The 57,438-nt window shown below is 61.8% G+C and carries 52 protein-coding genes (2 of these 52 running past the window's edge); 18 read left to right on the forward strand and 34 right to left on the reverse strand.

All coding sequences use genetic code 11. The features are described 5' to 3' along the window. The 19 genes from RM533_RS05580 to RM533_RS05670 form a co-directional block, all read right to left on the reverse strand. Window positions 1–897, reverse strand: the 5' portion of a protein-coding gene (locus tag RM533_RS05580) for a cell division protein FtsQ/DivIB (RefSeq protein ID WP_311340228.1). The gene continues 33 nt to the left of window position 1, outside the view; 897 of the gene's 930 nt are visible here — the first part of the coding sequence; the start codon lies at window positions 895–897; its stop codon lies off the left edge, out of view. After that, on the reverse strand, window positions 894–1,793 hold the full coding sequence (murB, locus tag RM533_RS05585) for a UDP-N-acetylmuramate dehydrogenase (protein ID WP_311340411.1): 900 nt from the start codon (window positions 1,791–1,793) through the stop codon (window positions 894–896). The genes RM533_RS05580 and murB overlap by 4 nt, the downstream gene beginning before the upstream one ends. Before the next feature lie 71 nt (window positions 1,794–1,864). Continuing rightward, window positions 1,865–3,316, reverse strand: a complete 1,452-nt coding sequence (gene murC, locus RM533_RS05590) for a UDP-N-acetylmuramate--L-alanine ligase (protein ID WP_311340229.1) — start codon at window positions 3,314–3,316, stop codon at window positions 1,865–1,867. After that, the gene (gene murG, locus RM533_RS05595) at window positions 3,313–4,485 is read right to left on the reverse strand and encodes an undecaprenyldiphospho-muramoylpentapeptide beta-N-acetylglucosaminyltransferase (RefSeq protein WP_311340230.1); all 1,173 of its coding nucleotides are present in this window, start codon (window positions 4,483–4,485) and stop codon (window positions 3,313–3,315) included. Before murG ends, murC begins: the two co-directional genes overlap by 4 nt. Beyond that, window positions 4,482–5,732, reverse strand: a complete 1,251-nt coding sequence (locus RM533_RS05600) for an FtsW/RodA/SpoVE family cell cycle protein (RefSeq protein ID WP_311340231.1) — start codon at window positions 5,730–5,732, stop codon at window positions 4,482–4,484. The genes murG and RM533_RS05600 overlap by 4 nt, the downstream gene beginning before the upstream one ends. Beyond that, the gene (murD, locus tag RM533_RS05605; RefSeq protein ID WP_311340232.1) at window positions 5,729–7,102 is read right to left on the reverse strand and encodes a UDP-N-acetylmuramoyl-L-alanine--D-glutamate ligase; all 1,374 of its coding nucleotides are present in this window, start codon (window positions 7,100–7,102) and stop codon (window positions 5,729–5,731) included. Before murD ends, RM533_RS05600 begins: the two co-directional genes overlap by 4 nt. Before the next feature lie 17 nt (window positions 7,103–7,119). Next, the gene (gene mraY / locus RM533_RS05610; RefSeq protein ID WP_311340233.1) at window positions 7,120–8,181 is read right to left on the reverse strand and encodes a phospho-N-acetylmuramoyl-pentapeptide-transferase; all 1,062 of its coding nucleotides are present in this window, start codon (window positions 8,179–8,181) and stop codon (window positions 7,120–7,122) included. Window positions 8,182–8,347: 166 nt separating this feature from the next. Beyond that, on the reverse strand, window positions 8,348–9,337 hold the full coding sequence (locus RM533_RS05615) for a UDP-N-acetylmuramoyl-tripeptide--D-alanyl-D-alanine ligase (protein WP_311340234.1): 990 nt from the start codon (window positions 9,335–9,337) through the stop codon (window positions 8,348–8,350). Further along, window positions 9,334–10,818: a UDP-N-acetylmuramoyl-L-alanyl-D-glutamate--2,6-diaminopimelate ligase gene (locus tag RM533_RS05620; RefSeq protein ID WP_311340235.1), complete on the reverse strand. Its 1,485-nt coding sequence runs from the start codon at window positions 10,816–10,818 to the stop codon at window positions 9,334–9,336. Before RM533_RS05620 ends, RM533_RS05615 begins: the two co-directional genes overlap by 4 nt. Next, the gene (locus RM533_RS05625) at window positions 10,818–12,458 is read right to left on the reverse strand and encodes a peptidoglycan D,D-transpeptidase FtsI family protein (RefSeq protein WP_432265040.1); all 1,641 of its coding nucleotides are present in this window, start codon (window positions 12,456–12,458) and stop codon (window positions 10,818–10,820) included. The genes RM533_RS05620 and RM533_RS05625 overlap by 1 nt, the downstream gene beginning before the upstream one ends. A 257-nt stretch (window positions 12,459–12,715) precedes the next feature. Beyond that, window positions 12,716–13,441: a hypothetical protein gene (locus RM533_RS05630; RefSeq protein WP_311340236.1), complete on the reverse strand. Its 726-nt coding sequence runs from the start codon at window positions 13,439–13,441 to the stop codon at window positions 12,716–12,718. Then, entirely contained in the window at window positions 13,438–14,409 is a 972-nt protein-coding gene (gene rsmH, locus RM533_RS05635) for a 16S rRNA (cytosine(1402)-N(4))-methyltransferase RsmH (protein ID WP_311340237.1), read from the reverse strand. The genes RM533_RS05630 and rsmH overlap by 4 nt, the downstream gene beginning before the upstream one ends. Further along, window positions 14,406–14,888, reverse strand: coding sequence for a division/cell wall cluster transcriptional repressor MraZ (locus RM533_RS05640; RefSeq protein WP_311340238.1), 483 nt, complete (start codon window positions 14,886–14,888; stop codon window positions 14,406–14,408). Before RM533_RS05640 ends, rsmH begins: the two co-directional genes overlap by 4 nt. Before the next feature lie 367 nt (window positions 14,889–15,255). Further along, window positions 15,256–15,897, reverse strand: coding sequence for a DUF4350 domain-containing protein (locus RM533_RS05645; RefSeq protein ID WP_311340239.1), 642 nt, complete (start codon window positions 15,895–15,897; stop codon window positions 15,256–15,258). An 85-nt stretch (window positions 15,898–15,982) separates the two neighbouring features. Further along, window positions 15,983–16,375 (reverse strand): hypothetical protein, encoded by a 393-nt coding sequence (locus RM533_RS05650; RefSeq protein ID WP_311340240.1) that lies wholly within the window; start codon window positions 16,373–16,375, stop codon window positions 15,983–15,985. Continuing rightward, window positions 16,372–17,376 (reverse strand): cysteine synthase A, encoded by a 1,005-nt coding sequence (locus RM533_RS05655; protein ID WP_311340241.1) that lies wholly within the window; start codon window positions 17,374–17,376, stop codon window positions 16,372–16,374. The genes RM533_RS05650 and RM533_RS05655 overlap by 4 nt, the downstream gene beginning before the upstream one ends. Window positions 17,377–17,431: 55 nt before the next feature. Next, a complete protein-coding gene (locus tag RM533_RS05660; RefSeq protein WP_311340242.1) occupies window positions 17,432–18,082 on the reverse strand; it encodes a heme exporter protein CcmB in 651 nt (216 codons plus the stop codon). Between the two features lie 5 nt (window positions 18,083–18,087). Further along, complete coding sequence (ccmA, locus tag RM533_RS05665) at window positions 18,088–18,843, reverse strand: heme ABC exporter ATP-binding protein CcmA (protein ID WP_311340243.1); 756 nt, start codon at window positions 18,841–18,843, stop codon at window positions 18,088–18,090. An 18-nt stretch (window positions 18,844–18,861) separates the two neighbouring features. Next, window positions 18,862–19,473, reverse strand: coding sequence for a DNA-3-methyladenine glycosylase family protein (locus RM533_RS05670; RefSeq protein ID WP_311340244.1), 612 nt, complete (start codon window positions 19,471–19,473; stop codon window positions 18,862–18,864). 206 nt (window positions 19,474–19,679) lie between these two features. Between RM533_RS05670 and RM533_RS05675 the strand changes: the two genes are divergently transcribed. After that, on the forward strand, window positions 19,680–19,997 hold the full coding sequence (locus tag RM533_RS05675) for a 2Fe-2S iron-sulfur cluster-binding protein (RefSeq protein WP_311340245.1): 318 nt from the start codon (window positions 19,680–19,682) through the stop codon (window positions 19,995–19,997). 60 nt (window positions 19,998–20,057) lie between these two features. Here RM533_RS05675 and map read toward each other — a convergent pair whose 3' ends face one another. Together map and RM533_RS05685 are read right to left on the reverse strand one after the other, a co-directional pair. Continuing rightward, window positions 20,058–20,888, reverse strand: coding sequence for a type I methionyl aminopeptidase (gene map / locus RM533_RS05680; protein ID WP_311340246.1), 831 nt, complete (start codon window positions 20,886–20,888; stop codon window positions 20,058–20,060). A gap of 104 nt (window positions 20,889–20,992) precedes the next feature. Further along, window positions 20,993–21,778 carry a DUF4163 domain-containing protein gene (locus tag RM533_RS05685; protein ID WP_311340247.1) on the reverse strand — a complete coding sequence of 262 codons (786 nt, stop codon included), beginning with the start codon at window positions 21,776–21,778 and terminating at the stop codon, window positions 20,993–20,995. A gap of 47 nt (window positions 21,779–21,825) precedes the next feature. Here RM533_RS05685 and RM533_RS05690 point away from each other — a divergent pair, with 47 nt between their 5' ends. The 5 genes from RM533_RS05690 to glnA all read left to right on the forward strand — a co-directional run bounded on the left by RM533_RS05690 (window position 21,826) and on the right by glnA (window position 26,643). Then, window positions 21,826–23,214, forward strand: coding sequence for a leucyl aminopeptidase family protein (locus RM533_RS05690; RefSeq protein ID WP_311340248.1), 1,389 nt, complete (start codon window positions 21,826–21,828; stop codon window positions 23,212–23,214). A gap of 140 nt (window positions 23,215–23,354) precedes the next feature. Then, window positions 23,355–23,678, forward strand: coding sequence for an SH3 domain-containing protein (locus RM533_RS05695; protein WP_311340249.1), 324 nt, complete (start codon window positions 23,355–23,357; stop codon window positions 23,676–23,678). A 22-nt stretch (window positions 23,679–23,700) separates the two neighbouring features. Beyond that, window positions 23,701–24,663, forward strand: coding sequence for an N-acetyl-gamma-glutamyl-phosphate reductase (argC, locus tag RM533_RS05700; protein ID WP_311340250.1), 963 nt, complete (start codon window positions 23,701–23,703; stop codon window positions 24,661–24,663). 152 nt (window positions 24,664–24,815) lie between these two features. Then, entirely contained in the window at window positions 24,816–25,154 is a 339-nt protein-coding gene (locus RM533_RS05705) for a P-II family nitrogen regulator (RefSeq protein ID WP_311340251.1), read from the forward strand. Window positions 25,155–25,233: 79 nt separating this feature from the next. Then, window positions 25,234–26,643 carry a type I glutamate--ammonia ligase gene (gene glnA / locus RM533_RS05710; RefSeq protein ID WP_311340413.1) on the forward strand — a complete coding sequence of 470 codons (1,410 nt, stop codon included), beginning with the start codon at window positions 25,234–25,236 and terminating at the stop codon, window positions 26,641–26,643. A gap of 204 nt (window positions 26,644–26,847) precedes the next feature. On the opposite strand, the gene RM533_RS05715 is transcribed toward glnA, so the two are convergent. After that, on the reverse strand, window positions 26,848–27,699 hold the full coding sequence (locus tag RM533_RS05715) for an arginyltransferase (protein WP_311340252.1): 852 nt from the start codon (window positions 27,697–27,699) through the stop codon (window positions 26,848–26,850). Window positions 27,700–27,939: 240 nt separating this feature from the next. After that, complete coding sequence (locus RM533_RS05720; protein WP_311340414.1) at window positions 27,940–29,163, reverse strand: threonine ammonia-lyase; 1,224 nt, start codon at window positions 29,161–29,163, stop codon at window positions 27,940–27,942. 251 nt (window positions 29,164–29,414) lie between these two features. On the opposite strand from RM533_RS05720, the gene RM533_RS05725 reads away from it, so the two are divergent. Continuing rightward, entirely contained in the window at window positions 29,415–31,127 is a 1,713-nt protein-coding gene (locus RM533_RS05725) for an amidohydrolase (RefSeq protein ID WP_311340253.1), read from the forward strand. 27 nt (window positions 31,128–31,154) lie between these two features. Here RM533_RS05725 and tatC read toward each other — a convergent pair whose 3' ends face one another. The 7 genes from tatC to RM533_RS05760 form a co-directional block, all read right to left on the reverse strand. After that, a complete protein-coding gene (gene tatC / locus RM533_RS05730; protein ID WP_311340254.1) occupies window positions 31,155–31,949 on the reverse strand; it encodes a twin-arginine translocase subunit TatC in 795 nt (264 codons plus the stop codon). A gap of 3 nt (window positions 31,950–31,952) precedes the next feature. Then, entirely contained in the window at window positions 31,953–32,429 is a 477-nt protein-coding gene (gene tatB, locus RM533_RS05735) for a Sec-independent protein translocase protein TatB (RefSeq protein ID WP_311340255.1), read from the reverse strand. Between the two features lie 12 nt (window positions 32,430–32,441). Further along, a complete protein-coding gene (gene tatA, locus RM533_RS05740; RefSeq protein ID WP_311340256.1) occupies window positions 32,442–32,750 on the reverse strand; it encodes a twin-arginine translocase TatA/TatE family subunit in 309 nt (102 codons plus the stop codon). A 151-nt stretch (window positions 32,751–32,901) separates the two neighbouring features. After that, window positions 32,902–33,930 (reverse strand): beta-N-acetylhexosaminidase, encoded by a 1,029-nt coding sequence (gene nagZ / locus RM533_RS05745; protein ID WP_311340257.1) that lies wholly within the window; start codon window positions 33,928–33,930, stop codon window positions 32,902–32,904. Between the two features lie 55 nt (window positions 33,931–33,985). Next, window positions 33,986–34,690 carry an SPOR domain-containing protein gene (locus RM533_RS05750; RefSeq protein WP_311340258.1) on the reverse strand — a complete coding sequence of 235 codons (705 nt, stop codon included), beginning with the start codon at window positions 34,688–34,690 and terminating at the stop codon, window positions 33,986–33,988. A gap of 1 nt (window position 34,691) precedes the next feature. After that, window positions 34,692–36,440 (reverse strand): arginine--tRNA ligase, encoded by a 1,749-nt coding sequence (gene argS / locus RM533_RS05755; RefSeq protein WP_311340259.1) that lies wholly within the window; start codon window positions 36,438–36,440, stop codon window positions 34,692–34,694. Window positions 36,441–36,526: 86 nt separating this feature from the next. Beyond that, a complete protein-coding gene (locus RM533_RS05760) occupies window positions 36,527–37,150 on the reverse strand; it encodes a hypothetical protein (protein ID WP_311340415.1) in 624 nt (207 codons plus the stop codon). Window positions 37,151–37,408: 258 nt separating this feature from the next. Here RM533_RS05760 and ispH point away from each other — a divergent pair, with 258 nt between their 5' ends. From ispH to rnhA, 3 genes are read left to right on the forward strand one after another with little or no spacing between them, the layout of a single operon-like run. Beyond that, a complete protein-coding gene (gene ispH, locus RM533_RS05765) occupies window positions 37,409–38,452 on the forward strand; it encodes a 4-hydroxy-3-methylbut-2-enyl diphosphate reductase (RefSeq protein ID WP_311340260.1) in 1,044 nt (347 codons plus the stop codon). 6 nt (window positions 38,453–38,458) lie between these two features. Beyond that, window positions 38,459–39,427: a homoserine kinase gene (gene thrB, locus RM533_RS05770; protein WP_311340261.1), complete on the forward strand. Its 969-nt coding sequence runs from the start codon at window positions 38,459–38,461 to the stop codon at window positions 39,425–39,427. Continuing rightward, complete coding sequence (gene rnhA, locus RM533_RS05775; protein WP_311340262.1) at window positions 39,424–39,867, forward strand: ribonuclease HI; 444 nt, start codon at window positions 39,424–39,426, stop codon at window positions 39,865–39,867. The genes thrB and rnhA overlap by 4 nt, the downstream gene beginning before the upstream one ends. Window positions 39,868–39,876: 9 nt before the next feature. On the opposite strand, the gene RM533_RS05780 is transcribed toward rnhA, so the two are convergent. Continuing rightward, on the reverse strand, window positions 39,877–40,974 hold the full coding sequence (locus RM533_RS05780) for an NAD(P)/FAD-dependent oxidoreductase (RefSeq protein WP_311340263.1): 1,098 nt from the start codon (window positions 40,972–40,974) through the stop codon (window positions 39,877–39,879). A 150-nt stretch (window positions 40,975–41,124) separates the two neighbouring features. Here RM533_RS05780 and RM533_RS05785 point away from each other — a divergent pair, with 150 nt between their 5' ends. The 7 genes from RM533_RS05785 to RM533_RS05815 all read left to right on the forward strand — a co-directional run bounded on the left by RM533_RS05785 (window position 41,125) and on the right by RM533_RS05815 (window position 48,427). Next, a complete protein-coding gene (locus RM533_RS05785; protein ID WP_311340264.1) occupies window positions 41,125–41,637 on the forward strand; it encodes an A24 family peptidase in 513 nt (170 codons plus the stop codon). Window positions 41,638–41,724: 87 nt separating this feature from the next. Further along, the gene (cpaB, locus tag RM533_RS05790) at window positions 41,725–42,744 is read left to right on the forward strand and encodes a Flp pilus assembly protein CpaB (RefSeq protein WP_311340265.1); all 1,020 of its coding nucleotides are present in this window, start codon (window positions 41,725–41,727) and stop codon (window positions 42,742–42,744) included. A 55-nt stretch (window positions 42,745–42,799) separates the two neighbouring features. After that, window positions 42,800–44,410: a type II and III secretion system protein family protein gene (locus RM533_RS05795; RefSeq protein WP_311340266.1), complete on the forward strand. Its 1,611-nt coding sequence runs from the start codon at window positions 42,800–42,802 to the stop codon at window positions 44,408–44,410. A gap of 25 nt (window positions 44,411–44,435) precedes the next feature. Beyond that, window positions 44,436–45,122 carry a CpaD family pilus assembly protein gene (locus tag RM533_RS05800; protein WP_311340267.1) on the forward strand — a complete coding sequence of 229 codons (687 nt, stop codon included), beginning with the start codon at window positions 44,436–44,438 and terminating at the stop codon, window positions 45,120–45,122. Beyond that, window positions 45,119–46,396: a CpaE/TadZ family protein gene (locus tag RM533_RS05805; protein ID WP_311340268.1), complete on the forward strand. Its 1,278-nt coding sequence runs from the start codon at window positions 45,119–45,121 to the stop codon at window positions 46,394–46,396. Before RM533_RS05800 ends, RM533_RS05805 begins: the two co-directional genes overlap by 4 nt. 118 nt (window positions 46,397–46,514) lie before the next feature. Further along, complete coding sequence (locus tag RM533_RS05810; RefSeq protein ID WP_311340416.1) at window positions 46,515–47,429, forward strand: type II secretion system F family protein; 915 nt, start codon at window positions 46,515–46,517, stop codon at window positions 47,427–47,429. An 11-nt stretch (window positions 47,430–47,440) separates the two neighbouring features. Next, window positions 47,441–48,427 (forward strand): type II secretion system F family protein, encoded by a 987-nt coding sequence (locus tag RM533_RS05815; protein WP_311340269.1) that lies wholly within the window; start codon window positions 47,441–47,443, stop codon window positions 48,425–48,427. Between the two features lie 84 nt (window positions 48,428–48,511). Here the strand turns inward: RM533_RS05815 and RM533_RS05820 are convergent, their stop codons facing one another. Then, a complete protein-coding gene (locus RM533_RS05820) occupies window positions 48,512–49,060 on the reverse strand; it encodes a MarR family winged helix-turn-helix transcriptional regulator (protein WP_432265036.1) in 549 nt (182 codons plus the stop codon). A 338-nt stretch (window positions 49,061–49,398) separates the two neighbouring features. Here RM533_RS05820 and RM533_RS05825 point away from each other — a divergent pair, with 338 nt between their 5' ends. Then, window positions 49,399–52,296: a TonB-dependent receptor domain-containing protein gene (locus RM533_RS05825; RefSeq protein WP_311340270.1), complete on the forward strand. Its 2,898-nt coding sequence runs from the start codon at window positions 49,399–49,401 to the stop codon at window positions 52,294–52,296. Between the two features lie 61 nt (window positions 52,297–52,357). Here RM533_RS05825 and clpB read toward each other — a convergent pair whose 3' ends face one another. Continuing rightward, window positions 52,358–54,937 carry an ATP-dependent chaperone ClpB gene (gene clpB, locus RM533_RS05830; RefSeq protein WP_311340271.1) on the reverse strand — a complete coding sequence of 860 codons (2,580 nt, stop codon included), beginning with the start codon at window positions 54,935–54,937 and terminating at the stop codon, window positions 52,358–52,360. A gap of 119 nt (window positions 54,938–55,056) precedes the next feature. Next, on the reverse strand, window positions 55,057–57,438 hold the 3' portion of the coding sequence (treY, locus tag RM533_RS05835; protein ID WP_311340272.1) for a malto-oligosyltrehalose synthase. It continues 96 nt past the right edge of the window; only the last 2,382 of its 2,478 coding nucleotides appear in the window; its start codon lies off the right edge, out of view; the stop codon is at window positions 55,057–55,059.

Below are 57,438 nucleotides of genomic sequence, written 5' to 3' on the forward strand. Positions count from 1 at the left end.
CTCTGCGGCCAGCACGGCCTGCTCATCCGCATGTCCCGGCACCCGCAGATACATACGGTCAGAAGCCCGCATGTCGAACACCGCAACCTTTCCGCCCAGCAGACGATTGGCTTCGTTCATGCGCGCGAATGAAACCAGCGCCTGCGATGCTTCGGCCGAGCCTTCGGGCAAGGCAATGATCTGCCCGGTCGCAAAGGTGAGATTCCATCGGCGGTTGCCGATCCACTCCGCTTCACGGACGATGCGCTTCAGCGCCGGTGCGAGGTCGAGCAGACGCGACAGGTCGGCCACCCGTCTTTCAGCGCCATCGCCTGACAGCACCAGCATCGTGCCGGCACGGGGGCGATCGACAAGTTCGAGCTGATGTCCGTCGCGGTCAATCAGCACATGATCCCGCCCACGCCTCAGCACTGCATGGGGCGTTCGCTCCACCACATCGATGACGAGCGTATCGGGCAACTGGCGCGATACGCGCGCTTCCCTTACCCACGGCATCTTTACCAGACTGGAGCGAATGACGGTAAGATCGAGCAACGGCATCGGTGTTTCGCGTGCGGCAATCACGGCAGCATAGATCGCCTGTTCGTCCATGCGCTCGACGCCGCGTACATCGACGCGGCGCACGATCAGCCCTGCTTGCGCAGCAGCGCTTGCAGTGTGTTCGCGCAACATTTGCGGAACGCCCGCAGCTATCGCCAGTCCCCACAGCGCCAGCACTACAGCAATCAGGATCAGCGTCTGGAACATACGTTGCAGACCGTGTTCGGATACCGGCAGCGACGCCATCAGCCGAACCATCGTGCCGCCTGCCTTGCCACGACCGCCACGCTGACGCCGCGCCTTGCCCGCAGTCGCACCCCCGCGACGACTGCTCTTGCTGCGCACCGCCGCGTTCATGCAGCAGGCTCCACCGGATCGCCGGCAAAGCGGCCGATGCGGGCAATTTCCCATTCGAGCAGGATCCCGCTGTGCGCATGCACCCGACGGCGGACTTCCTCGCCAAGCATCTCGATGTCACGGCTGGTCGCACCACCGGTGTTGACAAGGAAATTGGTGTGCTTTTCGCTCACCTGCGCCGCGCCTACCGCGAGACCACGACATCCAGCCGCATCGATCAGGGCCCATGCCTTCTGTCCTGGAGGGTTTTTGAAGGTGGATCCTCCGGTTCTGGTGCGCAGCGGCTGGCTCTCTTCGCGCTGTCGAGCGATTTCATCCATGCGTGCGCCGATCGCCTGAGGATCGCCCGGCGTGCCGGTAAAAACGCCGGACAGCACGATGGCGTCACCCGGCAGGGCGCTGTGCCGGTAGGAAAACTGCATTGCCTCGGCCGATATGACCTGCTGCCGCCCATTGCGCAGCATGACCGCACATTCGCGCAGGATGTCTGCCGTTTCCCGGCCGTAGGCACCGCCGTTCATTCGGATGAAGCCCCCTACCGTACCGGGAATGCCGCGCAGGAACTCCAAGCCTGCCAAACCTGCGTCGCGCGCATGGCTTGCGGCGCGGATGCCGCTGGTTGCGCCGCCCAAGCGCAGCGTGGTCGCGTCTGTCTGCACAATCGAAGCAAATTGCTTGCCAAGTTGCACGACGACGCCTTCGACGCCGCCATCGCGCACCACCAGATTGGACCCAAGGCCAAGTGTCATGATTGGCACCCAGTCTGGCAAGGCGGCCAGAAACTGTCCAAGATCATCGGCATCGGCAGGTGCAAACAGCACGTCAGCGGGCCCGCCTGTCTTGAACCAGGTCGACCGTGCAAGTGGCGCATCCAGCGTGATGGTGCCGCGCGGCATGGGCAAGACAACGTTGCCGTGGCGCAACGCCACCTCAAGCACTTCGTCGCGATGAGTAACCACACCTGCCATCATGCAGCTCCGGCCAGTCCGCTGCTGCTGCTGGCTGTTGAAGAGGCGTTTACCAAATCTGCAAGCTGCGCTGCCCAGCGAGTGATGTCCCCGGCGCCCAGGCAGACGACCACGTCACCGGGTGCGACAAGATTCTGCAGTTGCAAGGTCAGCATCTCGAGATCATCGACACAGGCAGCGTGCCTGTGTCCTCTCGCTTTCAAACCTGCGACCAGGGCTGCGGCGTCAACACCAGCGATCGGATCTTCTCCGGCGGCGTAGACAGGAGTGACAAAGACAACATCGGCATCGTTGAATGCGCTTTGAAACTCTTCCAGATGATCGCGCAGGCGCGTATAGCGATGGGGCTGCGCTACGGCGATAACCCTGCCTTGTACGCCTTCGCGCGCAGCTGACAGAACCGCCCGGATTTCCACCGGATGATGGCCATAATCGTCGATTACCGCGACTGGCGAGCCTGCCGTGGCAATCTCCCCCGCCTTCGTAAAGCGCCTGCGCACGCCGCCAAAGCGGGCAAATCCGTCCTTTATGGTAGCAAAGGAACATTGCATTTCCACCGCTACGGCGGCAGCGGCCAGCGCATTTTGCACGTTGTGGCGGCCAGGCATGGGGAGGTGAATGGCGGCGATCCGGTCAGTGGATCCATCCCGGTTGCGTATCACCACATCAAACTGGTTGCCGCCCGGCACCGGCGTGACGTTCTCTGCCCTCACGTCGGCCTGGGCAGAGAAGCCATAAGTCACGGTCCGCCGGTCCCGGATACGTGGAAGGATTGCCTGCACCTCGGCATGGTCAAGACACAGGATGGCAGCGCCGTAAAACGGGACGTTCTCCACAAATTCCACGAAGGCATTCCGGACCTTGTCGAAGCTGCCATAATGATCGAGATGTTCAGGATCGATGTTGGTCACAACCGCGATCGTGCCGTCAAGCCGCAGGAAACTGCCGTCGCTCTCGTCGGCTTCGACCACCATCCAGTCGCTTTCACCAACCCTTGCGTTGGATCCATAGCTGTTGATGATGCCGCCATTGATGACGGTAGGATCGATGCCGCCTGCGTCCAGGACCGCTGCAATCATCGATGTGGTGGTGGTTTTCCCATGTGTTCCGGCGACGGCGACAGTGCGCTTCAGCCGCATCAGTTCGGCCAGCATTTCAGCACGACGCACCACCGGGATGCGTTGATCAATGGCCGCAACCACTTCGGGGTTGTCCCGGCGGATTGCTGTCGAGGTCACAAGCACCGCGACACCTTCGACATTCTGCGCCTGCTGCCCGATCATGATCCTGATGCCCCGCGCGCGCAGGCTTTCGATCACCGGACTGTCGGCAATGTCGGACCCTTGCACCTTGTAGCCCAGATTGTGCATGACCTCGGCGATGCCGGACATGCCGATCCCGCCGATACCGGCAAAATGGATCGTGCCGATGTCGATGCCAACGCGCGTCATGCGCGCACGCCCCGCCTGATGCCGATTGCAACGGCGTCCTGCTGCTGCAGGCGGATGACGTCCATCAACGGAGCGCCGCCTGTGCTTTCGACCAGATCCGCCAGATCCTTCGCAGCATCGGGCTGACCACAATTCCAGGCCTGATGCGCGGCATGGGCGAGTGCCGAACCATCCCGTGCAAACGCCTCGACCTGCCGCGCCAGCGCCGCAGCCGTGAAATCACGCTGCGCCATGGCAACAGCACCGCCGGCCTCCACCAGTTCGCGGGCATTCGCAGTTTGATGATCGTTGGTTGCGATGGGAAGCGGGATGAGTATCGAGGGGCGTCCCACTGCCGTCAGTTCAGCGATGGTCGACGCCCCTGCGCGGCCAATGAACAGATGCGCATCGGCTAATCTCTGCGCCATATTTTCAAAATAGGTCGCCAGATCCGCGCTGATATCATGGCGGGCATATTGCGCACGAACCTCATCGATGTCTTCAGGCCGGCACTGCTGCGTGACATGAAGCTGCGCGCGCACAGCGAGCGGCAGCATTGCCAGACCAGCAGGCACGACTTGCGACAGAACGCGCGCGCCCTGACTGCCGCCCGTCACCAGCAGACGCAGCGACCCGCCGCCGCGATAGGGCGGGAACGGCTGATCGCGCAAGGCGAGCACAGGCTCGCGCACGGGATTGCCGACCTGCCGCACCTTGGCCCGGGCAGCAGCAGGCATGCGATCGACTTTCCCGTAAGCAGTGGCCACGGCATAGGATCGCGCGGCGAGCAAACGGTTGACGCGCCCGATGACTGCGTTCTGTTCGTGTATGACGTAAGGCACACGTGCTGTCTGGGCGGCCAACAGTGCGGGCAAGGCCGGATAGCCACCAAAACCGACAACCGTGGATGGCCGGTACTGGCGCAGCAGCGAAAGCGCCAGCCGGCGGCCAGTGCGGATCGCGTTTAAGGCACGCAACCGGTCCATGAAAGATCCGTCCATCCGCCCGGCAGGAAGCAGGTGCACATCAACGCCGTCGGGCACCCCGGGGATGCGTGCACCGCGCGCGTCCGTGACCAAGGCCACCTTGTGACCTCGCGCGAGCAATTCCGAGGCAAGCGCGAAGGCTGGCAACAGGTGCCCTCCTGTCCCGCCTGCGGCGAGCAGGTAGTGACGCACAACAGCGCTCATCTGCGTGGCCGCGCCTGCATGGCGTGGAATCCGTCTCGCGCCAGAAACGGATTGCGCCGCGTCATGACCAGCATCATCCCGGTGGTGAGGCAAAGTGCGATCATGGAAGAACCGCCATAGCTGATAAGCGGCAGGGTCATGCCCTTGGAGGGGAAAAGCTGCAGATTGACAGCGATGTTGATGAACGCCTGACCGCCCAGCAAGGCTGCAAGACCGGTTCCCGCAAGCATGGTGAACATGTCCTCTGCCTGGCGCACACGCCGTAGCACGCGCAGCACCAGAGCTCCGAACAGCAGCACGATCAACGCGACCGCAACCAGCCCGAATTCCTCTCCGATGACAGACAGTATGTAGTCAGTGTGCGCCTCTGGCAGTGAATTCTTCCGTTCTCCCATCCACAGGCCGCGGCCGGTCCAGCCGCCCGACAGCAATGTGCGACGCGCCAGATCGACCTGGCTGTATGCTTCCCCCCCGCCGATGAACGCATCGATCCGGTGCCGGGCATTGTCGTAGAAGAAATACGCGGCAACAACGATCGCCATGATGGCACCTACGGCCATGGCTATGTAGCGGACAGCGAGGCCGGCGCCGATCACCAGAACGATCCACATGCCGCACAGAAGCATGGCGGCACCAAAATCAGGCTGCAGCATCAGCAAGACCACGCCAATGGCGAGCAATACGGCCGAAATGCTCATCACGGGCAGCGACGGGTCACGCACCTTCCAGGACAATAGCCATGCCAAGGTGATTGCACAGGCAGGCTTGTAGAACTCACTGGGCTGAAACGAAAAACCCAGATTGATCCACCGTCTGGCGCCATTCACTTCCACTCCGACGAATGGAACAAGCACCAGCAGCACCAGCATCGCAGCGGTAAGCAGAATGGAAAAGCGGCGCACCGTCTCGCGTTGCATCATCGACACTGCCAGCATGACGCAGGTTCCCAGCAACAGCCAGACGATGTGTGGCCAGAAGAAATACAGGTCCGGCAGACGCGTTGCCGCAGTAGAGAGGCGTCGGGCGCTGGCCGCCGAACCGGCCGCAACCCCGACAACTCCCAGAAGCATGAGGGCAGCTACGATGCCAAGCAGCACCCGATCTATTTCGCGCCACCAGACAGCGAGGGCACGGCGGCGTCCCTGCCGGTAGCGGGCCGATCGGTTGACGACATGGACCCCGCCCACGCCAGGTTCGAAATTGCCACTTTCGAAGTGACCGCTTCCAAAATGAGGCGTGACGATCATGTCCGGCGTCCCCGCCACAGCCGGCGTTCTGCCTGACGATTGTGCTGTCGTTCCTGAGCGAGTGCGGCGACAAGTTGAGTAAAGCACAAGCCGCGTTTTTCATAATCGCGGAACTGGTCGAAGCTGGCACATGCGGGTGACAGGAGAACCACATCGCCGGGCGCAGCAGCAAGGGCTGCGGCACGCACCGCCTCGCCCAGCATTTCTGCCCGCACGACAGGCACTATACCGTCCAGCAATCTTGCGAACATGTCCCCTGCTTCGCCAATCGTGTAAGCCGCTGCCACATGCGGCAACCACGCCGCGCATTCCCCCAGATCATCACCTTTGGCAAGCCCGCCGAGAATCCAGTGGATTCGCGGATGTCGGCCCGGAGGAAATGCTGCCAGTGCCGGCGCGCTTGACGCAGGGTTGGTTGCCTTGCTGTCGTTGATGAAAGTTATTCCGCCAATATCCTGCACCCGCTCCATCCGGTGCGGCAGGCCCCTGAAACTATGCAATGCCGCCGCAATATCGTGGTCATCCACGCCGATCGCCCTTGCCAGCGCCGCCGCCGCCGCAGCATTGGCAAGATTATGCGGACCCTGCAGTGCAGGCCAGTCTTCCTGATGACCCGGTAGGCTCACATCCTCGATCAGGACAGGCGCTCGCCCGGCAAGCACAGCGTTGACTGGCGCGACCCGATCGAAACTGCCTTTGTCGACCACCGCAATCTGCGCAGGGTCCTGCATCTTGAAGATGCTGGCCTTCGCAGCAGCATAAGCTTCGAAATCCGCATCGTACCGGTCAAGATGGTCAGGCGTGATATTGAGCAGCGCTGCCGCTTCGCAATTCAGCGACCGGGTGATGTCAAGCTGATAGCTTGACAGTTCCAGAACGTAGATACCGCCCTTGTCCAGCGGGTCACCTGCAAGCACGGGCAACCCGATGTTGCCGCCCATGCGCGTTGCAATCCCTGCCTCTGCCAATATGTGATGGACCAGCGCGGTCGTGGTCGACTTGCCGTTGGTGCCGGTAATGCCGATGACCTTGTGCGCGGGCAATCCGCTCCGTGCCTGCGCGAAAAGCTCGATATCCCCGATGACAGGAACGCCTGCCGCATCCGCTATTGCGCCGATGGGGTGGCTGTTGAGCGGAACACCGGGCGACACGATGATCCCGTCGAAACCGGCGACGGCTTCGCTGGTCAGCGCACCGATCTTTATGGCCCCATTCGTCAGCTTGACCGCCATCTGCTTGGCATCTTCATTGCGGTCCCAAGCCAGCACATCGGCGCCAGCGGCCAACAGCGCCCGAGCGCTTGCAAGACCGCTGCGGGCAAGACCCAGAACACCGTACCGTCGGCCACCAAAGATTTGGCGCGAAAGCATGGAGAGCGGCGCCCTGGTCATCGCACTTTCAATGTGGACAGGCCGATCACGGCCAGCACGATGGCGACGATCCAGAATCGCACGACTACGGTTGATTCCGCCCAGCCCTTCTGTTCGTAGTGATGATGGATCGGAGCCATCCTGAATACCCGTTTTCCCGTGCGCTTGAACCAGAATACCTGGATGATTACCGATGCCGCTTCCAGCACGAACAATCCACCGACGATCGCAAGGACAACCTCGTGGTGAGAGGCGACTGCGATGGTTCCCAATGCTCCACCAAGCGCCAGCGAACCTGTATCGCCCATGAAGACAGCCGCCGGAGGTGCATTAAACCACAGGAAAGCAAGCCCAGCCCCGATGATTGCCGCGCAAAGGATAGCCAGTTCACCGGCGCCCGGAACATGCGGAATGCCAAGATAGCTTGCATAGTCAACCCGTCCTACGAGATAGGCGATGATCGCAAACGTGCCCGCAGCAATGATGACGGGCATGATCGCCAGCCCATCCAGCCCGTCAGTGAGGTTCACCGCATTGCCCGCCCCGACGATGACAAAAGCGGCAAAGACATAGAAAAACGGCCCGAGCGGAATCGCCGCGGAGACAAAGGGCAGGTACAGGCTGGTGTCACGCACGATCAGGAACGCTGCGAGCCCCGCAATGCCGAACTCCACCAGCAGGCGAACCCTGCCCGAAACTCCTTTATGACTGGCTTTGCGCACCTTGTCCCAATCATCAAGGAAGCCCACGAGCCCGAAGCCGACCGTGACTGCGATGCAGGCCCACACCAGCGCAGACCGAAGATCCATCCACAACAGCATCGACACGGTCACCGACACGATGATCAACAGCCCGCCCATTGTGGGCGTGCCTCTCTTGGCCAGATGCGTCTGTGGCCCATCAAGGCGGATGGGCTGACCACGGCCCTGACGAATGCGCAGCATGTTGATGAACGAGGGGCCGATGACAAGACCGATTGCAAGCGCCGTCAGCAGACAAGCGCCGGCGCGGAACGTCTGATACCGGACCAGATTGGTCAACCCTGCAAAGTTCAGCCATTCGGCAATCAGATAGAGCATCTGGCTTCCCTGGGCGTGGCACTGTAAATCACGCGCCTGCCTGTTCGATAAAGATCCCGCGCGGGGCTTGCGTGTTTGCACGCCCTGCGGGACTGCGCCTTGTTTGTGAAGCGCAGATACGTCCGTTTTACCGGGTATCCAAACACGTGTGCCGCAGCCCTGATGGTCATGGCGCGTCGTTATTGCCGAATGCCTCTGCGGCAAGGATCATGGCGGCCGCGCCCGGCGACGCCCCGGCCATGTGCATGGCGCCCACCACTGCGAGCGAAGCGGCGGCATCGGCCTCGGCGGCAATCGTGTAGCACAGCTTGCGCCCGTTCATGTCTGCTGTAACCAGCGAACCGCCGAACGGCCCTGCCACACGATCAAGCAGCCGGATCTCCGCGCTGGCTTTACGGCCATAGCCGAATACCTGTGCACCGGCGTCGAGCGCTGCAGCGCGCCAGCAGGCAAAATCGGAGTGATCAGCCGGCATCAGCGCCGATCCGCCCGGCTGGAGCGCGGATGCCGCCCGGCATCCCCCTGCACGAGACGCTGCGCTGCCTAGGATCAGGAGGTGCGGGCGCAATACAGCTGGTCTGTCTACGTCATCAATGCCGAAAAGCGCATGGCTGTTGTCGCTTGCCAGCCGGGCGAGCGCCAGATCCAGCCCCTGCTCCGTGTTGGCGGCAAAAGACATTCCCTTGCTCGCCAGCTTGAGCGCCTGATCAAGCGAAGCGGGAGCTGTGTTCCGCCCAAATCCCAGAATGGCAATGACTGTCGCGCGCGTGCGGTTGCGAGCCGCACGCGCCAGCCGTTCCAGCGCACGTTCTGTATCGTCCACCAGCACGTGCGGTCCACCGACCGGTTTCGAGCATACGATTCCGGTCGCACCTTTGGCGAAGGCAGCCTGCGCATCGAGTTCGGCTTGCGCGAAATAAAGCGTGCCCTGCTCCACCTCCTGAGGCGAGATTGCGACACTGCCGGCTTCGAAAGTGCCGCTCGCCTGCCCGCCCACCGAGGCGGCAACTGCCTGTGCATCCCACAAGGCGCTCGGTTCTGAAATGCCGGCACCGGCAATGATCGCCTGCCGCGTGGAAGCGGGAATGGGACCAGGACACGTCCTGGCGCCATTCCTTGCCAAGACACCGGAGATGATCCTTGAGGCGCCATTCATGCTGCACATTCCCTTGCTACGGCTACGTCATCGAACGGGTGGACCCGGGCAGCATCGCCCCGCCCGACGATCTGGCCCTGTTCATGCCCCTTGCCGGCGATAAGGACGATATCGCCCGCTGCCGCCATGCTGATAGCGGCGGCAATCGCTGCCCGCCGGTCAGAAATTTCGTCAACTTTTCCCCCGGCGTTGTCGGTATCGTGAAACCCTTCGAGCACAGCTGCTCTGATTGCCGCAGGATCCTCACCGCGCGGATTGTCATCTGTAACAATGGCGATGTCAGCTATTTGCGCGACCGCTTCGCCCATCGCCCGGCGCTTGCCTTCATCGCGATCGCCGCCAGCACCGAAGATGACGATCAGCCGCCCCTCCACGTGTGAGCGCAATGTTGTCATGACCGCAATCAACGCTTCGGGCGTGTGCGCGTAATCGACATAAACAGGCGCTCCGGTGCGCGAGATTACTGCACGCTCCAGCCTGCCACGAACCGGCTGCAACCGCGCCATTGCGTCAAAGACCTGTGCGGCTGAAGGACCATCAGGTCCGGCTGTCGCCAGCACAAGACCGGCCGCACACAGGGCATTCGCCGCCTGATATCGCCCGATTAGGGGCAGGCGAACCGCTATTTCCTGCCCGGCGTGTGCAACCGTAATATCCTGACCCAGCGCGCTGGCGGCATGCGACAGCAGCCGGATGCCGCGCTCGGCGTCGCCGTTCTCTCCTACGGCGAACAGGCGCAATCCCCTGCCCCTCGCCCGCCGCGCTACCTCGGGGCTGTACGGATCGTCCATCCACACGACAACCGCACCGTTTTGATCAACCACCTCATCGACGAGGCGCATCTTCGCCTCGAAGTAATCCTCCATGGTTGCATGATAGTCGAGGTGATCACGGGAAAAGCTGGTGAAGGCGCCAGCCGAGACGGTCGGACCTTCGTTTCGGTGCTGCGACAGACCATGGCTCGAGGCTTCATAAGCCACATGGGTGACGCCTTCGCGGGAAAGACCTGCAAGGTTCGACAGGAACGTGACAACATCGGGAGTCGTCAGCCCCGTAGCAGTGGATTCGTCGAACGCCGTTACTCCCAGCGTGCCAATCGACGCGGCGGAGAAGCCGCACATTCGCCAGATCTGCCGGGTAAGCTCAACCGTTGAGGTCTTGCCATTGGTTCCCGTCACCGCAACGATTGTCGCTGGTACAGGCGTAAAGAAACCGGCAGCCAATCGTGCAAATGCCCGGCGCGGATGAAGGGCGGCAATGTGCACCGCGCCATCAACCTTGACGTGTGGCCGGGCGACGACCGCCACGGCACCTGCAGCGACTGCCGCAGGAACAAATTCTTCGCCATTGGCGCTGTTGCCGACAAAGGCGCCAAATACAGAACCTGCCGACACCTTGCGATGATCAATGGCAAAGCCGGTCACGGCACCGTCGCCGACAGGTGCCATGCCAGCGGCTTGAAGAAGGGTGGCCAGCCGCATCAGTGCATGTCCCCGACCAGCGGGGCAAGGTCTGCAAGGTCTATGTCGAGGTTATCGTCGGGATAGACACCGAGCATAGGACCGATGCGCGGCACCAGGCGACCAACCGCAGGCGCTGCGTTCCATGCGGCGGTGCGCTGGTAGTATGTGGCGGGCGTTCCCTTGGGCTCGTCAAACATGGTCAGCACCACGTAACGCGGGTTGTCCATCGGGAAAGCGGCGGCAAAGGTGGTGACCAGCGTAGAGCGGGCATAGCCGCCGTTGCTGGGCTTTTCCGCACTGCCGGTCTTGCCGCCCAACCGGAAACCGGGCGCTTCTGCCCTGCGTCCGGTTCCGCCTTTCACGATCAGGCGCAGCATCTGGCGCATGCGGCCGCTGGTCGCCTCGCTGAAGACCCGCCGCCCCTGAGGCACATCCTGCGCGTCCAGCCGGCGCAGCGTTGCCGGGCGCCAGATACCGCCGTTCACCATTGCAGCATAAGCGCCAGCAAGGTGCAGCGGCGTAACCGCGATGCCATGGCCGAACGACACCGTCATCGTCGTCAGGCGCGGCCAGTCTCCACTGCGCCAGATGGGAAAACCGCGTGCCGGCAGTTCGATGACGGGGCGCTCGTTGAAGCCGAGCTCTTCCATCTTGTGCTTCATTCGCGCCGAGCCAAGGTCATCCGCGATGCGCGCCGTCACGATATTGGATGAGTGCATCAGCGCCTTGGGGACATTGAGCGATGCGCCGAGGCTGTGGCTGTCGCGGATCGTGAAACGGCCCACGCGCAAGCCGCTGCCGGCAGGATACTGATGCGCAAGGCTGGTGATCGTGCCAGCATCGAGCGCAGCGGCAATGGTGAGCGGCTTGAATGTCGAGCCAAGTTCGTAAACCTGATTGGTTACCCTGTTGAACATCAGATCCATGCCACGACCGTCGATCTTGTTGGGGTCGAACGATGGAAGGGACGCAAGCGCAAGCACCTCGCCAGTGTCGACGTCCAGCACGATACCTGCCGCCCCAAGCGCCTGCGCCTCGCCAATGCCGCGCATCAGCTCGTCTTCCAGCGCTGCCTGCACCCGTGCATCGATCGACAGCGCCACAGGTGCGCCGCGCGTGGCCGGATCGCTCAACTGATCGTTGAACACCTGCTCCATGCCGACCCGTCCCTGCCCATCGGATGCGACATAGCCCAGCACATGCGCAGCAAGCTTGCCCTGCGGATAATAGCGGCTCGGCTCACGCGGGGGGTTGAGTGCAGGCTCCCCGATGGCAAACACCTTTGTTGCATCGGCAGGCAGAATGCGGCGGCGCAAGTACCCTGGCTTGCCCGACGCGAGCCGGCGCGTCAGTTCCGCCTCGTCCATCTCCGGAAAAATGGCGACCAAGGCTTGGGCGACTTCGGCCGCAGACCGGGTGAGCGGCGGACCACCTTCCATCGCCTTGGGGTTGAACCACAAGGCGTAGGATTTGAAATCGCGCGCCAGCGGGACGCCGTGACGATCGGTAATTTCACCTCTGTCCGGCAGGAGAACATTGCCTGCCTTGCTGGGCAGATGCTCGCTTTCGTAAAGGCCCAGCATGCCGATGCGCAGGACCAGCACGGTCGTGAATAACACGACTGCGATGATGACGAAGCCAATGCGGCCACGCACCATATCAAGGATCTGTGCGCGCCGGCCGCTTCTGCCATGCACACCACCGGGGAGATGCTCCTGAGATGCGCCCATGCGACCCGCTGCAAGGGCGCCTTTGCTGCTGCGATCCACAGCGAGACCGGATTTCTGCGCAGAGCCGGTGGTTTCCTCGTCTGACAGGGCACGACCTGAGATGATCCTGGCCGGCATAGTCCCGGCCTGACCGCCTGCTGCCTGCCTGAAATTGCCCGGTAACAACGTGGATGGCGTGGATGCCATCAATTCACACCCTCTGCTCCGGCAAGCACGCCTTCAAGATCGAAGCGTTCGGCAAAGGCGCGCGGCGATTGTCCGGGCCGTTGCGAAGCAGGTAGCGGCGCAAGCTTGACAGGGTCGAGCAACACTGGCTCGCGCCGCGGCACCGGTGCTGCACGCACCGGGCGATCATCGCGCGCAGCAAGCTGCTTTGCCGGAACACGGGACGCCATTTGGGCAACCGCAAGGCGGGCCGGCGCTGGCGCGGAAGAACGCTGCGTCGCTTGCGACGGCGACAGAAGCGTTGCCCGAGCTGAATTGGCAGCCAAGGTGGCGCCGGGGGTGGCAGTCGGGGTTGCCGACAGTGCCGCAGCGCGGATCGGGCTTGGCCCGATCTGCTCCACACTGCCGCCGGCATCTGCCATCATGACGTTGTCCGGCGATTGGGTCGGCGTGACCACTCCCAGCGAGGCAAGCTCCTGGCGGGTTTCGAAAAACTGCCCCGCATTGGGTGCGACATAGCCGAACTCGACCTCGTTCCAGCGAACCAGCTGCTGCTGACGCGCGCGCGTCTGAAACTCGGTTTCAAGGACGAGCATACTCTGCTTCGTGGCCAGGATCGCGCGCTCCGTCGTCACGATGCGGCTGTTGACGCTCTTGACCTGCAACATGAGTGCAAAGCAGATCGTGGAGATCACGATCAGGGCCGCTGTCCACAGCAGAGTCTGGCACTGGCTGCGGCTGATCATGCGAAGGTCCTTTCAAGGTGGGTACGGGCAGGAGCAGCGGTGCGCACCGCGCAGCGCAAAGTGGCAGAACGCGCCCGAGGATTGCGGGCCAGTTCCCCTGCCCCCGGCCGGATTGCCTTGGCCGGACGGGAGAAGGCGGGCGGTGAAGCATGCCGGGTGGCAGGCAGGTGGCGCGATGGTGCAGCGCCGCTGTTGGAGCCATCCCGCAGGAACTGCTTGACGATCCGGTCCTCAAGGCTGTGGAAGCTGACCACGGCAAGCCGGCCACCGGTGACGAGCAGTCCTTCGGCAGCGATCAGGCCGGCCTTCAATTCATCAAGTTCGGTATTGATGTAGATCCGGATTGCCTGAAAGCTGCGCGTGGCGGGATCCTTGGGTGCATTGCTCCGCCTGTCGTTGCGGTTGAAGCCCAGCGCCTTGCGCACGACCTGCGCCAGCTGCGCAGTGGTGTGCAGCGGACGCGCTACGACAATGGCGCGGGCAACACGCCGTGACTGGCGCTCTTCTCCATAGTGGTAAAGCACATCTGCAATGGCCGCCTCATCTGCGGTGTTCAGAAAATCGGCTGCCGTTTCGCCCTCGCTCGACATGCGCATGTCGAGCGGCCCATCCTGCGAAAAGGCAAAGCCCCGCTCTGCATTGTCCAGCTGCATGGAAGAAACACCCACGTCGAGCACGACTCCATCGACCTTGTCGATGCCGGTGGCCTGCATCGCATCCGCCATCTGGGAGAAGCGGCGCGGATGAAGAACAAGGCGCGGGCTCGCCCCTGCTGCCTGCGGCCAGTCGCGGGCAGCGGCAATGGCATGCGGATCGCGGTCGAAGCCATGGACGCGCGCACCCGCCGCCAGCAAGGCCTGCGAATAGCCGCCGGCGCCAAACGTGCCGTCGATGATCACTGCGTCACGCAAGGGGGCCAGTGCAGCAAGCACTTCGTCCAGGAGGACCGGTATATGCGCCATGCTCATCCCGCGTCTCCGCGTCCGGCAGTGCTGCCAGCACCCGGTTTGGCGCGGCCCGGCTTTTTTGCAGGCTTGCCGGTATCTGCCATCATCGCCTTGCACGCTGCCTTGGCGGCAGCCCAGTCATCAGGCATTTCAAAGAGCCGGGACGGGTTCCACAAGGTAAAGAAAGTGCCGCCGCCCTGGAAGAACAGCCCACCATCGATCCGGGCAAGATCGGCCAGATGTTCAGGCATGATGAACCGCCCGGAATCGTCGAAAGGAATCTCGAGAAATCCGTAAAGCTGCGCTGACCGGGTATCCCGATCGAAATCACTACCGATGCGAAGGGCACGCTCTTCCTCGCGATCGAGCTGGTGTTCAAGATCGTCCATGCGCGACAGGCCAAAACCGGTCAGGCAATCCCAACGCTCATGCTTGGCGATGCAGAGGATTCGCTGGTTCTGGGACGAATCAAGAACAACCTTGCGGAACGTCGGAGGCAATACAAAGCGACCCTTCTCGCCCCGAAGCGAAAAGCCTTGCCCCCTATAGCTGTGCGGCCTTGCCGACACGTCCCATCCCCGAACTGCGAACGCAGATCCCCGGTCCGGACAGCGCCAAAACACTGCCCGGGTTGCCCTTATGGCCCGGTGGATCATCGTTCCAATGAAGCGACGGTATTACATTCGCTTTGACGGGGATGAAAGGGGAAATTACGGGAAACTACGGTCAATCGGTCCAAAACGGCACCTATTGGGCAGCGTGCCACCCCCCACGTGCCGGCAGCAGCATGGATCGGTCAGTCCAAACAGCGCGCAAAATAAACAGCTTGCGCGACCGTTGCACACATCGTCCCGTAAAATCCCGTGCTCAGGAAGGAAAAGCCAGGTCAAGCAGCTGTGAAAGCGCAGCTACGCCCTGCGGCGGCGGCGCATCGCCCGAGGCCATCATGGCTGCATCGGCAACGATCATCGCAGTGCCGGCACCAATCCGGCAGTGTGCCAGGATACCGCCACCTTCAAGGCGACACGCTGCATCATGCCCAGATCCTGTCAGACGCAGTTCACCGGCTTGAGCGACCGGCAAAGCAAATGGCAGCGATGCCATTCGCATCGTGTCCGGCTGATCCTGATCGTGCAGCAGTTCCAGACCCCAGCGGGCCAAGATAGGGGACAGCATGGCCGTGCCCTCGGGACGTCGCCGATCGCCTAGAGCATAGCGCGATGCTGTCTCCAGCAGCGGATCGACCAGCAGCAACAGCTGCCCGCCATTGCGCACCCACCGGTCAAGCGCGACATTCTCCACAGGGGTGAGCGCACGCGGCTGTATCATCAGCAGAGTTTTCTGCGCCTGGAGATCTTCCAGGGTGTCGATGGGCACAAGTGCATGATCGCGCTCCAGTTCGGTCCGGACCCAATGATCCTCGACCGTGCCGGCAGCAAGTTCGGCGACATCGCCCTCGGCCCAGAAAACAGGCAGGCTGGTGAACAGCGTAAGAGCGGTCTTGCCCATTGTCGGTGCAACTTCGGCAGGCGCCCTGTCGCAGCTTGTCAGCATGAGAAACGCAGCCGCGCACAAGACAGCGACAGACCGCACCCTAACCAGAGGTGCCGGTACCCTGGACCCGATCGGACGCAGCGGCGCCGCCGGGCTCCTGCTGCTGTGTGGCAGGCGCAGTCGGAGTATTCTGAGCCGGCAAGTCGGGAACCTTTATCGTTTCTGCCGGAAGTTCCGGAGCAACGCCGATGTCCGCCAGCGGGTCTGTTGCCGGCGCCGGCACAGTGCTGACCGCCTCATCGCTGGCAGCGCCGGCATCGTCAGCTTCCAGCGCCTGCTGCATGATGGTGCTGGCAAGCGCCACCAGCAACAGCATCGCGATCAGCCCGGCGATACCGATCTGCACACGCTGCATCGCGCGGGCGCGGATTTCCCGGCCATGCGGCAAACCCTGTTCGGCCGGTAGCGAACGGCTGCTCTCAGGCGGCATCATGACCGTACCAGCCAGGGGAATACGGCAAGGTTCTTTTCGCGCAGCCAGTCCCGGTTGTACAAGGTTGAGAGATAGCGCAGCCCGGTATCGCACAGGATCGTGACCACTCTGGCTGGACGGCCGAGCCGCTGCGTCAGCGCACGGCCCAACTGCACCGCACCTGCGACATTGATGCCGGACGACAGGCCAAGGCACAGCCCCTCTTCGGCAAGCAGGCGGCGCACCCAGTCAAGCCCTTCCGCATCGGAAATGCGGTATTGCGTATCGATCGCCGCACCATCTAGATTGGCGGTGATCCGCCCCTGGCCGATACCTTCTGCAACCGATGTGCCTTCGCTTTTCAGTTCGCCAGTGGCGTAGAAACTGTAAAGCGCGGCGCCATGCGGATCGGCAAGGCCGATTGTCACCGCGTCGGAACGTTCCTTGAGCGCAAGGCCGACACCCGCAATGGTGCCGCCGGTCCCCGCCGCACAGATGAACCCATCGATGCGCCCATCCAGCTGGTCCCAGATTTCGGGGCCGGTCGTGTCGATATGCGCCTTGCGGTTGGCAGTGTTGTCGAACTGGTCTGCCCAGACTGCTCCCGCGGTGTCCTGCGCCAGCCGGCGCGATGTGTGCACAAAATGTGCAGGATTGGAAAATGGCGCTGCCGGCACCAGCACCAGCTCGGCGCCCAGTGCACGCAATGTATCTATTTTTTCACGCGACTGCGTCTCGGGCATGACGATGATCGTCCGGTAACCGCATGCGTTGCCTACCAGCGCCAGGCCGATGCCGGTGTTACCCGCCGTACCTTCGACAATGATGCCGCCAGAGCGCAGCGCGCCGCGTCTTTCCGCGTCGCGCACGATCCACAAGGCCGCGCGGTCCTTCACCGAACCGCCGGGATTGGTGTATTCGCACTTGCCGAAAATGTCGCATCCGGCTTCCTTGCTGGGCCCTGAAAGGCGGACAAGCGGCGTATTGCCGATAAGCGCGAGCGTGTCGTTTGCTACATGCATCTTGCGCAAGGTAGGGTGCAGTGCTCGCAAGGGCAATGCGCAAAAACCGTGCGCCTCAACCTCGCGCCGCCCGGATTGCGGCACCGCTTGCAAAGGGGGCGATTGCGACCAGCACCAGGCTCACCGCGCCCGTCAGTGCAATGCCGCCCTCACCTCCCGCCGACAGGCTGCCTGCGCCGAAGATCAGCAGAGGAACCGCAAGCGGCACCAGCAGCAGTCCCGCCATTGCCGCACCGCTGCGCAAGCCGGCAGTGATGGCCGCCACCATGATGCCCAGCGCTGCCAGCCCTGGTGTGCCGGCCAGCAGCCCCAGTTCCAGCAGCCGCAAATGATCGGCAGAAAGCCCCAGCAGCGCCGCGGCGGGCAACGTCGCCAGCATGAGCGGCACTGCAAACACCAGCCAATGCGCCACCATGCGGGCCGCCGCCACCCACTCCTCCGACAACCCGCGCAGGACCCATTGGTCGAAAAATCCGGCGTCGAGATCGGGTTCGATCAACCGGTCCACGGGCAGGATCGCAGCCAGCAGCGCAGCGACCCAGACGATCCCGCCACCCGTGCGGGCAAGCAGCGCGGCATCCGGCCCGACAGCAAAGGGAAACAACATGGCGACGGCAAGGAAGAACAGCACCGGCAATCCGCCCCCGCCCCTGCGCCCGCCTGTCAGCAGCAGCAGCGTGTCACGCCGGAAAACCTGCCACAGCATGTCTGTCACGGCAGAAAATCAGCGATGTCGATACGGCGGGTCACTGGCGCGGGAAGCATCTGATGCGAAGCGATGATGCAGATGCCGCCACTGGCACAATGCTTTGTCATCATTCCACCCATGGTCGCGACCGAGCGGGCGTCGAGTCCATTGAGCGGCTCGTCAAGCAGCCAGATGGGTGCACCGCGCCCAAGCGTACGGGCAAGCGCGGCGCGGCGGCGTTGCCCGGTGGACAAATATCGCACCGGCACGTCAAGCAGGTCATCGAGCTCGGCTGCACTGGCGATGCGGTTCATGTCCTGTGGCTCCAGGAGGTCACATCTGGCCCAGAATTCAAGAGCCCGGCCAAGCGGTTGATGCATATCGAGCGCCAGCCGTTCATCGAGCAACGCGACCGCCCCCTGGCGCGCCACATTGCCTGCCCACGGCGGCAGCAATCCGGCAAGGATGCGGATGAGACTGGACTTGCCGACCCCGTTCGGTCCGGCAAGATGCAGGGTTTCGCCGCCCTGCACTGCAAAGGACAGGCGGGCAAACAGCAGCCGATCGCCGCGGCGGCACGCAAGGTCGCTGGCGTTGATCCTGCACTCTCCGAAGCCCGGCTGTGGCAACGCATCAGTCCCGTCGCAGGCGGGAACAGCTGCGTGATCAGGGTCAGTCTCAGGGCGCGTCGGAACCATGCCTTGTCCGCCTATGGGATTGCCCTGGTCCTGCCAAGCAGGTTCGATGCGTGGCAGCGCATTGGCGAGCCTGCGCGCCATGAACAGAAGACAACCACGCTACACAGCAGCGCTTTGATAGACATGCCAGATGAACACCGCCACTGCCCCGCGCCATGGCCGCCATGGTTCGGCCAGGAGGCGCGTCTCTGTCTCGTTCGGCCGCCGATCAAGGCCGAGTATGCGTCCGATGCCGACCCTTATGGCAAGATCGCCCGCCGGCCAGATATCCTGCCGCCCTTCTGCAAACAGCAGGTAGATTTCCGCTGACCAGCGGCCGATCCCCTTTACTTCCATGAGCTGTGCGATTGCCTGCTGGTCATCATCGGGCAGCGCATGCAGATCAAGCGCGCCCCCTGCCACAAGCTCGCACAGCGACCGGGCATACGCCTCCTTCTGCCGCGAGAGGCCGCATGCCCGCAAATCTTCATGGCTCGCCGCCAGGAGTGCGGCGGGCGCGATCTCGTCGCCGAGCATTGCGGTCAGCCGACGCCACACCGCTTCGGCCGACGCGACCGAAACCTGCTGCCCCAGGATGATCCGCAGCAAGGTAGCATGGCCGCGCGGCTGGATGCGTTCATCGGGATAGCCAAACCTTTGCAACGCCTCGGCAATTGCGGGGTGCGAAGCGGCAATCCGGTCCAGACCTTCGGCAATGATCCCTTGCTGCATCGTGCTGCCTCTTCAATGGCGAAATTGCGTCATGCCGCGCCTGATGGCTGATACCGCTGGCAAAAACCGCCGGCAATGCCGCTGGCCAAAGCGGCTTGCCATTCGGCATCCAAAGCGATAGCAGCCACGCCGGACGTGGGCAGAACCGGCCGGTATTGCGCAAAGTGATATCGCGCTGGCAAAGCCCGGCAAGAACAGGACAAGCGATGCCCAAACTGATTGTCGTCAATCGCAATGGCGAGGAAAGCACGGTCGATGCAGAAACCGGGCTGAGCGTGATGGAAGTCATTCGTGACGGCGGCTACGACGAATTGCTGGCGCTGTGCGGCGGTTGCTGTTCGTGTGCCACCTGCCATGTCTATGTCGATCCTGACTTCGGCGACCGCCTGCCACCTGTCGGTGAGGACGAGGACGACCTGCTTGACAGTTCCGACCATCGCAAGGAAAACTCGCGCCTTTCGTGCCAGATCCCGGTTGCAGACGATCTGGACGGCATGCGGGTGCAAATCGCTCCCGAGGACTAAGTTTTCACGCCGCGCTGCTGAACGTCTGCAAAGCGGCTGATCCGTCCTGCCGACGCTCGGTCACGACAGGTAGGGCGGCAGATGCAGACCCTTGGGGCTTTGGGTAAATATCTCGCAGCCATCATCGGTAATGCCGATCGAATGTTCGAACTGCGCGGACAATGATCGATCGCGAGTCACCGCTGTCCAGCCATCGTCCAGCAGCTTGACCCCCGCCTTGCCGGCATTGATCATCGGTTCGATGGTAAAGAACATCCCCGGCTTCAACTCGGGGCCGGTGCCTGCCACGCCGGCATGCACGATTTCGGGCGCATCATGGAACAGACGGCCAAGACCGTGGCCGCAGAACTCCCGGACAACACCGTACCGATGCGCTTCTGCATGGCTCTGGATGGCAGCGGCAATATCGCCGATCCGGTTGCCGGGTCTGGCCTGATCGATCCCGATCATCAGGCATTCATACGTCACCTCGACCAGCCGACGCGCTTTCAGCGGCACGTCGCCGACGTGGTACATGCGCGACGAATCCCCATGCCAACCATCGAGCAGCGGGGTTACATCAATGTTGACGATGTCCCCTTCCTTCAGCGCCTTGTCGGCCGGGATGCCGTGACACACGACATGGTTGATGGAGATACAACAGCTGTGCCGGTACCCACGATAACCCAGCGTTGCCGGAACTGCTCCCCCGTCAAGAGTAAGGCGGCGCACCGTATCATCGAGCTGCGCCGTGGTGACGCCGGGCTGCACCATCTGCGCCATGGCATCGAGTATCTCCGCCGCCAGCCGGCCCGCCCGCCGCATGCCGGCAAAGGCAGCGGCACCGTGCAGCTTGATCGTGCCGTCACGCGGCAGCACATCTTCATCATCGACGATCTGGTACAGGTTCATGGCGCCCATGTAGCGGCGGCAGGCTCGGATTGCGAGAGGCCAGATTGCGTAAGCCTGAGCCGCGGTGCAATTGCCCTCATCTATGCAGGCGTGCCGGTCAGCGCCTACCGAGCCACAAAGGCATCGCGGTAGGCCGGCTTTACCGCGTCCAGGATCCTGTCCGTCACAGGCAGCGTCACTTCGTAAGAGCCCTCCGCATAAGGTCCGGCATTGTAGGGAGCGATCAGGAAGCCAATGCGATCGATGGCGCTGCCATTGGTCGAACCAAGGATGACTGTGCTGTTGGCCACCGGTTCGATGCAGTCGGAAAACGGATCGTCGCTGCGGCGCACTGGCTCATCCCGCTTTGCCGCTCGCTGCCGGTCGAGTGCGGTGCAGAACGCATCCTGTGTCGCCGCATCCAGCTTTGCCGAGGAAGTGAATACATCGATGGGCTTGATAGCCTCTTGCGCCTTGCGATCCCACAAAAGCGCATCGGAAACGGTCATGCCATGCGCACCGCCGGAATAGGAGTACTGCGTTGCAGACAGCGACAGGAAACGTGGTGTGTCGGTCACCACTTGCCAGCTCTTGTCCATTGCATAAGTGCGATAGGGAAACCCCGAAGCATCCATCTCTGCCTTCGCTGCTTCGGCGTCATTGGTGAGTTCGTTCTTGAGCCGCGTACGCTCTGTGGTCAGGATCGCGGCAACCGGAGCGATCTTTCCGGCAGCAGCGGGCCAGCTATAGGCAAACTCATACAGCGCGTTGTCCTCTTTTACGGCCTGCGCATCGCCAGCAGTGGCGCTCCCCTCGACCGCATCTGCACCGCCTGCCGCTTCGACATTGCCCGCAGTCTGCGTTCCGCAGGCTGACAACAGCAACAAGGCCGATACAATGGCAATTCGCATGTAAAAAATCCTCGCAAAATGATGCCGGCGGCCGCTACATGCCAGACATGACTGAAAAGACACGGCTGATCCAGAAGGATCATGGACAGCAGGCGCTTGCAATACATCTGGTGAACGCTGCCTGTCTGCATGATTGGGCAAACACCCTAACGGCGGTTCAGCGCGAAATTCTTGCAGCGCAGAAATTTGAGGGCAAGCCAAACCAGACCGCGATTCTGGCCCATGAAGATGGTTGGCTTGCCGTCGGCGGGGTTGCCGATCCCGCCGACCTTTCCAGCTGGTGCCTGGCCAGACTTGCCGAAGTGCTGCCCGCCGGGACCTATCGACTTGCCGACCGGTTGCCGGGCGCGGCCCTGTTCGGATGGCAATGTGCGCAATATGTCTTTGCGCTTTACAAGCAGGACGAAAAAGGACAGGGCCCGCGCATCCTGCTCACCGATGACGATGATGATCTGGTGAACGGTTTGATCGCAGAGGCGCAAGCGACCAATTTCGTGCGTGATCTGGTAAATACCCCGGCGCAGGACATGGGGCCGGAAGCCCTGGAAGCGGCCGCACGAAAGATTGCCCAGGAAGCAGGCGCAGACATGCGCGTGACCAAGGGCGACGCATTGCTGCGCGAGCACCCGATGGTGCACGCCGTGGGCCGCGCTGCAGCGGCCGGGTTTGCACCCCGGATGCTGGAGATCGAGTGGGGCGATGCCGATGCACCGCGCCTTGCCGTAGTGGGCAAGGGAGTATCTTTCGATTCAGGCGGGCTAGACATCAAGAATTCGGCCGGCATGGCGCTGATGAAGAAGGATATGGGCGGCGCGGCTCATGCGCTGGCGCTGGCAGCGCTGATCATGCGGCACCGGCTGCCCGTCCGCCTGCACTGCATCGTTCCGGCCGTAGAGAACGCGATTTCCGGCAATGCCTTCCGGCCCGGCGATGTCCTGACATCCAGAGCCGGCAAGACGGTGGAAATTACCAACACCGATGCCGAAGGCCGCCTCATCCTTGCCGACGCGCTGGCGCTGGCCAGTGAGCACCGCCCCGACCTCATCATTGATTTTGCCACGCTGACGGGCGCGGCGCGGGTGGCGCTCGGTCCCGATCTTCCTGCGCTCATGGCGCGGCGCGATGAGACCGCAGACGCTTTTCTTGCAGCGGGGCGCATGCATGATGACGCATGCTGGCGTCTGCCGCTGCCCGGCAGCTACCGGGACATGCTAAAGAGCAACATCGCCGATCTGGCAAATTCGGCAAGCGGCAGTTTCGCAGGGGCAATCACCGCTGGCCTGTTCCTTGATGAATTCGTCGCTGAAGATCTGGATTGGGTGCATCTCGACACCTTTGCATGGCGTCCTTCGGCAAAGCCAGGCCGTCCCGAAGGAGGTGCGGCACTGGGTCTGCGTGCGGCATGGCGGATGCTGCAGCAGCGATACGGCCGATGATGCGCAGGGATGTGCAGGGCATTTGCATCGGGATCGGCGTGCATTATGCCGGAGGCGAACTTGCCTGTTGCCATCGGCGCGGCTAGAGGCGCGTTCTGTTGCCTTGAAAGCAAAGCCGACCTTTGTCCCAGATCGACGCCATGACCGCGCCGCCGCAGTCCTTCATGCTTTGCGGCCCCACCGCCAAGAAAGCGCACGCCACTCTGCCCGCGCGCGGTGATCTTGCGCATATTGGCCTCGCCGGCATCATCTTTGCACCGTACTATGCCATTCCGATGCCCCATCGCGCCAGGAAAGGCAGCACCATCAGCGTAGCTGCCGATCCTGAAGCAGCGGCTTGCGGACAGCTTGCCGCCAGTGACGTGTTCGACGTGCTGGACATTGCCGGTGACTGGGCCTGGGGCGGCACGCCTTGCGGGCAGACAGGCTATGTTCCTGCTGCGCTGCTGGAGCCGCTATCATGATAATCAGCATGATAGTGGCAGCATGACCGTACAGGTGTTCATCGACGGCGCGGCGGGAACCACCGGCCTTGAAATAGCCAGTCGCCTTGGGCAGCGCGATGATCTGGCGCTCATCACCCTTGACGAGCAGCGACGCAAGGATGACACAGCCCGGGCAGAGGCGCTCAACGATTGTGATATCGCTGTTCTGTGCCTGCCCGATGACGCTGCCCGCGCTGCCGTGGCGATGATCCGCAACGACCGCACCCGGGTGATCGACGCGTCGACTGCGCACCGTGTCGCTCCCGACTGGACCTATGGCTTTCCCGAATTGTGCGGCCGGCAAGCGGTTGCAACGGCGAGGTTCCTGTCCAATCCCGGCTGTTATCCGACAGGGTTCCTGGCGCTTGTTGCGCCTTTGGTTCGCGACGGCGTGCTGCCCGAAGATTGGCCGATCACCTGCCATGCAGTCTCGGGCTATTCGGGCGGTGGCAAGGCGATGATCGCGCAATATGAAGAAACTGCTGCGCCTCCTGTCTTTCGCGCATACGCCTTGAGCGGCGGTCACAAGCACCTCGATGAAATGCGCGTACATGGCGGGTTGGTTCATGCTCCGGTCTTTGCCCCGGCTGTCGTGTCCGGATTTCGCGGCATGATCGTCGAAGTGCCGCTGGCGCTTGCGGCAATGCAGGGACGGGAGCACGGCTCTGACGGCCCCGCAGTGGACCCGGCACAGATCCGCGCCAGCCTGCAGGCGGCTTACGAAGGCTCGCGCATTGTCCGGGTCGCACCTGATGGTGCGGCGCCCGCTGCACTGACGATCGCGGCCGACACGCCGCCGTTCGACGACATGGTCTTGCATGTGCTGCCCTCACCGGACCATGCGCAGGTCCGGCTGGTGGCGGTGCTGGACAATCTGGGCAAGGGTGCGAGCGGCGCAGCGGTGCAAAACCTCAACCTGATGGCAGGTCTGTGCGAAACAGCAGGTTTGCGCCTTGCCGGTTGAAGCGCCTGCTCTTTCGCAGTTGCAACATGATATTGAGCGGTTACAGTGACGGCCAAGCGCGATTCTGAAAATCGCAGAAGCGTTCGGCAGGGATCAACCGGCATCTGGCCAAATGGCCGTTGCAGCCGAGCCATGCAGGGGCAGACAGAGCAGTGAAAAAGATCGAGGCGATCATCAAGCCGTTCAAGCTCGACGAAGTCAAGGAAGCATTGCACGAGGTTGGGGTGACCGGCATCACTGTCACTGAAGCCAAGGGCTTCGGGCGGCAGAAGGGCCACACCGAGCTTTACCGCGGCGCCGAATATGTGGTCGATTTCCTGCCCAAGGTAAAGCTGGAGGTGGTAGTTACCTCCGATCTTGCCGACCGGGTGGTCGAGGCCATAGCGAATGCGGCGCAGACCGGGCGCATCGGCGACGGCAAGATCTTCGTCTCGCCTGTCGAAATGGCCATGCGCATCCGCACGCAGGAGCGCGACGCCGACGCGGTCTGATCGCGCTTGTACATCGCACGACGCCCAAGTTCACCATCCTGCCTGCCAATAACGGGGATCATCGATGAAAGGAAAGCCTGTGGCTTCTGCCAATGACATTCTGAAGCGGATCAAGGATGAGGAGATCGAATGGATCGATCTGCGTTTCACCGATCCCAAAGGCAAATGGCAGCATCTGACGATGGTGGCATCGGTCATGGGCGAAGACGAGCTTGAGCAGGGACTGATGTTCGACGGATCGTCGATCGAGGGATGGAAGACGATCAACGAATCGGACATGATCCTGCGCCCGGATCTGGACGCTGCCTATATCGATCCGTTTTCCGCCACGCCGATGATGATCCTGTTTTGCGACATCGTCGAACCTTCGACGGGCGAGCTTTACAACCGCGATCCGCGATCGACGGCGAAGCGCGCCGAAGCCTATCTGAAAAGCACAGGCATCGGCGACACCATCTATGTCGGGCCGGAAGCCGAGTTCTTCATGTTCGACGATGTGCGCTTCTACGACAATTACGCAGGTTCGGGTTACACCATCGACGATATCGAGCTGCCGACCAATACCAACCGCGAATATGATGGTGGCAATCTGGCGCATCGACCCCGTGCCAAGGGCGGCTATTTCCCGGTCGCGCCGGTCGACAGCGCCGTCGACATTCGCGGCGAGATGGTGTCGACCATGCTGGCCATGGGTCTGCCGTGCGACAAGCACCACCATGAGGTCGCCCCGGGGCAGCATGAGCTTGGTATGATGTTCGGCACGCTCGTTGAAACCGCCGACCGCATGCAGATCTACAAATATATCGTCCACATGGTGGCGCAGGCTTACGGCAAGACGGCCACTTTCATGCCCAAGCCGGTCATGAAGGACAACGGGTCGGGCATGCACACCCATATGTCGATCTGGGACAAGGGCAAGGCGACCTTTGCCGGTAATGGCTATGCCGGGCTGTCCGATACCTGTCTTTACTACATCGGCGGCGTCATCAAGCATGCCAAGGCGCTCAATGCCTTTACCAACCCCACCACCAACAGCTACAAGCGGCTGGTGCCGGGTTACGAGGCGCCGGTGCTGCTTGCCTATTCCGCGCGCAACCGTTCGGCGTCCTGCCGCATCCCTTACGGGGCAGGCGAAAAGGCCAAGCGGGTGGAGTTCCGCTTTCCAGATCCGATGGCCAATCCCTATCTTGCCTATGCCGCATTGCTGATGGCGGGGCTCGACGGGATCAGGAACCGGATCCATCCCGGCGAAGCGATGGACAAGAACCTTTACGATCTGCCGCCTGCCGAACTGGCCGACGTGCCAACCGTGGCGACCTCGCTGCGCGAGGCGCTGACCGAGCTTGAGAACAATCACGACTTCCTGCTGCAGGGAGAGGTGTTCTCAAAAGAACAGATCGAGGCGTTCACCGCGCTTAAATGGGAAGAGGTGAAGCGCGTGGAAATGACGCCGAGCGCGGTTGAATACGACCTTTACTACAGCGGCTGATCCCAAGCTGCTGCAATGACAAAGGCGTCCGTTTCATCCCGGGCGCCTTTTGTCATTCGGCCGGCGCAGATGCTGATGTTCAGATCAGCAGCACTGACGCACTGCCCCGGTCATCAGCACCGCAGCATTCCTGAGCAGCTGATCATCGGCTCTTCTGTCCGCTTGTGAACTGCTGCACGGCGGAGGGCGTTTGCAAAAGGGCGGCTATTTTCCCTGGTCGAAGCGATAGTGCCGCTGGCCATTGGGCAAACCATCCTTGCCTGTGCGGGACGAATTATTTGCAGATGGCGCCACCGCATTGGCGATAAGCGCATTCTGCCGGTCGGGATTGAAACGCTCCCAGCCATCCATACCAAGCTGTTCGAGCGGTCGGTAGCGGATCTTGTACTGCATGCGCGCCGACCCCTCGATCCAGTAGCCCAGATAGACGTAGGCCAGCCCTGCATCCGCGGCTCGCCGGATGTGATCAAGAATGATGTAATTGCCAAGCCCCGACCGCGTCGGATGATGCGGATCGTAGAACGAATAGATCATCGACAGACCATCATTCTGCCGATCGGTCAGGCAAGCGCCGACCAGCCTGCCGGGCCGCCCGGCCTGGTCGGGCTCCCGGTATTCCACCACATAACTTGTTACCGGCGTGCGTTCGACCATGTCGGTATAATCTGTCTCGTCCATGGTTGACATGCCACCACCTGGATGACGCGCTGCAAGATATTGTTGGAGGAGCGCATATTGCTCCTCCGTCGACCATGGCTGGCAGGCAGACGGCACCAGATCGGCGTTCTTGCGCAGCGTGCGGGCTTGCGTGCCGGACGGTGCAAATTCGCTTGCGACCACCCGCACCGACACGCAGGCCCGGCAGCCGGTGCAGCTTGGCCTGTAAGCAACGGTCTGACTCCTGCGAAAGCCGATCTGTCCCAGCGCGTCGTTGAGCGCATCGGCATCCCCGCCGTTGATCTCGGTAAAGATCTTCCGTTCCTGCCGGTCAGGCAGATACGGGCATGCTGCCGGAGCAGTTACATAGAAGCGTGGGAATCGTACCGGTGCAGTCACGTAGATATACCTACCCTTCTTCCATCCTTCTGCAAGAGACTTGCATGCGCAGTGCTGCTCATGGCCTGCATCGCGTCAGCCTGTGCTTATGTCGTGAGACTTGCCGGAATGGGAAGGCAGTTTACCACCCGGTCAGCGATTCCTTGCGGATCATCCCGCGTTGACACAGCTTGCCGCCGCCTGCCGGCGCATCACACCCATCAGACACCTTGCAGGGTGATGTTAACCATCCGCCGGTGATCAGGCCAGTTCCACTTCGCCGACCTGATAGCCTTCACCGCGCAACTGGGCGATCAACGCATCGATCTGCCCGCGGTCGCGCGCCTCGCATTCGATGTCGGTGATGAGGCCCTTGGCCGGCAAGGTCGTGAAGATGCGCTGGTGATAGATTTCAATGATGTTGACGTTCTGGGCGTTGAAAGCGCGCATCACCTTGAACAGGGCACCTGGCCGATCCTGCAGCGTCAGCCGCAGCCGCGCCAACCGGCCCGAACGGGCAAGATCGCGCAGCAGCACATTGGCCAGCAGACGGGTGTCGATATTGCCGCCGCACAAGACGATCCCGACGTTGCGCCCTTCGAACATTGCACGATTTGTGCAAACCGCCGCCAGTCCGGCCGCGCCTGCTCCTTCCACTACCGTTTTCTCGATCTGGAGCAGCAACGCCGTTGCCGATTCAAGCGCAGGTTCGTTGACAAGCACAATATCATCAACAAGCCTCTGGATGATCCGTGCTGTCATCTCGCCGGGATCGCGCACGGCAATGCCTTCGGCCAGGGTATCGCCGCCGCACTCCAGGTCGAGCCCATTCACCTTGGCATACATCGAGGGAAACAGCGCGGCCTGCACGCCATAGATGGTGATATCAGGCTTTACCTGGCGCGCCACCGTCGCCATGCCGCTGATCAGCCCGCCGCCACCAATCGGCACAGCCAGAGTGTCGATCTGCGGCGCGTCCTCCAGCATCTCGATCGCAACCGTGCCCTGGCCTGCCGAAACATGCGGGTCGTCGAAAGGGTGCACGAACGTAAGGCCGCGCTCCTGCTCCAGCTTGCGGGCATGGGCGTAGGCATCGTCGTAGGTTTCGCCGTGGAGAACGACCGTGCCGCCGACCGCCTCGGTCTGCATGATCTTGATGGTCGGAGTGGAGCGCGGCATCACGATCGTGACCGGGACGCCCAGTCTCGTGCCATGATAGCTCAGCCCCTGTGCATGGTTGCCGGCCGACGCTGCGATCACGCCGCGCGCGCGGACATCGTCGTCCATCAACAGCAGCGCGTTCAATGCACCCCGCTCCTTGTAAGCGGCGGTAAATTGCTGGTTTTCGAACTTCAGCCAGATATTGGCACCGGTAATCTGCGAAAGCGTTCTGCTGTGCAGGGTCGGCGTCCGCACGACCTGCCCGGATATTCGTGCAGCCGCAGCCCTTACATCGTCGGCGCCATAGGGCACAGGACCTTCCATCTCGGTCCGGAAGGACGGGTTGGGCGCGCGGATTTGCGGATCGTTTTGCGCAGGAGTGCTTGCGTTTTCCATATTGCCTTTCCGGGCGTCATTGATGGCACCTGTCGGCGTTCCGCTCGTCTCGCCTGCAATGCACCCCGCGATGCACAGGGGTTGAAAGCAGGCGCGGGCCGCCCGATCGGTCGATTGTTCTGGCGCCCATGCACCATCGCGTGTGGCGTGTCATGCAAACTGTGGCTAAAGGAGCCCGCATGATGTTTTTGCGATCCCGTCGTCCGCTGCTCCTTTCCCTTGCGATGATGCTGGCGCTGACCGGGCAGAATGCTGCGGCAGACACGCTGGTCGACAATGTGGACGGCATGCGTTTCGACAGGGACGGAACGGTCACGCGATTTGCCGCCATGCTCGTCGACGATGATGGTCGGGTCAGACAGATTTACGACCAGGGGCAAAAACTGCCGCGCGACGTGGATTACCGCCTCGATGGTGGGGGACGCACGCTGCTGCCCGGCTTCGTCGATGCGCATCTGCACGTCAGCGACATTGGCTTTGCCGCCTTGACGCTGGACCTGTCGGATACCCGCAGCCTTGCAGAAGCACGGCAGCGGATCGCACTATACGCAGAGCAGAACCCGGAGCGGGCGTGGATCATCGGCCGCGGCTGGAACCAGGAAGCATGGGGACTTGGACAATTTCCTACCGCAGCGCAACTTGACGATCTGGTCACCGACCGGCCGGTCTGGCTGCAACGGGTGGACGGGCATGCTGGCTGGGCAAACAGCGCAGCGCTTGTTGCCGCCGGGATAGATGTGACCACTGCCGATCCGGCTGGTGGGCGCATCGAGCGGATCGGCACATCGCGGCAGCCTGCCGGCGTGCTGGTCGACAATGCCATGGCGTTGATCGATGCAGCATTGCCGCCTGTGCGCGCCAAGGACAGGGATCTTGCGCTTGAAAAAGCACAGCAGATCCTGCTCGCCCGCGGCATCACTGCAGTGGCCGACATGGGCACCACGCTGAACGGGTGGCAAAGCTACCGCCGCGCGGGAGATCTTGGCCGCCTGCAACTCCGCATCGTCGGCTACGCTGCGGGAACTGTCGACATGGAAGCAATCGCCGGCCCGGGCCCGACGCCGTGGCTATACGGCGACAGGCTGCGCCTTGCCGGTGTCAAGCTGTACATGGATGGTGCGCTCGGCTCCCGCGGGGCTTGGCTCAAGCAGCCCTATGCCGACGCTGCCACACAAACCGGCCTGCCGTTGCTGTCAGGGACGCAGATGCGCAACCTGATGAGCAGGGCGGCGTTGGAGGGGTTCCAGGTGGCGGTCCATGCAATCGGTGATGCAGCCAATTCAGAAGTGCTGGATGCGATTGCCGAACTGAACGAAACTTACACGGGCGATCGGCGCTGGCGTATCGAACATGCGCAGATTGTCGATCCCGGTGATATTGCCCGGTTTGCACAATTGGGAACCGTCGCCTCGATGCAGCCGCAGCATCAGACGTCGGATTGGCAGATGGCGCAGGCGCGGCTTGGCCCTGACCGGCTCACCGGCGCCTATGCGTGGGCCGCAATGGAAGATGCAGGCGTGCCGCTCGCGTTCGGGTCCGATGCCCCGGTGGAGCAGCCTGACGTGTTTGCAGGATTGGCAGCGGCGATCTCGCGGATGGACGCCACGGGACAACCGGCCGGTGGCTGGCTTGCTGAACAGCGGATCGTCCTGTCAACCGCGCTCGCAGCCTATACCAGCGGCGCTGCCTGGGCGCAGCAGGCTGAAGGCCGCTTCGGATCACTCCGGGAAGGGGAATGGGCCGATTTCATACTGCTGTCTGCAAACCCGTTCGATACCACACCTGCCAATCTGCGGGCGATAGAGGTGCTGGAAACCTGGATCGCCGGCAGACGGGTTTATGCTGCCGATAAGCAGCAGACCGGGAATAAGCAGCAGACTGGCACGCGTTAGCAGCGGGCGCCAAACCCCGGCGTAGGATCAGACCGGTTTCTCCTCTGCTTGGAGTGCAGCACGCCTGGCGCGTTTCTTCTCTCCAAACAGCATCAGTATCAATGACCCCTCGAACAGCAGCAGCAGCGGCACGGCAAGGATCATCTGCGACCCGGGATCAGGCGGTGTGATGACCGCCGCAATGGCAACAATGCCGACGATTACATACCGCCGTGCCCGCACCAATTGCGCGCGGCTGACAAAGCCGGCCCGGTTCAGCAGCAGCAGGAGCACCGGCAGCAGGAAACTCACTCCGAATGCGAGGATGAACTGCATGACCAGATCGAGATAATCGCCTGTTCCCGGCAATGCCTCGAGCGGGAGACCCCCGGCCGTGCCGGAAAACCCCAGGAACCATCTGAATGCGGTTGGCATCACGACGAAATACGCCAGCGAGGCGCCGGCAAGAAACAGCATCGGCGTTGCAAACAGGAACGGCAGGAAGGCCTTTTTTTCCCGCGCGTAGAGCCCCGGCGCGACAAACGCCCAAAGCTGGTTGGCGATAATCGGAAAGGAAAGGCAGAACGCGGCGAACAAGGTCACCTTGAGTTCAACGAAAAACGCTTCATAAAGCTTTGTATAGATCAGCCGCCCTTCGCCCTGCGGAAACGCCATTGTCAACGGGCGCACCAGAAAGCCGAAGATATCATCGGCAAACGGCAGGCAAACAGCAAAAGCCACTGCCAGCGCAAGAACGCAACGGACCAACCGCCGGCGCAGTTCGATCAGATGATCGAGCAACGGCTGCTCGGTGTCGTCGATATCTGGGATGCGATAAACCAAGGATCAGCGCCCGTTGACCCGGCTGGCACCGTGCGGCTCATCCGGGCCTGCCGAAATGGCTGGTGCCGGCAGGCTTGCGCTATCTTCGGCTGTATCTCCGGGCTTGTGGACGCGATCATCGAGCCGCGCAGGAGGATTGCGCGGCTCCATCTGCACAGCAGGCTCAGCGTCATCGTGCCCTTCTGACAAATTCAGAGAGCCGGCGCCTCCCTGCGCGGCGGCACCGACTGCGCCGGGCTCAGCACCAGAGCCACGCGCCATGATTTCGGCATTGCGCCGCTTCCACTCCGCTTCCATGTCCTCCATTTCCGCCTCGCGGACCATGGCATCGACGCCTGCGCGAAAATGCCCCGACACCCGGCGCAGCTTGCCGATCCAGCGACCAGCCGTACGCATGGCGAGAGGCAGGTCCTTCGGGCCGATCACGACAACCGCAACCACCACGATCACCAGCAGTTCGGACGCGCCGATATCGAACATCGGATCGCGTGCTTAGCCTGCGTGATCTTTGCGGCGCATCTGCTCTGCCGTTGCCGGTCGGGCAAGCGGCGTCTCTGGAGCAGTCAGCGGCTCTGCCCCGTCAGTAGCAGCAGGTGTGACAGGCGGAACCGGCGCTGCCGCAGCTTCTCCATGCTGCTGTGCGATGCGTGGCGCATCCTTGCGCTCGTCCTCGTTCATGCCTTGCTTGAAGCTCCTGATGCCTTTGCCAAAATCGCCCATCATCTCGGAAATGCGGCCCCGCCCAAACAGGACAAGCACCACGAGCGCAACGATCAGCAATTGCCATGGACCTATGTTCACAGGCGTTTCTCCTCGGTCGGTATGATTGCATTCTAGGGAGTTTCAACAGAACAATCCAGTGACGGTGTCGGCAACCGCGACCTGCCTTTCTTAGTGGCTCCTGTGGCAGACTCCGACTTTCATGCGCGTGCCGTTGCTCTGGTTAGATGCGCTACGGCGCTATTCCGCCTGCCCGCAGCAGGGCATCGCGTTTGGCAATAGCTTCGCGCCGCAGCTCTGCACCCTGGAACGCTCCTGCGACATCGACTGGCTGCATGGCACGGTCCAGCCGTTCAACTGCAAGCGGTGTCATTGCCGGCAAGGCAGCGGCAATCGCGATCATGTCGTCCTGCCTTGCCCAGCAGTTGAGCACCAGATCGCATCCCGCCGTGATCGCTGCCCATGCGCGTTCGGGTACAGATCCTGTCAGCGCCTGCATGTCGATGTCGTCTGACAGCAGCAGGCCATCGAAGCCGATCGCTTTCCTGATAATCTCCGCGATGATCGTGGGTGACTGCGTAGCGGGCCGCTCTCTATCCCACGCAGGATAGACGATATGCGCGGTCATCGCGATGGCGGCATCGTTCAAGGCGCGAAATGGCGCAAGATCGATTTCAAGAGCATCTGTATCGGCGGTCACGACGGGCAGCCGATGATGGCTGTCCGCGGTGGCCCGGCCGTGCCCCGGCATGTGCTTGACAATGCCCTGCACGCCTGCCTCCAGCAGGCCGTCGAGCACGGCTCGACCAAGTGAGGCGACGCGATCCGGATCGTGGCCCAGAGCCCGGTCACCAATGACATCGTGCATGTCACCGGTCGCCACGTCGAGCAGGGGCAATGCGCCCGACGAGATGCCGGCTTCTGCCAGATCCAGCCCGATAGCCAGCGCGTTGACCCGCGCTGCCTCCATCGCGGTAATCGGTGCTACATCGTACAACCGGTCGAACGCTGCGCCAGGCGGATAGGCCGGCCACGCCGGCGGCTTCATCCGTGCGACCCGGCCGCCTTCCTGGTCGATGGTGATGAACAGCGCATCGCGGCCGTGCAGCGAACGCAGGTCGTCCGTCAATGCCCGCACCTGCGCCACGGTTTCGCAGTTGCGGGCAAACAGGATATAGCCGGCCGGATCGGCATCGCGGAAAAACGCCCGCTCATCAGCGCTCAGCGAAAGACCGGCAAGACCGAACACGCATGGGGTCATGTCCGGCGCCTTCCCGTCACAACCCTTGCCCGTTGCAGGACCGGAACCTTGCCTGTCATCGCTTCACCTGGCATTCCACGCCATGCTTTCGCATGTCGTTACACAAGGCAGACGCGGCTCCTGCAGAACCGGTAACGGCTTGTAGCCGGTAGACATTGCCGATGTCGGCACGCCCTTCCACGACCCGGTGATCATGATTCGCCAGCGGTTCGTATCGGCGGATCAGCGACTGCCAGCCTGCCTGCGCCGCCGGCTCTGTTGCGAATGCTCCAACCTGCACGACTGCGCCGGAGGCAGCCCCCGCTCCAACGTCCGGCTCGGCTTGCACGGCCGACGCAACGGCAGCTCCCGCAGCAGCAGCCGTTGGCAAGGCTGAATCACCGGGCGGTCCGACGTCGGCAAGCACCGCGCGCTGCTCAACACCCTCTCCGATGAGATAAGCCGCGTCACCCGACCCGTCGAACGTGATGCCGCCGGGATCTTTCGGCCGCACCTTGTAAGGTTCTGCCGGCGCCGGAATGGTCGATCCGTCGGCTGCGGGCGGCGTGGACAATTGCGCCTGCACCCACCAGCCGCCGATGACGAGCAAGGTCAGAGCCGCAGCAAGCAGCATGACCATGCGCGCGGACAGGAACGTGCGCGGTGCAGGATCGTCAAACTCCTCCTCATCGTCCAGCCAGGAAAGGTCGCCGCTGTCAGCGGCATGGCGCACCGGCGGCGTGGCGTGCCCCGTGCGCTCGCTTCTGTCCGCCGCTGCCATGTTAAAGCTCCTCTGCTGCCTCCACGCCAAGAATGCCCATTCCGTTGCGAATCACCTGCGCGATGCATTGGGCCAGGAACAGCCGCGCGCCGGACACAGCCACATCATCGGCAAGGATGAACCGCTTGTCGATCCGCTCATTGCCAAGGTTCCAGAAGGCGTGGAACGCGGCAGCCAGATCGTTCAGGAAGAAGGCGATGCGGTGCGGTTCCCTGTTTCGTGCCGCAGCCTCCACGGTGCGGGGGAACTGCGCCGCCTGCCGCACCAGGGCAAGCTCCTCCTCACCCAACAAGGCCAGATGGTCGGCAGAGGGCGTGATGCCTGCTTCTGCGCCCTTGCGCAGGGTGGAACAGATGCGGGCATGCGCATATTGCACGTAGAACACCGGATTGTCGCGTGAAGCCTCGACCACCTTGGCAAAGTCGAAATCCATCTGCGCTTCGGGCTTGCGCGTCAGCATAGTGAAACGCACCACGTCCCGGCCCACTTCCGACACCACATCGGCAAGCGTGACGAAATTGCCCGACCGCTTGGACATCTTTACAGGCTCGCCATCGCGCAAGAGCTGCACCATCTGCACCAGCTTCACATCGAACGGCATCGGCTCGCCGTCGCGTGCCTGCGTCAGCGCGGCGACCGCAGCCCTGATCCGCTTGACCGTGCCGGCATGATCCGCGCCCCAGATATCGATCAGCGCATCGACGCCTTCGGACTTCTGGAAATGATAGGCCAGATCGGCACCGAAATAGGTCCAGCTGCCATCCGATTTGCGGATCGGCCGGTCCTGATCGTCGCCAAAGCTGGTGGAGCGGAACAGCGGCAGCTCGACAGGCTCCCAGTCATCTATCGTCTTGCCTTTGGGCGCTTCGAGCACGCCGTCATAGACGAGCCCCTTTTCACGCAGAAACGCCTCGGCCGCTTCGGGCTTGCCCGCTGCCTGCAACTGCGCTTCGGACGAGAACAGGTCATGATGGATGCCGAGCAGGGCAAGATCTGCCCGGATCATGTTGAGCATGGCCGCGACTGCCCGCACGCGAAACAGCGCCAGCCATTCTGTTTGGGGTGCACTTTGATAGCGGTCGCCGAACTCCTGCGCCAGTGCGGTGGCGACCGGTGCAAGATATTCGCCTGGGTAAAGCCCCTCAGGCACCGGACCAACCGGCTCGCCCAGCGCCTCACGATAGCGGTGGTGCACAGAGCGCGCGAGGACGTCCACCTGTCCGCCGGCGTCGTTCACATAATATTCGCGGATGACCGCATGGCCGGCATATTCCAGCAGGGCCGCCAGCGCATCGCCCACAACCGCACCGCGGCAATGGCCCATATGCATGGGGCCGGTCGGATTGGCGGAGACATATTCGATGTTCACCGTCTTGCCCGCACCGATAGCGGAGCGACCATAATCATTGCCAAGTGCGGCAATGGCGGCAAGTTCGTCGCGCCAGGCGTTACTGATCAGCCGCAAATTTATGAATCCCGGGCCGGCAAGCTGCGCATCCTCCACCAGCGGGTGCGCCGCAAGCTCGGCAATGATCGCGTCGGCAAGCGTGCGCGGGCTGGTTTTTGCCGGCTTGGCCAGCACCATGGCGGCATTGGTCGCAAGGTCGCCATGTGCAATGTCGCGCGGCGGTTCCACCGCGACATTGGCGCGCGACAGGCCTGCTGGCAGCACGCCACGTTCTTCCAGCCTGTCCAGCACGGCATTGACGGCGTCCGACATGGCGGCATGAATGGTCTTGGTCTGGTTCATCTGCGCGCCGTTAGCGGCTTTAGCGCCGACAGGGAAGCATGAGAACCGGCCCGGGCAACGTTAGCGCGTGTGCCCCTTTCCTGTGCTCAGCGCGTGGCGTTATAGACCAATTGCTGCCGGTCGAGCTGAAAACCGACCAGCATTTCAAAGGTTGCACGCGCGATAGCGGCCTTTACCTCCGGGTCGGCAAGCGGGTCGAGCGCGGCATCTGCGTCACCCGCCTTGCGCTTGCGCGTGATGCGGTCCCGCACCTCTGCCGGCAGGGTCGCCGCGCTTGCATCGACAAAAGCGCCAGCACGCGCGCTTGCCTGCGCCCGCTCCTCGCCATCGGCAAAGCTTACGGTCGCTTGTCCGATGCGCTTGGTCAAAACGGCATTGCCGCCGCGCACCACCGTCACGAAATAGGGCAATGTGACAGTGCGGGCGCCCGCAGCGTCGCTACGGCGCGCGTGGATATCAAAGGCCACTTCGGCGTAGATCCTGGCGCCGCTGTCATCGCAGCTGCTGCGAACGTTGGTCATGGTTGCAGTGACGTCGAGGGAAGCCTGCGTCGGGTTTGCCGAATCGCGGAACAAGGTGATGTCGCCGGTCGGTTCGGCAATGCCGACTGCCGGGCAGCGCGATCGCACCGCATTTACGCCGACGCCTTCATTCAGCACCAGCTCGCCCTCGCTGCTGCATCCGGCCAGCACAGCAATGGCGGTCAGCATGGTCGCGGCACCCAGACACCTGCGGCGCCAGGCGCGCGTGCCGCGATGGTCAGGATTCCGGTTCATGTTCATCATCGGTACCAAATCCCTCACAGGCGAATTTGCGGGCCATTACCATGCCAGCTTGCGTGGATGCCGGCGCGATTGCCCGCCTTAGCTTGACCATGGCGCAAGAGCAATTGGAGCCGGTACAATGCGCCTCTCTGCAATAAACGCCAATCCTTTGCGTGTGGCGAATGGACCAGCTATGCGTCAGCGATGACGCCAACCGACACACCATTGCAAACCCGTCCGACGCCGGACGAAGGCCATATCCTGACCACGCCCGACAGCGGCAGCGGCGATGCGGGGCCGGCTGGTGTCACGCGCCTGCCGCTCAAGCTGCTGATTGCCGCACCGCGGGGTTTCTGCGCCGGGGTCGACCGCGCGATCGAAATCGTGGAGCGTGCCATCGCTAGATACGGCGCGCCAGTCTATGTGCGGCACGAAATCGTGCACAACCGCTTTGTTGTCGATTCGCTGCGGGCGAAAGGCGCGGTGTTCGTGGAAGAGCTTGACGAGGTGCCCGATGGCGTGCCGGTCGTGTTTTCCGCCCACGGTGTGCCCAAGGCTGTTCCCGCAGAGGCGCGGGATCGCGGGCTTGATTTTCTTGACGCGACCTGCCCGCTGGTCAGCAAGGTGCACCGGCAGGCGGAACGGCAGGTGGAGGCCGGACGGCACATCATCTTCATCGGTCATCGCGGCCATCCCGAGGTAATCGGAACCTTCGGTCAGGTCGCAGCGGGTCAGATGACGCTGGTGGAAACAGTAGACGACGTGGAAAAGCTTTCTTTTGGCGACGAAGATGCGCTTGCGTTCCTTACCCAGACGACCTTGTCCGTCGATGATACCGGCATGATCGTGCAGGCCTTGAAAGCACGCTTTCCGCAGATCGTCGGGCCCAAGGCAGAGGACATCTGCTACGCCACTTCCAACCGTCAGGAGGCGGTGAAGGCGATCGCACCCCAGGTCGATCTGCTGCTTGTCATCGGGGCTGCAAATTCATCCAATTCGGTGCGGCTGGTCGAGGTGGCGGAGCGAATCGGCACCGATGCGCGGCTGATCCAGCGCGGCAGCGACATAGAGCCAGCCTGGCTCCACGGGGTTGGCACGATCGGCCTGACGGCAGGAGCATCCGCGCCTGAAGTCCTGGTGCGCGAGGTGGTGGACCGGCTGAACTCCCTGCGCACGGTCGAGGAAGAGGTGATCACCACCGCAGAAGAACGCATCGTCTTCAAACTGCCGCGCCAATTGGCGGACTGACGCCCGGTGGCAGTCTATACCAGGATCGGTGCAGAAGAGATGGCAGCACTGATCGACAGTTTCGATGTCGGCGCGCTCGTATCAGCCAAGGGCATTGCCGAAGGGGTATCGAACAGCAACTGGCTGGTGGAAACGCAACGCGGCCGCTTTATCCTGACCATGTATGAAGAACGGACAGATGTTGCGGACCTGCCGTTCTTTCTTGGTCTGCTCGACCATCTTGCCGCCGCCGGCTGCCCTGTTCCTGCCACCATCCACGATCGCACCGGAGCCGCGTTCCAGACCCTGTCCTGCAAGGGCAGGGACAAGGCCGTTGCCCTGATCGAGTTCCTTCCCGGCGTGTCGGCCGATCGGCCAACGGCAGCGCAGGCCCATGCAGTCGGCAGCGCGCTTGCCGGTGTCCATCTCTCCGCGCTCGCCTTTGCCATGCGCCGGACAGACGCGATGGGTCCGGCGGCATGGCTGCGTTTTGCCACAAGCTGCGCCGGTCGATGGCAGGAAATCGACGCCAGATTGTCAGCAATACCCGATCACCTTGCACGCATCGCGGCGCAATGGCCTGCAGACCTGCCGTCCTCTGTCATTCACGCTGATCTGTTTCCGGACAATGTCTTGCTGCTGGACGGGCGGGTGTCCGGACTGATCGACTTCTATTTCGCGTGCAACGGTCCGATGGCCTACGATCTTGCGGTTACGCACGCTGCATGGAGTTTCGATAGCCAGGGCCGGGCCTTTGATGCCGCGCTTGGTGATGCCTTGTTAAACGGATATGAAACCGTGCGCCCGCTTGCCGCATCAGAGCGCGCGGCCTTGCCGGTTCTCGCGCAAGCCGCTTCGCTACGGTTTGCCCTGACCCGAGCCTATGACTGGCTCAATACGCCGCCCGATGCGCTTGTCACCCGCAAAAACCCGGTCGAGTTCTTCAACCGGCTGGAGTTCTACGCCAGGAGCGGTGCTGCGGTGTTCGCCCCATGAACGAGGTCGAGATATTTACCGACGGGGCCTGCAAGGGCAACCCTGGCCCTGGCGGCTGGGGCGCGATCCTGCGCAGGGGTGCGCAGGAAAAGGAGCTGTCGGGAGCAGAACCTGCCACGACCAACAACCGGATGGAGCTCACGGCAGCGATCCGCGCTTTGGAAGCGTTGAACCGCCCTTGCCGCGTTACCCTGCACACAGACAGCAAATACATGATCGACGGGATCACCAAATGGGTGTTCGGCTGGCAGAGAAAAGGCTGGAAGACAGCGGCCAACAAGCCGGTTCTGAACGAGGATCTCTGGCGCGAACTGCTGGCGGCAGCGCGCCCTCACAAGGTCGAATGGTGCTGGATCAAAGGACATTCCGGTCATCCGGAAAACGAACGCGCTGACACGCTGGCAAGCAATGCGGCCAGCAGCGTGGCTGCACAGGTGTGACCTGCACGATTAGTCGAACCGGTCTGGTGCGTATCGGGCGGGGTCTATGTCGCAGGCCGGACCCTGCACCGCCTCTGTCAGCAGCAGACCGGCGCCCAGAGCCGCAGCCGCCGGCGCCGTCTGGATCCCGAAACCACCCTGTCCGGCGAACCAGAAAAAACCCGGCACCTTGGCGTCAAACCCGTACACAGGCAGCCGGTCGGGCGCAAAACTGCGCAGACCTGCCCAGCGGCGCTCGACTCGCCCCACCTTCCAGCCGACCACCTGCTCCAGGCGCTCCACCGCAGTAGCAATATCAAGCTCCTCGGGCGCAGCATCGCACGGCAAAGAGAGGGTTTCGTCATGTGGAGACAGCCAGACCCGCCCATTCTCCGGCTTGAAATAGAACTTTTCATTGATGTCCAACACGAGCGGTAGGTCAGCAGGCGGCGGCGGCGCGACAACGAGCTGTGCCATGGTGCGCCGCATTGCCTGAATGCGCAGCGGCCGCGCGCCAGCCAAGCGGGCGATGTCGTCGGCCCATGCGCCGGCGGCATTGACAAGCAGGCCGGCCTCCACCGGGTCACCGGAAGCGAGCACCAGCGACCATTTGCCGCCTGTCCGCTCTGCCGAATGCAGCCGCGCCCGACTGCGCAACTGCACGCCAGATAATCTTGCCTGCTTGAGATATTCGCCGTGCAACGCCGCCACATCAATGTCGCAGCACTCCGGCTCCCAGGCAGCTACAGTCCAGTCATCGCGCAGCTGTGGTACCAGCGCCACCATGCGTGTGCGCCCGACCAGTTCAACGGCAATCCCCAATTTGGCGAAAGTGGCGACAAACCCTTCGACCAGGGGGCGATCGGCCTCGCGCGCAAGCGTCAGGGCACCGCGTGGCCTCAAGAACCCGCCTCGCTCCAGGGCCGCATGCGATGCCAGGGTCAGCGGCACGACGCCCGGTCCGCCATAGCTCGGCGTCCAGAAGGCAGCCGATCGGCCGGTTGCGTGGTAGCCTGGCTGATCCTCTGCTTCGACCAGCAGGACACGCGCCCGGCGGCCAACTGCTGCTGCAAGACTGGCACCTGCCATGCCCGCACCCACGATGGCAACGTCGAAGCGATTGCTCATGCTGGCTTCTTCGTGCCTGTCTGACGCCACGCGCCCGACAAATATGCGCAGCGATGCTGCTGCCGGCCCCTCGTTACGGTTTGGTAAGCATGGTGCTTTAGGGGTTTGCCCCTGTTTCTTGCCTGCAAATACACCGGAGCGGAGCCTGACATGATCAACGGCAATATTACCTACGGGTTGGTCGCCGCCTTGGCAATCGGCACGCTTTACGCAGCTGTCACGGATCTGCGGCACCGGCGGATCAGCAATGTGCTCTGCCTTGGCATTGCGGCACTGGCGCCGCTCTTCTGGTGGACCGGCGGCCTGCAGCTCTGGCCCGACATTGCAGGGCAGATGGCAATGGCAGCTGCGACTTTCCTTGGCGGAGCGCTGTTGTTTCGGTGTGGACAGGTGGGCGGCGGTGACGTCAAGCTCCTGACCGCAATTGCTCTGTGTCTTGAGCCGCGCTGGTTTGTCGCGCTGCTGGTCATTGCAAGCGTCATCAACGGCGTGCTGACCCTTGCACTCTTCTGGCGCCGTCGGCGACAACGCCGCGCCGGTGCCACGATTGGCAAGCTGCAGGTGCCTTACGCCGTCCCGGTCGCAGCCGCGATCCTGCTGATCCTGATGATGCAAATTCCGTCCACTCTGGTGCAATCTGCGTCTGTCAGCGGACTGTCTTGATCGTTTGTTAACCAATTTCACCGCAGTTTGAGATGCGAACTGGCAGCCGGGAATCACCCGGGCTGCATGGCAGGAAGATGAAGGGTCATGGACAGGAAAAAGCTTGTGCTGCTGCTTGCTGCGCTGGTGGTTGCGGTTTTGGCCGCACTCCTGGCGCGCAGCCTCTTCACCGCCAGCGCCGCACCGCCCCCTGCCGCAACAATTGCAGGTGAACCTGTCGGCGAACGTGTGCTGGTGGCGCAGCGCGCGTTGCCGACCGGCACTATCATCACCGCCGATGCCGTGCGGTTCACCTCCTGGCCGCGTGAAATGGTGAAGGACGCCTATTACCTCGAAGCCGGGTCGGACATGAAAAACCTCATTGGTACGGTCGTCCGCTTTCCGATTACTGCCGGGCAACCTGTGACACGAGGCGCTCTGGTGATGCCGGGTGATCGCGGCTTCCTTGCCGCGGCCCTTGGCCCTGGAATGCGCGCGGTGACAGTGCCTGTCTCGGACACCACCGGCGTCGCGGGTTTTGTATTTCCCGGCGACCGGGTCGATCTGGTGCTCACGCAAGAGGTTGCCGGAGTGGAAGGGCAGCCACTGCGCGCGGCCGAAACATTGTTGCGCAATCTGCGCGTTCTTGCCACCGATCAAACGACCAGAAGCAGCGCCGAAGGTGGTCAGACTCAGGTTTCGGAATTCAGCACGGTAACACTGGAAGTAACTCCGCGCATTGCCGAAATCGTAGCCGTTGCACAGGCAATCGGCACGATCAGCCTATCTTTGCGTGCTCTTGCCGATACCCAGGATGATCTGGAGCAGGCAATCGCGTCCGCCGGCACGGCCATTCCCGCTGACGCAACACCGCAGGAACAAGCGACTATCTTGCAGTCGGTCATGTCAAGACCACAGTCCGTTCGATCCAGCGTGCAGACCGGAGGCGACATTTCACGCTTTCAACGACGCACGATGCCGCCACAGACGCTTCCTCGCAGTTCTGTCACTGCCGCACCACCACCTTCATACGCAAACAGCCCGGCAATGCCCTCACCTGCACCCGCGGGGCCGGGCATCAGGGTGAGCAGGGGCAACGAGACGCAACTCGTTCCGGTTGGCCGCTGAACCGTGCAGACCCCCGCTCCTGAAAGCCCTGATCATGGATCATGAGGAAACCTCGATGAAAAGCCGTTTTACTGCCGGCAAAGCTGCGGTCAACGCTCCTGCCACCTTGCAGCCACTGGTCGCTACTCGTCGGGTTCGTGCGATGACCGTCCTGGTGGTTGGTCTTGCAATGACGCTCGGAGCAGGCGGTGTGACGGCGCAACAAGCCGCGTATCCTTATGCTCGCGATCAAACTGGCAGCACGCACGCGGTCAGCAACAGGCCCGACAGTGACATTGTGCTGTCGATTGGCCGGGGCACTTTGGTAAACGTCGGTGCTCGGATGGCTGACGTGTTTATCGCCGACGACACCATTGCCGATGTGAAGGTGAAGTCACAGACCCAGATCTACCTGTTTGCAAAGTCAGGCGGCGAGACAACCATCTATGCATCGGGTCCTGCAGGAGAGATCGTCTGGTCCGCCAATGTGCGGGTAGGCTCGAACCTTGATAGCGTAGACCAGATGCTTCGGCTGGCCATGCCTGAGGCAGACATCATGGTTGCAACCATGAACAACACGATCCTGCTGACGGGAACTGTTGCGGCTCCCGAAGATGCCGCAGAAGCCGAGCGGCTGGTGATCGCCTTCTCTGGTCAGGGGGTAAACGTTATCAGCAGGTTGAAGATCGCGAGCCCGCTGCAGGTAAGCCTGCACGTGCGCTTTGCCGAAGTGAACCGCACGCTGGTGCGTGAGATGAACGCAAACCTCATCACGCGCGACCGGTCCGGCGGCTTTCTGTTTGGCATTCAGCGCGGCAACAACACAGGTGCGATCAAGGACGTAACGGGTTTGCCGCTGGTGGACGCATCCAGCAGATACAATCTGCCCGCAGGCACGATCAGCCTTCCGTTCGACCCCCGCACAGGCAAATTTGTTGTCGGCGGGGCGAATTTCGAGTTTCCCGCAAACCGATCGCAGCAGACTGCTTTGAACTTGGCAGGCCAGCTTCTGGGGCTGGACGTCAATCTCGGCTTCGATCTTGCCGAACGGATCGGCCTCATTTCCACTTTGTCAGAGCCAAACCTGACTGCCTTGTCGGGGGAAACCGCAAGCTTTCTTGCAGGCGGCGAATATCCCATTCCGATCAGCCAGGGACTCGGCACGACAACCATTGAATATCGCGATTATGGTGTAAGTCTTGCCTATACGCCCACGGTGCTGACGAACGGGCGCATATCGCTGCGGGTGAGACCGGAAGTTTCGGAACTTTCGCAACAGGGAGCCGTGGTGATTGACGGCTTTCAGATCCCCGCGCTCACCATCAGGAGGGCGGAGACAACAGTCGAGCTCGGTTCAGGCCAAAGCTTCATGATCGCGGGCCTGCTGTCGAACGGCACGCAGCAATTGCTGGATAAGACGCCGGGTGCAGCCAACATTCCCATTATCGGCAGTCTTTTCAAGTCCACAAGCTTTCAGAAAGGCGAAACAGAACTGGTTATCGTGGTGACGCCATATCTGGTGAAACCCGTTGATGCCAAGGATATCGCCTTGCCTACCGATGGCTATCAAACAGCGACTGAAGCACAAAGGATCCTTCGTAACGTCGAACATGACGGTGTGTCTTTGCAACGTCGTCCGACCCCGCAGAGTGATTTGCAAGTGACTCTCCCCGCTCCGACGCAATGACTTCAATAATGACAAGGCAGATCCCATGTCTCCTTCCCATATCGCAGGTTCCCTCCGCAACAGCTTGGGTAACGGCGGCCGTCAGGCTGGCGCAGGTTTTGCAATAATGCTGCTTGCTGCTTTGTCGGGTTGCATTGGCGGCGTAGCAACGAACCGCTCCTTGTATTCACAAAAGCAGCCAGTGGTTGAAAGTACCCGCCATATCTTTACCGTCAGCGGTGCAACCACCCTCTTGCCGGTGCAGGAGCAAGCCCGGCTCAATGCCTGGCTCAGCAGTTTCATGATCGGAGACGGCGATAGCGTGACCATCCTGTCGGGCGGAGCAGGTTTGCTGGCTCGGCGTGACTTAGCCGGCATAATTGAAGCGCACGGCTTACTTCCGACCATGATCTCGAGTTTCGCGGCAGAGCCTTTGCCCCCCGGTGTTGCGCAGATCGTCCTGACGCGCGCGCGCGCCTTTGTACCTGGCTGCCCGGACTGGTCGGCCAAATCCGACGCCAATCCGGCGAACGCGACGCATCCCGGCTATGGCTGCGCGGTAAACAGCAATGTCGCAGCCATGATCGCCAATCCGCACGATCTGCTGCGCGGACAGGCAGAGGTGGGAAACACAGTAGCCAAGACTGCATCCAAGGCGATCGACAGCTACCGCCAGCAGCCACCCAGCGGCATCAACGGTCTCGCCGAACTGCCTAGGCAGCAGGACCGATGAACGCTCCTTGGAACGCCGCCCGCACAACCCGGGACAGCTTTGCTGCCTTCGTCGCCGATGAACAGTCCGCCAAAACCTTGCGATCTGTTCTGGATGAGGTGGGTTCAGGCGATGAGAAAGTGCACCAGGGTGGGTTGCGCAATGCCATACAAACGCTGGCGGTAAGCGCCAGCCCGTCCATTCTGGTGGTTGACCTTTCCGAATGCGGAGACCCGCTGGCGGACATCTCAGGTTTGGCCGAGGTTTGCGAGGCAGGAACGCTCGTTCTCGCCATCGGCCATATCAACGACGTCCAGCTTTATCGCGATCTTATTGCCGACGGCATTCACGATTATCTTCTGAAGCCACTCGACAGCCAGGCGTTGCGACAAAGCTTGCTCGACGCTCAATCACTGGTTCACGCTACCAAGCCAAAGAGCAATGCTGACCCGATGCATCAACATGTCAGCGTGGCGGTAATCGGCACACGCGGCGGGGTTGGTGCATCAAGTGTGGCAACTTCGCTGGCCTGGCTGCTGGCGACCAGCCACAACAAATCGACAGCGTTGCTCGATCTTGATGTTCATTTCGGGTCGGGCGCGCTCATGATGGATGTCGAAGCGGGCAAGGGGCTGACCGACGCACTTGACAATCCGGCCCGGATCGATGGCCTGTTCATCGAGCGTGCCATGGTACGTCCGTGCGACAACCTGTCCTTGCTTTCTGCCGAAGCTTCGCTCTCCGCTCCGCTGGGGCGCGACGGCGCCGCATTTCACCAATTGCAGGATGAGTTCAGGCGAGCGTTTGAAGTCGCTGTCATCGACATGCCACGTCAGGTGCTTGTCGATTTCCTACCGATGCTGTCCCAGATCGACGTGGTCGTGATCACGACTGAACTCACCTTGGCCGGTGCACGCGATGCAATCCGCATCCTTGCCTTGCTCGCCAGCCAAGGCAATCACCTCAAAACCTTTGTCGCGGCCAACAAGGTGCCGGCAAGCGGCGGAGAAGTCAGCCGCAAGGATTTCGAAGCGGCGATCGAACGGCCGCTGGACTTCGTGATCCCGCTTGATTTGCAGACAGCCGCCAAGGCTGCAAAATCGGGCGCCGTATTTGCCAAGGCACAGCCGTCGGGCAAATCTGCGCAGCCCCTGCGGGAGCTTGCCGCAACGGTCTTGGACGGCAACACCGACAGCGCGCCGCACGATGCGAAAGCCTCGTTGCCCGACAAGCTGATCGGCTTGCTGCATTCCGTTGGTATGAAATCAAGAACGGGCGGGGCGGTAAAACCATGACGCAGGCGCACTCTTTTTGCCCACAGTGGCAGCAAATCTGTTGCGACGGCGGAACTGCAAAGCTGACATGACGTCCAGCCCGGCCTTCGTCTTCACGCTCATGCTCCTGACCTTACTTATGGGCAGTGTGATGTTCGCTGTTGCAAATCGGAATGACCGGCTGGGCAGGCGCCGCTTGCAACAGGTTCGCTCTCGTTATTCGGAAGATCCATACGCCCGCTTAGAAGCGCAGATGAAGAAGGCGGTTGCCGCGCGCCGCTCACCCGCCTTGCATGGACAAGGTTCGCGACTGGGAGCACTGGCGTTGCGCCTGCACCGCTCTGGCAAGACATGGTCGTTGCAAAAGTACTTTGCGATTTGTGGCGCCGTCGGATTTGCGGCAGGCTCCATCGCGCTGGTCCAGAGCAATGCGATCCTGCTATCCGTGCTTGTCGGGCTTCTTGCAGGATTGGGCATTCCGCACTGGCTGCTCAACAGAGCAATTCAGCGCAGAACGAAGCTTTTCAACGCTCGATTTCCCGATGCCATTGAACTGCTCGTTCGCGGCTTGCGCTCCGGCCTGCCTGTTACCGAAACGATCGGCGTGGCGGCGCATGAAGTACCCGGCCCGGTGGGTGAGGAGTTCCAGGCGGTCATCGACCGGATCAAGGTTGGCCGCACGGTAGACGATTCACTGCAGGAAACTGCAAACCGCCTAGCAACGCCGGAGTTTCAATTTTTCTGTATCAGTCTGGCGATACAGCGCGAAACTGGCGGTAACCTGGCAGAAACATTGTCAAACCTTGCCGATGTATTGCGTAAGCGGGCGCAGATGAAGCTTAAGGTCAAGGCGATGAGTTCCGAAGCCAAGGCATCAGCCTATATTCTGGGATCGCTGCCATTCATCGTGTTTGCAATGGTTTACATGGTCAATCCTGATTATCTGGGCGGCTTTTTCATGGATGATCGGCTGATCATCGCAGGGCTTGGCGGCGGCATCTGGATGGCACTGGGTGCTTTTATCATGTTCAAGATGGTCAGCTTCGAGATCTAGGAACGTCTGGCATGATCAATCAAACCGCACATCCCTCGCTCCTTGGATTCGACGTTATTTTCGTCGCTACTGTGCTGGCCGCGATTGCCACCGCAGCAGTAATAGTTGCGATCTATGCCGCAGTGGGCGTGCGCGATCCGATGGCTCGACGGATGAAGCTGCTTAACGCCCGGCGCGATGAGCTGAAATCGGGGCTCATCACTGGACCGCGTCGTCGCAGCCTGCGCCGCAACACTGTCGTCACGGACAGGCTGCGCAACATCCTCAAGTCCCTGCGCATGTTGCAAGACAGCCAGATCGCGGAAGTAGTCCACAAGCTGGCGCAAGCGGGCCTCCGCAAGCAGGAGTTTGCCTATTTTGTCATTGCAGGCAGGGTCATCATGCCTTTGCTGCTTGGCATAGGTACAGCACTTGCCGTTTACGGCTCGCAGCTCTTTCCGGACTGGAGCAGCCTGACCCGATTTCTTGCCTTTGCGGCGGCCGTTGTAGCGGGATACAAGGCTCCCGATCTCTTTCTCAAAAACCTCGTGACGAAACGGACAGACGCCATTCGCAAGGGATTGCCGGATGCACTCGACCTGCTCGTAATCTGTGCAGAGGCCGGGTTGACCGTCGATGCCGCCTTTGGCCGTGTAGCAAAAGAGCTTGGCCGTGCCTATCCAGAGCTTGCCGACGAATTCACGCTTGCCTCTATCGAGCTTTCGTTCCTGTCAGAGCGGCGCAAGGCATTCGAGAATCTTGCCCGCCGTGTCCATCTTGAAGCCATGAAAGGCGTGGTCACGACAATGATCCAGACCGAACGCTACGGCACTCCACTGGCATCGACCTTACGGGTGCTCGCCGCAGAGTTCAGAAACGAGCGGATGATGCGCGCCGAAGAAAAGGCGGCGCGCCTGCCCGCGATCATGACTGTGCCGCTCATCCTCTTCATCCTGCCGGTGCTGTTCATCGTCATTCTGGGTCCTGCGGCCTGTTCGATCGCAGACAATCTGCTGTAGTGTCGGGCGATCCGCACGTGTCAGCAGCAGCGGGCGCACCATGGCCGCCAACATGGCGTCATGCACCAACCGCGGTCAGCGCCGCTACTCCACCGGCGGCTCAAGCGTGCGCGCCTGCGCAAACAGTTTCTTGAGCACGCCATGCAGCGTCTGCACCTCTTGCGCACTGAGGCATTCAAGCAATTGCTGCTCCACTTGCAGCGCCAATGGCATAATTTGCGCATGCATAGCCGCGCCCGACGCGGTCAGTTCCAGCATGTGAGAACGGCCATCCTGCGGGTTGGGGTGGCGGCTGATCAACTGGCGATCAACCAGGATCTTGCACGCCCGATTGACCGCCACCTTGTCCATCAGCGTTGCGGTAACCATCTGCCGCTGCGTTTGAGGACCGGTATCTCCCAGCACGGCCATGATCCGCCATTCTGAAATGCGTAAGCCGAACCTTTCGCGATAACGCTGCGCAATTTGCTGACTGACCGCATTGCTGGCAACCGACAGCCGATAAGGCAGGTAATCTGCAAGGCGCGGCCGCCTCTCTGCCCGGTGAATGGGCGCTGGCGCATCTTGCGGGACCAGTGGCATGCTGGAGGGCGTAACGGGAGAGCGGGTGGACATATCTCCAGAATACGACATTTGGGGCGCAGCGCAAATCAGCGCAGCATCAAGATCGGCACGCCGACCCCTGAAAGCACAACGAGCAGCACTGTTCCTCTTTGGTAACAGTTGAAACCCGATTTGAAGCGGGCATGCCGATGATGTTCAAAAACACAGAACTCCCTGTTAATCCTGCAGACATATCCAACGGGGGGGGGCGTGTCCAAGCGTGTCGTGATCGTCAAATCATTTCCGGTTTGTTTTGCCCACCGAGCTGCAGGATTGATTTCATGCCAATATTCTGAGCCCTCCTTAACGGCGCCGCCATTACCGCGATCGGCGTTGCCTTTGTGACCGCGCCGGTCGCCGCGCAGGAAATGCCTGACACCGTCAACGAGGCAACAGCGGTTGCTGACCTTGGCGACAACGCCATTGTCGTTACCGGTTCGCGTATCAAGCGCACGCGTTTTGATACCAAGGAGCCAACGCTCGTCATCGGCGAAGACCTGTTCGAGGAGCAAGGTTACACCAATGTCGGCGAAGCGCTCGAAACTCTGCCCGCGTTCGGCCCACCGGACAGCAATGCGGTCGGAAGTCAGGCAGGTAGCTTCGGCTCGGGTCAAAGCTTCATCAACTTCTTCGGTCTGGGATCGCAGCGCACGCTGACGCTGGTAAACGGACGCCGCTATGTCAGCTCCAACACGGCAAGCATCTTCGGTCCCGTTGGTGCAGGTACCCAGGTCGATCTTAACACCATCCCCACCCTGCTTATCGACCGGATCGAGACTGTTGCGGTCGGCGCCGCGCCCATCTACGGTTCCGATGCCATCGCCGGCACGGTTAACATCATCCTCAAGGATGAGTTCGACGGCATCGAACTCAATGGCCAGTACGGAATTGCCGAAGAAGGCGACGCCGAGGAATACCGGCTGAGCGCGCTTGCCGGCAAGAATTTCGGCGGCGGCCGCGGCAATGTGGTTGCTGCGTTCGAATACAACAAGACAGGAGGCTTGCTCTTTAGCGATCGCAAGCAGACGTCGCGCGGGCTGTTCTTTGCGGCACCTGCGGATCCTGACTATCCCTTCCGCAATCAGTTGATCGAGGATCGGCGTATTCCGGTGCTCGGTCAGTTCGGCATCCCTGCCATCGCCGACACCTTCCCCGGCTTCGGTGCAGATTTCACCAATGCCGCTGGCGACACCTTGGTATTCAATCGCGAAGGCAATCTGGTTCCGCTGGATTTCGGCACGCCAACCGGAAGCATCGTGAATGCTTCGGGCGGCGATGGTTTCAGCCTGGTTCCGGTCAGCAATCTGCGCTCTCCTGTCGAGCGTTACCTGGGCAATCTGCAGGTCAAATATGAGGTGACCGACACCACGCGCGTCTTCCTCGAAGGATCATACGCCAACTCCAAGGGCACCGAGCTGCGTTCGCAGCCTGTCTACAACACGGCGCTTTTCGACGATGCCGGAACCCCTGACGGTGCCTTGATCATTCCGCTCGACAATCCGTTCCTGTCCGACGAAGCGCGCCAGCTCATTGCCTCCCAGCTTCCCGATGATCAGGACTTCTTCTATCTCGGCCGCGCGAACACGAACATCATCGCCGGCGAAGGCAGCTCGACTGTGGAGCTATACCGGATCGCCGGCGGCCTCGAAGGCGATCTGAGCCTGTTTGAGCGCGGCTTTGCCTGGGAACTGGTCGGAAATTACGGCAAGTCCAAGACCAAAGGCAACAGCCGCGAGCTGGTGCAGGGCAATTTCGTCAATGCCCTGAACGGATGCAGCAACAGCGGGTCGGCCTCACCCATCGAGACGGTGAGCAGCACCTGCGTGCCGTTCAATCCGTTTGGCAATCAGAATTCGCAAGCCGTTGCCGATTACATCACGACCGTCGCCAAGCCGATCGCGACCAACGAGCAATGGGTGGTCACCGCCAGCGTTACCGGCTCCCTGCTCGATGTCTGGGCGGGCGGTGTCGATTTTGCACTCGGTTACGAGCATCGCGATGAAACGGCAGACTTCGACCCCGGTCAGTTCTTCTTCGGCCAGGTCAATCCCGACGATCCGGATGGCCCGCGTCAGTCCTTCGGTCGGAGCGTTCCCATCGATCCTGTCAACGGCGGCTACAACACCGACGAAATCTTCGGCGAACTGCTCATCCCGCTTGTTGCGCCCGATATGGAGGTCCCGTTCGTCAACCGGCTCGAAATATCTGGCGCCGCGCGTTACGTCGACAATTCGCTTACCGGTGGCGACCTGACCTGGACTGCCGGCGGCCGGTTCAATCCAGTGCGCGACCTCGGCATTCGCGGCAATTTCACCCGGTCGATCCGGGCGCCGGCGGTGACCGAACTGTTCAACCCGACCAGCAATATCTTCACCCTTGCGGATGACCCGTGCGATGCGCGCTTCATCGACAGCGGCCCCAATCCGGCAAACCGGGCCGCGAATTGTGCCGCAGATGGGTTGCCAGGTAACTTTGTGTCCAACATTGTGGATTTTACCACAGAAGGCGTGCTGGCGGGCAATACCGGCCTGCAGAATGAAAAGGCCGACAGCTGGACAGTGGGTGTGGTGTTTACCCCGACGTTCCTTCGCGGGCTGCAATGGTCGGCGGACTGGGTCGAGATAGATTTGTCCGACGCGATTGTCAGCCTCAACGCAGAGCAGACTCTGAATGCCTGCTATGATGCTGTGTCCTTCCCGGCGCCTGCCTGCGAACAGATCGATCGTGACGATGCAGGGCAGGTGGACTTCATCCGCACAGGATACGTCAACGCCGCGTCCTACAGCTACAAGGGTCTGATCAGCGAGATGAACTGGCGGATAGATACGCCGTTCATTGGTGCGGACAGCACGATCAACCTGCGCGGTTCGTATCAATATCTTGATGAACTGCGGCAGGAGGTTGGCACCGGGGACCTGACCATCCTGCGCGGTGATGCCGGATACTCCAAGCACCAGGCAACCGCCAGCATCACCTACAACAACGATGATTTTGGCGCGTTCGTGCAGGGACGCTACATCGGCCCGGCGCAGATCGACCCGAATGCACCTGACAACGCCTATGACGTTCCCGGCCCGGACAGCGTGGTGTTCGTCGATGCATCAGTGCGGTTCAACGTGGAAGACATGTTCACGCTGCGCCTGATCACCGAGAACATCTTTGACACCAATGCGCCCTACCCGGTGCCCGCAGGTGGCGGCATCGTCACCTATTTCGATGGCATCATGGGTCGTTATTTCAAGGTATCGGCAACGACGCGCTTCTGATCCATTGGATCAAGGCTCGCCAGAAAACTAACGGTGGGGAGCAATCCCCGCCGTTCTTTGTTCAGCCTATCTGAAACTGCAAGGCGCCGTCGCCTTCGTCTATCCCGACTGTGCTGCCATCGGGGATTTCGCCCGCCAGCAGCTTTTCCGCCAGCGGATCCTGAAGGTAACGCTGTACCGCGCGTTTCAGTGGCCGCGCGCCATAGACGGGATCATACCCGACCCGCCCGAGCCACCGCTTGGCCGCATCGGTCAGGTCAATGGTGATCTTCCGGTCCTTCAGCAATTTCTGCACCCGACCAACCTGGATCTCCACGATCGGCGCCATGTGTTCTTCACCCAGCCGATGGAACAGGATGATCTCATCCAGCCGGTTCAGAAACTCAGGGCGGAAATGGCCGCGCACCACATCCATGACCTGCGGCTCCACGTCCTCCACCTTCTGCCCATCATCCATGTTGGCAAGATATTGGCTGCCAAGGTTCGAAGTCAGGATGATCAGCGTATTGGTGAAATCAACCTGCCGCCCCTGCCCATCGGTCAACCGACCGTCGTCCAGCACTTGCAGCAGGACGTTGAACACATCAGGATGTGCCTTTTCCACCTCGTCGAACAGCACGACCTGATATGGCCGGCGCCGCACCGCCTCGGTGAGCACGCCGCCTTCATCATAACCGACATAGCCCGGCGGCGCGCCGATCAGCCGCGACACGGCATGCTTCTCCATGAATTCGCTCATGTCGATACGCACCATCGCGCTGTCATCATCAAACAGGAACCCGGCCAGCGCCTTGGTCAATTCGGTCTTGCCGACCCCGGTGGGGCCAAGAAACAGGAAGCTGCCCAATGGACGATTGGGATCCTGCAACCCGGCACGCGCGCGACGCACCGCCTTCGACACTGCCTCCACCGCCTGCGCCTGACCGATGACGCGCTTGCCGATGGTGCTTTCCATGGCGAGCAGTTTTTCCCGCTCGCCTTCCATCATGCGGTCGACCGGCACCCCGGTCCAGCGGCTGACGACCCCGGCAATGTCGTCGTCGGTGACTTCCTCGCGCAGCAGCGCATTTTCCGATTGCGCCGAAGCTTCCTGCAATTGCCGCTCAAGCTGCGGAATGGTGCCGTAGGAAAGCTCGCCTGCCCGGCCAAGATCGCCGGCCCGTTGTGCCTGCTCCAGCTCGATGCGGGCAGCGTCCAGTGCTTCCTTGACCTTGCTTTCGGCAGCGATCTTGTCCCGCTCTCCTTGCCAGCGTGTGGTCAGCTCGCTCGACTGCTGCTCCAGATTGGCCAGCTCTTCACGCAGATTGCCGAGCCGGTCACGCGATGCATCATCGGTTTCCCTCGATAGAGCGGATTCCTCGATCTTGAGCTGGATGATGCGGCGGTCAAGGTTCTCGATCTCCTCGGGCTTGCTTTCCACCTCCATGCGGATGCGCGACGCCGCCTCATCCATCAGGTCGATCGCCTTGTCGGGCAGAAAGCGATCCGAAATGTAGCGGTTGGACAGCGTCGCCGCCGCCACGATCGCGCCATCGGTAATGCGCACGCCATGGTGCAGCTCGTATTTTTCCTTCAATCCGCGCAGGATCGATATGGTGTCCTCGACCGTCGGCTCGCCCACGAACACCGGCTGAAACCGGCGTTGGAGGGCGGGGTCCTTTTCGACATATTTCTGATATTCATCGAGCGTGGTCGCCCCGATGCAATGCAGCTCGCCGCGGGCCAGTGCCGGTTTCAGCAGATTGCCGGCATCCATCGACCCTTCAGAGGCGCCGGCCCCGATCAGCGTGTGCATTTCATCGATAAACAGGATGATCTCGCCCTCGGCGCCTTTCACCTCGTCGAGCACGGCCTTCAGCCGCTCCTCGAATTCGCCGCGATATTTTGCACCAGCAATCAGGCTCCCCATGTCGAGCGCCATCAGGCGCCGGTTTCTCAGGCTGTCGGGGACATCGCCATTGGCGATGCGCAGCGCCAGCCCTTCGGCAATGGCGGTCTTGCCGACGCCCGGCTCGCCGATCAGTGCCGGATTGTTCTTCGTCCGGCGAGCAAGGATCTGCACCGTGCGGCGGATTTCCTCGTCCCGGCCGATGACCGGATCGAGCTTGCCGTCATGCGCCGCCTGCGTCAGATCGCGGGCGTATTTCTTCATCGCTTCGTAGCTTTCCTCCGCACTAGCCGAATCGGCAGTGCGGCCACCACGCAACTGGGTGATCGCCTCCTCCAGCGCCTGCGGCGTGAGATTGGCAGCCTTCAGCGCCTGCCCGGCAGCGGTCGTCGTCGCCAGCGCAAGCCCCAGCAGCATGCGTTCCACTGTCACATAGCTGTCGCCGGAACGCGTCGCTGCCTGCTCTGCCTGATCGAGCACGCGCACCGCATCATTGTCGAGGCCGGGGGTCTGCTGCGCACCGGAACCGGACACAGCGGGCACCTTGGAAAGCGCCTTGTCGACTTCGCTTTGCGCCAGTTGCGGATTGCCGCCGGCGCGTTCGATGAGGCCGCTGGCCATGCCCTCACCATCTTCAAGCAATGCCTTGAGGATATGGTCGGGCGTAACGCGCTGATGGTTCATGCGAATCGCGACAGTCTGCGCCGCCTGCAGAAAACCCTTGGCTCGATCGGTGAATTTTTCCAGGTTCATGCCTTCTTCCTCATCCTGTTACCCACCGCAGATAATGTTGTATTATTGCAACACAAGGGATCGGAGCACCTGCGCAAATTTTGCGCGGCATCCCACCGCCAGCAACTTTACCCAGCCATCTATGTCCACAGCCGCAGATAAACCGGTCCGCCGACAAACGCTTCTCGGGCGCTGATCCGGCTGCCTCTGGCAAACTGCACTTTGGTATCTTCCCACCACTGCGCCTCAGGCACGGTGCGGGCGCTACCGAACAATTGCGCACCGCAGCGAAAGGCCATGACGCAGTCCAACCGCACATTCTGAAGCGCGCGGCTGAACGCCAGCATATTTGCAGCCTTCGGACCTGTCACGGTTGCAGGCAGGTAGGAGCCGGCGGAAAAAAGCGCCGGATGATCCCGCCGCCATTTCAGCAGTCTGACAATCAGAGCAAGCTTCGGGTCTGCATCGTCTGCTTCCAGCAAAGCGGACCGTCGTGTAAAATCCACCGTTCGCCGATTGTCAGGGTCCACCATGCTGAAATCGGCGAGTTCGGTGCCCTGATAAAGGTCTGGAACCCCGGGTACGGTATAGCGCAACGCGGTTTGCAGCAGCATGTTGGCAAGCGCAGCGCCTGCCGTGCGATCGACCAGCGCGTGAATGATGGCAACGGCCTCTGCATCCGCGAACAACTGTCCGATCCAGCTGTCGCAGGCATCTTCATAAGCAATGTCCGGCCGCTTCCAGGATGATCGCAGCTTTGCCTCGCGCAGCGCCTTTTGCTGCCATTGCGACAACCGCTGCGCAAAATGGGCCAGCCCTGTGCGGTCATCGGCGGCAAGCCCGTCGGGCCACGCGCCAAAAACCATCTGGTAAAGCATGTAACGGTCCGCGCCGTGGACCGCATCCTTCAGACCTTTATTCATTCTGCGGGCGATGGCGCTGCCGATCCGGTCGAGTTCGCCCACGCTGCGCTGCCATTGGTCGGGAATGGCGGACAGGACCGCAAGCCGCGCGCGTGCATCTTCCCCGCGCTTGTGATCATGTGTGGCGGTAGCAAGCATGCTTTGGGGAAAATGCTCTGCGCGGTAAAGACAGCTTTGGTGGAATGCCTGCGCGTCACTGGCAAACTGCGTCACATCGGACCCGACGTCGGTTCGGGACAGAAGCTTGCCATAACGGTAGAACGCTGTGTCCTCCACCGCCTTTGCCGCCACCGGAGCCGACAATTGCTGGAACTGCCGGACCGCATCTGCGGCCAGCGCAGGCTCGCCCGGACCGGTTCCCCCCAGCCAGTCGAGCACGACATCCGCAACACTCCCCTCACCCGGCGGAGTAAAGCGCTGCTGGGCCTTGGCGACCCTGTTTCTGACCGCTGCGTCGGTCACAGGCGCATCCTGCCCGATGCCATAGGTGCGGTAGACCGGGAAGACCCAGATCAGCCGGCAGATCGCCCGGCGCAGCATTCCTGCGGTAAGCCCCTGCGTTTCAGGAGCAGAGCGGGCAAGCGCCACAAATGCATCGACGCAGCGTTGCAGCTGTCCCTCAAACGCCCAGGACAACAGCTCCTGTCGGGCGCGCAGTTCCTCATCCTCGAAATCGGGGTCACGCCCGGAAAACGCGCTCCACATGGCTGCAAGCGGTGCGTCGCCTGCCGGATCATGCATGATGAGAGCGGCCTCTTCCATGAAATCATAGCCGCTTGTGCCATCTATCCCCCAGTCGAGCGGCAGGCCCTCGCCCGCACCGAGGATCTTCTCGACGATGATATAAGCTGGTCCGCAAGGTGCTTGCGCGGGTCTGGACAGCTGGTCGAAGCGGCGCCGCAGCGTGCGGCAATAGCCCGCAGGATCGGTCAGCCCATCAACATGATCGACACGCACGCCATCAATCAGCCCCTGTTCCCAAAGACGGAAATAGAGCGCATGGGTGGCTTCAAAGACGTCAGGCTCCTCGACACGGATGCCGGCAAGCTCGTTCACGGTGAAGAACCGTCGCCAGTTTAGCGCATCATCGGCGCTGCGCCACCAGCCCAGCCGGTAATGCTGTTGGGCAAGAACTTGCTTCAGCGCTGCGATGTCACCTGCCTGGACAGCTTCGGCGACGGCCCTGCTACTTGGCGGTGCAAGCGGCAGGCGATGCTCGCCATGCACCACCAGCGCAGGCTGATCTCCTGCCACATCCAGACAGATGGCGCCGCTTTCCAGCGCTTCATCCAGCGGATCTGCAAGGATCGGCAGGAGCAGTTTATCACGCCAGTCGATATCGAAGAAATGTGCATACCGGCTGCCCTGACCGTGCTTCAGGACATCGTTCCACCAGGCATTCTCGCCGCCCGCTACCCCCATGTGATTGGGCACGATGTCGATGATGAGCCCCATGCCCCTGCTGCGCAGCGCTGCGACAAGGCTGCGCAGCCCCTCCTCTGCGCCAAGTTCCGGATTGATGATCGTGGGGTCCACCACGTCATAGCCATGCGTCGATCCACTGCGCGCCTGTGTAATCGGCGATGCATAGACATGGCT

The organism is Croceicoccus esteveae (genome assembly GCF_031846435.1).
In the GTDB taxonomy this organism is placed as follows: Bacteria; Pseudomonadota; Alphaproteobacteria; order Sphingomonadales; family Sphingomonadaceae; genus Croceicoccus; species Croceicoccus esteveae.

What these genes read in the sequence shown, in the direction of transcription:
- murG (WP_311340230.1), bottom strand. Translation starts at nt 4,485, where the DNA reads ATGAGCGCTGTTGTGCGTCACTACCTGCTCGCCGCAGGCGGGACAGGA.
- tatB (WP_311340255.1), bottom strand. Translation starts at nt 32,429, where the DNA reads ATGTTCGATATCGGCGCGTCCGAACTGCTGGTGATCGTGGTGGTTGCG.
- RM533_RS05645 (WP_311340239.1), bottom strand. Translation starts at nt 15,897, where the DNA reads ATGGGCAAGACCGCTCTTACGCTGTTCACCAGCCTGCCTGTTTTCTGG.
- clpB (WP_311340271.1), bottom strand. Translation starts at nt 54,937, where the DNA reads ATGAACCTGGAAAAATTCACCGATCGAGCCAAGGGTTTTCTGCAGGCG.
- rsmH (WP_311340237.1), bottom strand. Translation starts at nt 14,409, where the DNA reads ATGAGCATGGCGCATATACCGGTCCTCCTGGACGAAGTGCTTGCTGCA.
- RM533_RS05805 (WP_311340268.1), top strand. Translation starts at nt 45,119, where the DNA reads ATGAACGCTCCTTGGAACGCCGCCCGCACAACCCGGGACAGCTTTGCT.
- nagZ (WP_311340257.1), bottom strand. Translation starts at nt 33,930, where the DNA reads ATGACCCCATGCGTGTTCGGTCTTGCCGGTCTTTCGCTGAGCGCTGAT.
- map (WP_311340246.1), bottom strand. Translation starts at nt 20,888, where the DNA reads ATGAACCTGTACCAGATCGTCGATGATGAAGATGTGCTGCCGCGTGAC.
- RM533_RS05625 (WP_432265040.1), bottom strand. Translation starts at nt 12,458, where the DNA reads ATGGTGCGTGGCCGCATTGGCTTCGTCATCATCGCAGTCGTGTTATTC.
- RM533_RS05725 (WP_311340253.1), top strand. Translation starts at nt 29,415, where the DNA reads ATGATGTTTTTGCGATCCCGTCGTCCGCTGCTCCTTTCCCTTGCGATG.
- murD (WP_311340232.1), bottom strand. Translation starts at nt 7,102, where the DNA reads ATGCTTTCGCGCCAAATCTTTGGTGGCCGACGGTACGGTGTTCTGGGT.
- RM533_RS05620 (WP_311340235.1), bottom strand. Translation starts at nt 10,818, where the DNA reads ATGCGGCTGGCCACCCTTCTTCAAGCCGCTGGCATGGCACCTGTCGGC.
- argS (WP_311340259.1), bottom strand. Translation starts at nt 36,440, where the DNA reads ATGAACCAGACCAAGACCATTCATGCCGCCATGTCGGACGCCGTCAAT.
- mraY (WP_311340233.1), bottom strand. Translation starts at nt 8,181, where the DNA reads ATGCTCTATCTGATTGCCGAATGGCTGAACTTTGCAGGGTTGACCAAT.
- RM533_RS05760 (WP_311340415.1), bottom strand. Translation starts at nt 37,150, where the DNA reads ATGCTGACCGCCATTGCTGTGCTGGCCGGATGCAGCAGCGAGGGCGAG.
- ispH (WP_311340260.1), top strand. Translation starts at nt 37,409, where the DNA reads ATGACGCCAACCGACACACCATTGCAAACCCGTCCGACGCCGGACGAA.
- RM533_RS05630 (WP_311340236.1), bottom strand. Translation starts at nt 13,441, where the DNA reads ATGATCAGCCGCAGCCAGTGCCAGACTCTGCTGTGGACAGCGGCCCTG.
- RM533_RS05660 (WP_311340242.1), bottom strand. Translation starts at nt 18,082, where the DNA reads ATGCTGTGGCAGGTTTTCCGGCGTGACACGCTGCTGCTGCTGACAGGC.
- ccmA (WP_311340243.1), bottom strand. Translation starts at nt 18,843, where the DNA reads ATGGCGCGCAGGCTCGCCAATGCGCTGCCACGCATCGAACCTGCTTGG.
- RM533_RS05780 (WP_311340263.1), bottom strand. Translation starts at nt 40,974, where the DNA reads ATGAGCAATCGCTTCGACGTTGCCATCGTGGGTGCGGGCATGGCAGGT.
- RM533_RS05810 (WP_311340416.1), top strand. Translation starts at nt 46,515, where the DNA reads ATGGGCAGTGTGATGTTCGCTGTTGCAAATCGGAATGACCGGCTGGGC.
- RM533_RS05785 (WP_311340264.1), top strand. Translation starts at nt 41,125, where the DNA reads ATGATCAACGGCAATATTACCTACGGGTTGGTCGCCGCCTTGGCAATC.
- RM533_RS05685 (WP_311340247.1), bottom strand. Translation starts at nt 21,778, where the DNA reads ATGCGAATTGCCATTGTATCGGCCTTGTTGCTGTTGTCAGCCTGCGGA.
- RM533_RS05650 (WP_311340240.1), bottom strand. Translation starts at nt 16,375, where the DNA reads ATGATGCCGCCTGAGAGCAGCCGTTCGCTACCGGCCGAACAGGGTTTG.
- RM533_RS05820 (WP_432265036.1), bottom strand. Translation starts at nt 49,060, where the DNA reads ATGTCGTATTCTGGAGATATGTCCACCCGCTCTCCCGTTACGCCCTCC.
- RM533_RS05815 (WP_311340269.1), top strand. Translation starts at nt 47,441, where the DNA reads ATGATCAATCAAACCGCACATCCCTCGCTCCTTGGATTCGACGTTATT.
- RM533_RS05695 (WP_311340249.1), top strand. Translation starts at nt 23,355, where the DNA reads ATGACCGCGCCGCCGCAGTCCTTCATGCTTTGCGGCCCCACCGCCAAG.
- RM533_RS05600 (WP_311340231.1), bottom strand. Translation starts at nt 5,732, where the DNA reads ATGATCGTCACGCCTCATTTTGGAAGCGGTCACTTCGAAAGTGGCAAT.
- RM533_RS05690 (WP_311340248.1), top strand. Translation starts at nt 21,826, where the DNA reads ATGACTGAAAAGACACGGCTGATCCAGAAGGATCATGGACAGCAGGCG.
- RM533_RS05675 (WP_311340245.1), top strand. Translation starts at nt 19,680, where the DNA reads ATGCCCAAACTGATTGTCGTCAATCGCAATGGCGAGGAAAGCACGGTC.
- argC (WP_311340250.1), top strand. Translation starts at nt 23,701, where the DNA reads ATGACCGTACAGGTGTTCATCGACGGCGCGGCGGGAACCACCGGCCTT.
- cpaB (WP_311340265.1), top strand. Translation starts at nt 41,725, where the DNA reads ATGGACAGGAAAAAGCTTGTGCTGCTGCTTGCTGCGCTGGTGGTTGCG.
- RM533_RS05750 (WP_311340258.1), bottom strand. Translation starts at nt 34,690, where the DNA reads ATGGCAGCGGCGGACAGAAGCGAGCGCACGGGGCACGCCACGCCGCCG.
- rnhA (WP_311340262.1), top strand. Translation starts at nt 39,424, where the DNA reads ATGAACGAGGTCGAGATATTTACCGACGGGGCCTGCAAGGGCAACCCT.
- murC (WP_311340229.1), bottom strand. Translation starts at nt 3,316, where the DNA reads ATGACGCGCGTTGGCATCGACATCGGCACGATCCATTTTGCCGGTATC.
- RM533_RS05615 (WP_311340234.1), bottom strand. Translation starts at nt 9,337, where the DNA reads ATGAATGGCGCCTCAAGGATCATCTCCGGTGTCTTGGCAAGGAATGGC.
- RM533_RS05670 (WP_311340244.1), bottom strand. Translation starts at nt 19,473, where the DNA reads ATGCAGCAAGGGATCATTGCCGAAGGTCTGGACCGGATTGCCGCTTCG.
- RM533_RS05720 (WP_311340414.1), bottom strand. Translation starts at nt 29,163, where the DNA reads ATGGAAGGTCCTGTGCCCTATGGCGCCGACGATGTAAGGGCTGCGGCT.
- RM533_RS05795 (WP_311340266.1), top strand. Translation starts at nt 42,800, where the DNA reads ATGAAAAGCCGTTTTACTGCCGGCAAAGCTGCGGTCAACGCTCCTGCC.
- RM533_RS05655 (WP_311340241.1), bottom strand. Translation starts at nt 17,376, where the DNA reads ATGCATGTAGCAAACGACACGCTCGCGCTTATCGGCAATACGCCGCTT.
- murB (WP_311340411.1), bottom strand. Translation starts at nt 1,793, where the DNA reads ATGCCGCGCGGCACCATCACGCTGGATGCGCCACTTGCACGGTCGACC.
- RM533_RS05825 (WP_311340270.1), top strand. Translation starts at nt 49,399, where the DNA reads ATGCCTGACACCGTCAACGAGGCAACAGCGGTTGCTGACCTTGGCGAC.
- RM533_RS05800 (WP_311340267.1), top strand. Translation starts at nt 44,436, where the DNA reads ATGTCTCCTTCCCATATCGCAGGTTCCCTCCGCAACAGCTTGGGTAAC.